The organism is Nostoc sp. S13 (assembly GCF_029379315.1).
GTDB lineage: Bacteria > Cyanobacteriota > Cyanobacteriia > Cyanobacteriales > Nostocaceae > Nostoc.
In genome coordinates, this window is record NZ_JAQYWQ010000025.1 from 1 (window position 1) to 57,671 (window position 57,671).

The 57,671-nt window shown below is 43.0% G+C and carries 57 protein-coding genes and 1 pseudogene; 33 read left to right on the top strand and 25 right to left on the bottom strand.

Translation table 11 applies throughout. The features are described 5' to 3' along the window. Positions 1–172 precede the first annotated feature (172 nt). From PUQ00_RS10715 to PUQ00_RS10760, 10 genes are all read right to left on the bottom strand, one after another. Entirely contained in the window at positions 173–439 is a 267-nt protein-coding gene (locus PUQ00_RS10715) for a hypothetical protein (RefSeq protein ID WP_300415946.1), read from the bottom strand. A gap of 62 nt (positions 440–501) precedes the next feature. After that, on the bottom strand, positions 502–2,202 hold the full coding sequence (kdpA, locus tag PUQ00_RS10720; RefSeq protein ID WP_300416024.1) for a potassium-transporting ATPase subunit KdpA: 1,701 nt from the start codon (positions 2,200–2,202) through the stop codon (positions 502–504). Positions 2,203–2,261: 59 nt separating this feature from the next. Further along, positions 2,262–2,660 carry a hypothetical protein gene (locus PUQ00_RS10725; RefSeq protein ID WP_300415948.1) on the bottom strand — a complete coding sequence of 133 codons (399 nt, stop codon included), beginning with the start codon at positions 2,658–2,660 and terminating at the stop codon, positions 2,262–2,264. A gap of 104 nt (positions 2,661–2,764) precedes the next feature. Further along, on the bottom strand, positions 2,765–3,130 hold the full coding sequence (locus tag PUQ00_RS10730) for a TrkA C-terminal domain-containing protein (RefSeq protein ID WP_300415949.1): 366 nt from the start codon (positions 3,128–3,130) through the stop codon (positions 2,765–2,767). Positions 3,131–3,635: 505 nt separating this feature from the next. Beyond that, positions 3,636–4,274 (bottom strand): K(+)-transporting ATPase subunit C, encoded by a 639-nt coding sequence (gene kdpC / locus PUQ00_RS10735; RefSeq protein ID WP_300415951.1) that lies wholly within the window; start codon positions 4,272–4,274, stop codon positions 3,636–3,638. A 91-nt stretch (positions 4,275–4,365) separates the two neighbouring features. Next, entirely contained in the window at positions 4,366–4,635 is a 270-nt protein-coding gene (locus PUQ00_RS10740) for a potassium-transporting ATPase subunit F (RefSeq protein WP_300415953.1), read from the bottom strand. A gap of 6 nt (positions 4,636–4,641) precedes the next feature. Beyond that, entirely contained in the window at positions 4,642–6,783 is a 2,142-nt protein-coding gene (gene kdpB / locus PUQ00_RS10745; RefSeq protein ID WP_300415955.1) for a potassium-transporting ATPase subunit KdpB, read from the bottom strand. Beyond that, positions 6,767–7,099: a hypothetical protein gene (locus PUQ00_RS10750; protein ID WP_300415957.1), complete on the bottom strand. Its 333-nt coding sequence runs from the start codon at positions 7,097–7,099 to the stop codon at positions 6,767–6,769. The genes kdpB and PUQ00_RS10750 overlap by 17 nt, the downstream gene beginning before the upstream one ends. Before the next feature lie 18 nt (positions 7,100–7,117). Next, positions 7,118–8,863: a potassium-transporting ATPase subunit KdpA gene (gene kdpA, locus PUQ00_RS10755; RefSeq protein WP_300415959.1), complete on the bottom strand. Its 1,746-nt coding sequence runs from the start codon at positions 8,861–8,863 to the stop codon at positions 7,118–7,120. 849 nt (positions 8,864–9,712) lie between these two features. After that, entirely contained in the window at positions 9,713–10,948 is a 1,236-nt protein-coding gene (locus PUQ00_RS10760; protein WP_300415960.1) for an FIST N-terminal domain-containing protein, read from the bottom strand. A 377-nt stretch (positions 10,949–11,325) separates the two neighbouring features. On the opposite strand from PUQ00_RS10760, the gene PUQ00_RS10765 reads away from it, so the two are divergent. The 14 genes from PUQ00_RS10765 to PUQ00_RS10830 all read left to right on the top strand — a co-directional run bounded on the left by PUQ00_RS10765 (position 11,326) and on the right by PUQ00_RS10830 (position 19,191). Further along, the gene (locus PUQ00_RS10765; protein WP_300415961.1) at positions 11,326–11,571 is read left to right on the top strand and encodes a Calvin cycle protein CP12; all 246 of its coding nucleotides are present in this window, start codon (positions 11,326–11,328) and stop codon (positions 11,569–11,571) included. Positions 11,572–12,442: 871 nt separating this feature from the next. Further along, positions 12,443–13,039, top strand: coding sequence for a DUF3177 family protein (locus PUQ00_RS10770; RefSeq protein ID WP_300415962.1), 597 nt, complete (start codon positions 12,443–12,445; stop codon positions 13,037–13,039). 33 nt (positions 13,040–13,072) lie between these two features. Further along, on the top strand, positions 13,073–13,369 hold the full coding sequence (locus tag PUQ00_RS10775; protein ID WP_300415963.1) for a hypothetical protein: 297 nt from the start codon (positions 13,073–13,075) through the stop codon (positions 13,367–13,369). A gap of 31 nt (positions 13,370–13,400) precedes the next feature. Beyond that, positions 13,401–13,589: a hypothetical protein gene (locus tag PUQ00_RS10780; RefSeq protein WP_300415964.1), complete on the top strand. Its 189-nt coding sequence runs from the start codon at positions 13,401–13,403 to the stop codon at positions 13,587–13,589. Then, the gene (locus PUQ00_RS10785) at positions 13,576–13,827 is read left to right on the top strand and encodes a hypothetical protein (RefSeq protein WP_300415965.1); all 252 of its coding nucleotides are present in this window, start codon (positions 13,576–13,578) and stop codon (positions 13,825–13,827) included. The genes PUQ00_RS10780 and PUQ00_RS10785 overlap by 14 nt, the downstream gene beginning before the upstream one ends. Before the next feature lie 35 nt (positions 13,828–13,862). Beyond that, a complete protein-coding gene (locus PUQ00_RS10790) occupies positions 13,863–14,087 on the top strand; it encodes a DUF433 domain-containing protein (RefSeq protein ID WP_300415966.1) in 225 nt (74 codons plus the stop codon). After that, the gene (locus tag PUQ00_RS10795) at positions 14,084–14,416 is read left to right on the top strand and encodes a DUF5615 family PIN-like protein (RefSeq protein WP_300415967.1); all 333 of its coding nucleotides are present in this window, start codon (positions 14,084–14,086) and stop codon (positions 14,414–14,416) included. The genes PUQ00_RS10790 and PUQ00_RS10795 overlap by 4 nt, the downstream gene beginning before the upstream one ends. A 141-nt stretch (positions 14,417–14,557) precedes the next feature. Then, the gene (locus PUQ00_RS10800; RefSeq protein ID WP_300415968.1) at positions 14,558–14,857 is read left to right on the top strand and encodes a DUF705 domain-containing protein; all 300 of its coding nucleotides are present in this window, start codon (positions 14,558–14,560) and stop codon (positions 14,855–14,857) included. Positions 14,858–14,959: 102 nt separating this feature from the next. Beyond that, positions 14,960–15,232 (top strand): hypothetical protein, encoded by a 273-nt coding sequence (locus PUQ00_RS10805; RefSeq protein WP_300415969.1) that lies wholly within the window; start codon positions 14,960–14,962, stop codon positions 15,230–15,232. A gap of 48 nt (positions 15,233–15,280) precedes the next feature. Next, complete coding sequence (locus tag PUQ00_RS10810) at positions 15,281–15,559, top strand: BrnT family toxin (RefSeq protein ID WP_300416026.1); 279 nt, start codon at positions 15,281–15,283, stop codon at positions 15,557–15,559. Next, complete coding sequence (locus PUQ00_RS10815; RefSeq protein ID WP_300415970.1) at positions 15,540–15,782, top strand: hypothetical protein; 243 nt, start codon at positions 15,540–15,542, stop codon at positions 15,780–15,782. The genes PUQ00_RS10810 and PUQ00_RS10815 overlap by 20 nt, the downstream gene beginning before the upstream one ends. A gap of 27 nt (positions 15,783–15,809) precedes the next feature. Next, positions 15,810–16,922 (top strand): cobalt-precorrin-5B (C(1))-methyltransferase CbiD, encoded by a 1,113-nt coding sequence (gene cbiD, locus PUQ00_RS10820; RefSeq protein WP_300415971.1) that lies wholly within the window; start codon positions 15,810–15,812, stop codon positions 16,920–16,922. Positions 16,923–17,150: 228 nt separating this feature from the next. Further along, complete coding sequence (gene guaA / locus PUQ00_RS10825; protein ID WP_300415972.1) at positions 17,151–18,773, top strand: glutamine-hydrolyzing GMP synthase; 1,623 nt, start codon at positions 17,151–17,153, stop codon at positions 18,771–18,773. Positions 18,774–19,017: 244 nt separating this feature from the next. Further along, positions 19,018–19,191 carry a hypothetical protein gene (locus tag PUQ00_RS10830; protein WP_300415973.1) on the top strand — a complete coding sequence of 58 codons (174 nt, stop codon included), beginning with the start codon at positions 19,018–19,020 and terminating at the stop codon, positions 19,189–19,191. Here PUQ00_RS10830 and PUQ00_RS10835 read toward each other — a convergent pair. Then, a pseudogene (locus PUQ00_RS10835) lies at positions 19,157–19,264 on the bottom strand (IS701 family transposase); the annotation flags it as partial. The gene PUQ00_RS10830 and the pseudogene PUQ00_RS10835 sit on opposite strands and share 35 nt — an antisense overlap. A 283-nt stretch (positions 19,265–19,547) precedes the next feature. On the opposite strand from PUQ00_RS10835, the gene PUQ00_RS10840 reads away from it, so the two are divergent. Beyond that, positions 19,548–19,952 carry a response regulator gene (locus PUQ00_RS10840; RefSeq protein ID WP_300415974.1) on the top strand — a complete coding sequence of 135 codons (405 nt, stop codon included), beginning with the start codon at positions 19,548–19,550 and terminating at the stop codon, positions 19,950–19,952. Positions 19,953–20,335: 383 nt separating this feature from the next. After that, positions 20,336–21,184, top strand: coding sequence for a class I SAM-dependent methyltransferase (locus PUQ00_RS10845; RefSeq protein WP_300415975.1), 849 nt, complete (start codon positions 20,336–20,338; stop codon positions 21,182–21,184). Positions 21,185–21,519: 335 nt separating this feature from the next. Here the strand turns inward: PUQ00_RS10845 and PUQ00_RS10850 are convergent, their stop codons facing one another. Next, positions 21,520–22,425 carry a cation diffusion facilitator family transporter gene (locus tag PUQ00_RS10850; protein ID WP_300415976.1) on the bottom strand — a complete coding sequence of 302 codons (906 nt, stop codon included), beginning with the start codon at positions 22,423–22,425 and terminating at the stop codon, positions 21,520–21,522. A gap of 841 nt (positions 22,426–23,266) precedes the next feature. Here PUQ00_RS10850 and PUQ00_RS10855 point away from each other — a divergent pair. Then, positions 23,267–23,620: a hypothetical protein gene (locus tag PUQ00_RS10855; protein ID WP_300415977.1), complete on the top strand. Its 354-nt coding sequence runs from the start codon at positions 23,267–23,269 to the stop codon at positions 23,618–23,620. 514 nt (positions 23,621–24,134) lie between these two features. Here PUQ00_RS10855 and PUQ00_RS10860 read toward each other — a convergent pair. The 4 genes from PUQ00_RS10860 to PUQ00_RS10875 all read right to left on the bottom strand — a co-directional run bounded on the left by PUQ00_RS10860 (position 24,135) and on the right by PUQ00_RS10875 (position 26,092). Then, entirely contained in the window at positions 24,135–24,371 is a 237-nt protein-coding gene (locus PUQ00_RS10860; protein ID WP_069073690.1) for a DUF4327 family protein, read from the bottom strand. Between the two features lie 301 nt (positions 24,372–24,672). Next, positions 24,673–24,861, bottom strand: a complete 189-nt coding sequence (locus tag PUQ00_RS10865) for a hypothetical protein (protein ID WP_300415978.1) — start codon at positions 24,859–24,861, stop codon at positions 24,673–24,675. 481 nt (positions 24,862–25,342) lie between these two features. Continuing rightward, positions 25,343–25,762, bottom strand: a complete 420-nt coding sequence (rbfA, locus tag PUQ00_RS10870) for a 30S ribosome-binding factor RbfA (protein ID WP_300415979.1) — start codon at positions 25,760–25,762, stop codon at positions 25,343–25,345. A 123-nt stretch (positions 25,763–25,885) separates the two neighbouring features. Further along, entirely contained in the window at positions 25,886–26,092 is a 207-nt protein-coding gene (locus PUQ00_RS10875) for a DUF751 family protein (protein ID WP_190731327.1), read from the bottom strand. A gap of 165 nt (positions 26,093–26,257) precedes the next feature. Here PUQ00_RS10875 and PUQ00_RS10880 point away from each other — a divergent pair, with 165 nt between their 5' ends. Continuing rightward, positions 26,258–27,115 (top strand): DNA adenine methylase, encoded by an 858-nt coding sequence (locus PUQ00_RS10880; RefSeq protein ID WP_300415980.1) that lies wholly within the window; start codon positions 26,258–26,260, stop codon positions 27,113–27,115. Here PUQ00_RS10880 and PUQ00_RS10885 read toward each other — a convergent pair. The 3 genes from PUQ00_RS10885 to PUQ00_RS10895 form a co-directional block, all read right to left on the bottom strand. Beyond that, positions 27,087–27,563 (bottom strand): PD-(D/E)XK nuclease superfamily protein, encoded by a 477-nt coding sequence (locus tag PUQ00_RS10885; RefSeq protein WP_300415981.1) that lies wholly within the window; start codon positions 27,561–27,563, stop codon positions 27,087–27,089. The two genes, PUQ00_RS10880 and PUQ00_RS10885, sit on opposite strands and share 29 nt — an antisense overlap. A 303-nt stretch (positions 27,564–27,866) precedes the next feature. After that, positions 27,867–29,087 carry a HetZ-related protein gene (locus tag PUQ00_RS10890; RefSeq protein ID WP_300415982.1) on the bottom strand — a complete coding sequence of 407 codons (1,221 nt, stop codon included), beginning with the start codon at positions 29,085–29,087 and terminating at the stop codon, positions 27,867–27,869. A 407-nt stretch (positions 29,088–29,494) separates the two neighbouring features. Continuing rightward, positions 29,495–30,154 (bottom strand): L-threonylcarbamoyladenylate synthase, encoded by a 660-nt coding sequence (locus tag PUQ00_RS10895; protein WP_300415983.1) that lies wholly within the window; start codon positions 30,152–30,154, stop codon positions 29,495–29,497. Positions 30,155–30,212: 58 nt separating this feature from the next. Here PUQ00_RS10895 and larC point away from each other — a divergent pair, with 58 nt between their 5' ends. After that, positions 30,213–31,529, top strand: coding sequence for a nickel pincer cofactor biosynthesis protein LarC (larC, locus tag PUQ00_RS10900; RefSeq protein ID WP_300415984.1), 1,317 nt, complete (start codon positions 30,213–30,215; stop codon positions 31,527–31,529). 261 nt (positions 31,530–31,790) lie between these two features. Here the strand turns inward: larC and PUQ00_RS10905 are convergent, their stop codons facing one another. The 3 genes from PUQ00_RS10905 to PUQ00_RS10915 form a co-directional block, all read right to left on the bottom strand. Continuing rightward, the gene (locus tag PUQ00_RS10905) at positions 31,791–33,398 is read right to left on the bottom strand and encodes an NAD(P)H-hydrate dehydratase (protein WP_300415985.1); all 1,608 of its coding nucleotides are present in this window, start codon (positions 33,396–33,398) and stop codon (positions 31,791–31,793) included. A gap of 283 nt (positions 33,399–33,681) precedes the next feature. Further along, entirely contained in the window at positions 33,682–36,597 is a 2,916-nt protein-coding gene (locus PUQ00_RS10910; protein WP_300415986.1) for a glycerol-3-phosphate acyltransferase, read from the bottom strand. A 175-nt stretch (positions 36,598–36,772) separates the two neighbouring features. Next, complete coding sequence (locus PUQ00_RS10915) at positions 36,773–36,949, bottom strand: hypothetical protein (protein WP_181374256.1); 177 nt, start codon at positions 36,947–36,949, stop codon at positions 36,773–36,775. A 241-nt stretch (positions 36,950–37,190) separates the two neighbouring features. Between PUQ00_RS10915 and gatA the strand changes: the two genes are divergently transcribed. Next, positions 37,191–38,651: an Asp-tRNA(Asn)/Glu-tRNA(Gln) amidotransferase subunit GatA gene (gene gatA, locus PUQ00_RS10920; protein WP_300415988.1), complete on the top strand. Its 1,461-nt coding sequence runs from the start codon at positions 37,191–37,193 to the stop codon at positions 38,649–38,651. A gap of 246 nt (positions 38,652–38,897) precedes the next feature. Here gatA and PUQ00_RS10925 read toward each other — a convergent pair whose 3' ends face one another. Next, positions 38,898–39,353, bottom strand: a complete 456-nt coding sequence (locus PUQ00_RS10925) for a helix-turn-helix domain-containing protein (protein WP_300415990.1) — start codon at positions 39,351–39,353, stop codon at positions 38,898–38,900. 370 nt (positions 39,354–39,723) lie between these two features. Beyond that, entirely contained in the window at positions 39,724–40,458 is a 735-nt protein-coding gene (locus PUQ00_RS10930; protein WP_300415992.1) for an SDR family oxidoreductase, read from the bottom strand. Positions 40,459–40,642: 184 nt separating this feature from the next. On the opposite strand from PUQ00_RS10930, the gene PUQ00_RS10935 reads away from it, so the two are divergent. The 8 genes from PUQ00_RS10935 (at position 40,643) to PUQ00_RS10970 (ending at position 48,506) form a co-directional block, all read left to right on the top strand. Further along, a complete protein-coding gene (locus PUQ00_RS10935) occupies positions 40,643–41,581 on the top strand; it encodes an AraC family transcriptional regulator (RefSeq protein WP_300416028.1) in 939 nt (312 codons plus the stop codon). Positions 41,582–41,755: 174 nt separating this feature from the next. Then, a complete protein-coding gene (locus PUQ00_RS10940) occupies positions 41,756–42,382 on the top strand; it encodes a PadR family transcriptional regulator (protein WP_300415994.1) in 627 nt (208 codons plus the stop codon). Between the two features lie 193 nt (positions 42,383–42,575). Next, positions 42,576–43,496, top strand: a complete 921-nt coding sequence (gene argF, locus PUQ00_RS10945; RefSeq protein WP_300415996.1) for an ornithine carbamoyltransferase — start codon at positions 42,576–42,578, stop codon at positions 43,494–43,496. A gap of 218 nt (positions 43,497–43,714) precedes the next feature. Continuing rightward, a complete protein-coding gene (gene lexA / locus PUQ00_RS10950) occupies positions 43,715–44,320 on the top strand; it encodes a transcriptional repressor LexA (RefSeq protein WP_300415998.1) in 606 nt (201 codons plus the stop codon). A gap of 10 nt (positions 44,321–44,330) precedes the next feature. After that, on the top strand, positions 44,331–44,465 hold the full coding sequence (locus tag PUQ00_RS10955; protein WP_300416000.1) for a hypothetical protein: 135 nt from the start codon (positions 44,331–44,333) through the stop codon (positions 44,463–44,465). Further along, positions 44,456–45,934, top strand: coding sequence for a DNA phosphorothioation system restriction enzyme (locus PUQ00_RS10960; RefSeq protein WP_300416002.1), 1,479 nt, complete (start codon positions 44,456–44,458; stop codon positions 45,932–45,934). Before PUQ00_RS10955 ends, PUQ00_RS10960 begins: the two co-directional genes overlap by 10 nt. 329 nt (positions 45,935–46,263) lie before the next feature. Continuing rightward, entirely contained in the window at positions 46,264–46,437 is a 174-nt protein-coding gene (locus PUQ00_RS10965) for a hypothetical protein (protein WP_300416004.1), read from the top strand. After that, the gene (locus tag PUQ00_RS10970; RefSeq protein ID WP_300416006.1) at positions 46,434–48,506 is read left to right on the top strand and encodes an AAA family ATPase; all 2,073 of its coding nucleotides are present in this window, start codon (positions 46,434–46,436) and stop codon (positions 48,504–48,506) included. The genes PUQ00_RS10965 and PUQ00_RS10970 overlap by 4 nt, the downstream gene beginning before the upstream one ends. 273 nt (positions 48,507–48,779) lie before the next feature. Here the strand turns inward: PUQ00_RS10970 and PUQ00_RS10975 are convergent, their stop codons facing one another. Continuing rightward, on the bottom strand, positions 48,780–50,810 hold the full coding sequence (locus PUQ00_RS10975; protein WP_300416008.1) for a S9 family peptidase: 2,031 nt from the start codon (positions 50,808–50,810) through the stop codon (positions 48,780–48,782). Positions 50,811–51,175: 365 nt separating this feature from the next. Here PUQ00_RS10975 and PUQ00_RS10980 point away from each other — a divergent pair, with 365 nt between their 5' ends. The 5 genes from PUQ00_RS10980 (at position 51,176) to PUQ00_RS11000 (ending at position 57,473) form a co-directional block, all read left to right on the top strand. Beyond that, positions 51,176–51,331 carry a hypothetical protein gene (locus PUQ00_RS10980; RefSeq protein WP_300416010.1) on the top strand — a complete coding sequence of 52 codons (156 nt, stop codon included), beginning with the start codon at positions 51,176–51,178 and terminating at the stop codon, positions 51,329–51,331. 314 nt (positions 51,332–51,645) lie between these two features. Beyond that, positions 51,646–53,523: an NAD(P)H-quinone oxidoreductase subunit F gene (locus PUQ00_RS10985; RefSeq protein WP_300416012.1), complete on the top strand. Its 1,878-nt coding sequence runs from the start codon at positions 51,646–51,648 to the stop codon at positions 53,521–53,523. A gap of 150 nt (positions 53,524–53,673) precedes the next feature. Then, entirely contained in the window at positions 53,674–54,387 is a 714-nt protein-coding gene (locus PUQ00_RS10990; RefSeq protein WP_300416014.1) for a carbonic anhydrase, read from the top strand. A gap of 148 nt (positions 54,388–54,535) precedes the next feature. Next, positions 54,536–56,032 carry an NADH-quinone oxidoreductase subunit M gene (locus tag PUQ00_RS10995; RefSeq protein ID WP_300416016.1) on the top strand — a complete coding sequence of 499 codons (1,497 nt, stop codon included), beginning with the start codon at positions 54,536–54,538 and terminating at the stop codon, positions 56,030–56,032. A gap of 127 nt (positions 56,033–56,159) precedes the next feature. After that, positions 56,160–57,473: a CO2 hydration protein gene (locus PUQ00_RS11000; protein ID WP_300416030.1), complete on the top strand. Its 1,314-nt coding sequence runs from the start codon at positions 56,160–56,162 to the stop codon at positions 57,471–57,473. Positions 57,474–57,671: the final 198 nt, after the last annotated feature.

A 57,671-nucleotide genomic window follows, 5' to 3' on the forward strand; every position in this document is an offset into this window, starting at 1 on the left:
GTTCGCTTTTAGCGTCTCGTAGAGAGCGTCTTGATTCTGACGAATGTATTCTGACTTCTGAATTCTTCTTCAACAAATGAAGTTTCAACACTTCAAATTCTGTTTAAATGTTCTCACACTACCAATTATTGCATCGCTATTGTTGCACTTACATGAGGATTATTCAACGAAATTAAACCGATAGATCGCTACCAATTCCCAGCTTATTTTTACTACGTTCCAACTGTTTCCAGAGTGCTTCAATTTGACTAAAAGTTTCTTCAGGAGATAGTTTGCCACCAGTTTCTAAGTTAGTGATGTAGCTAATTCTTTGAGCAAATTCTTGGAGGTTGGCATTAAATACTAAATTCTTTGGCTGAACTTGACCGTAGTAGCGATCGCGAGGGTAGAGAAAGCTATTTCTATCTTCATAATTGGACTTTGCTATTGATTTACTCATGATGAAAAAGCTGATTTTTTTAGTTAAATACAAACTCAAGTCTAGAAGTGAGGAATTAAAGCTTATCTTCCTATAGCAATTTGGAAGGCTTCAGCAATAGGCCCCAGAACCAAAACAGGAAAAAATGTCAATGCTCCCAGAATTAAAATGATGGCGGCAGTGATGTTGGTAAATAGTTGGGTATCTGTATTTAGGGTTGCGTTTGAGTTGGGTATGGGTTGCTTGCACGACAGGCTATCTGCTAGCAGCAACAAAGCAATGATCGGAATAAACCGTCCCATCCAGAGGGTAGATGCTGTTGTCAGGTTCCACCACAAAGCAGTCGGGGCGGGTTGGGTGTCTGCCAAGCCTTCAAAACCGGAACCGTTACCCGCCGCCGCCGATGCATACTCATAAATCACCTGCGTAAAACCGTGAAAGCCAGGATTACTCATGCCTGCAAGTTGGTTAGGAAAGGCTAGGGTAATAGCACTGGGCAGCAAAATCAATAGCGGGTGGATCAAAATAATTACACTTGCGAGGAGAATTTCCCGTTTCTCGATTTTTCGTCCCAAAAACTCTGGCGTTCGTCCCACGATTAAGCCAGTCAGGAAAACTGTCAAAAACATATACACCACCAAAGAAGCGGCTCCAGTGCCCATCGCTCCCCAAATCACTTGCAAAAACAGGTTGACCAAAGCACAAAATCCACCGGATGGCATCAGCGAGTCGAACATACCGTTAGCAGAACCAGTCATAGTTGCTGTTGTGGTGATCGCGAATAATGCAGTTTCCGCCCAGCCCAACCGGACTTCTTTACCCTCCAAATTGGGCTGCTGACTACCTAACAGGGCATTGACGGCGGGATTGCCCTGATACTCCCCAACGGCAGTCACGCCAATTAAGACTACAAAAATGGTGAATACCATCCAGAAGAGTAGGCGAGTCTGTTTTAAGTTACCGATGAAGATACCATAAGTATGAAGTAATGCCGTGGGAATCAGCAACATTGACATCACTTGCAGCAAATTTGTACCGCCATTGGGATTTTCAAAAGGATGAGCAGAGTTGCCACCAAAGAAAGCTCCCCCGTTCTCACCCAGCAATTTGATGCTTTCAAAGTGGGCAATGGGCCCACGAGCGATCGCCTGAGTTGCTCCCTCTAAGGTGGTAATATTAACAGGCCCGGCTAGGGTTTCGGGTACACCACCCAACATCAACAACATCGTACTGACAATAGCCACGGGTAGTAGTACTCGCGTCATCGAGCGAGTCAAATCTACATAAAAGTTGCCCAAAGGTCTACCTGTTAAGCCGCGAATGAAGGCAATTCCCACCGCTAATCCGCTAGCAGGCGCAACAAACATTAAGAAGCCCAAGGCTGTTATCTGGCTCAGGTAGGACATTGTGGTTTCTGGCAGATAGTGTTGCAAATCGGCAGCAACTAAGAAAGAAATGGTGGTGTGTAATGCTGTGTCCCAAGTGGGTGTGCCTAAATCGGTGGGGTTCAACGGTAGTAAGCTCTGAAACATCAGCAGTAGAAACGCTAAAACTGCCATTGCTGTATTGCTGAGTAGGACGGCGATCGCATATTTTCTTCCACTCATACTCTGTTGCGGTTCAATACCAATCAGGAGATAAATTAAGCGCTCCAATGGGTTCATCACTGGATCGAGCCAGGTTTTGTGCATGAAAAAGACTTCAGCTAGGTAGTGTCCTATGATTGGCACTAAGATTACAACCAAGAAGAGGGTGAGGAAGATTTGCACAAAGCCTTCGAGCATAATTGGGATTGGCATAAAGCGATCGCCGAGAAACTCACCTAATTATAGGTAGAAGAACTCTATTTAGGCATGTAGTCACAGCAATTGAGTGCTTGTTGAGTTAGAGCAATGGCAGGGTGTACTGCACACTTTAGATAATGGTTGTTGTTAAAAAATTGGCAGTTTTTACAGGGATGTTGCTCTAAAGGTTTGATGCTGACTATTTCGTCTTTATCTTGTGCCGCATTTTCTGGGGGATCTTCTACGGCTTTGCAGACAAATGAAACAATAAAAATGACACTTGTCCAAACAATCATGAAGGAAATATGAGCCAAAAATACTGCTACAAACGGAATGTCTCCCTGATGTGGTTTTGGATCATTATGTGTTGCCTTAACTAGGTTAGCTTCAATCAGGGTGGATTGATGAACACTTTTTTGGGCGGATACATCAAGTCGGAAAAGCTCCGAAATATGCATATTAAAAACCTTTAATTAGTCGAACTCTGATTCAGTCAAGGTCATCTCCAATTAAATTTCTTGAGAAGATAGCATAATCAGAGAATAAGTAAATGTTCATCTGTCTAATAATATGTGGAATTGAAACTAGTTATTACCTCTGAATCATCTGAATCAACAGATTGACTGGCTGTTGGTCGAGCTTCGAGTAAGCAATAGTTGAGGGAGTAGTAAACAGAGTGAATTTTCTTAAGAGTGACTTTGAGAGCGGGAACCATCATCGGATGGGTTGCGATCGCTAAGATGTAGTCTCCAGAAAAAATTGGCGGATTATCTGTTGCTGGAATGACTTGACTTTCTCGTAATATTCCTAAAAAAACACATTGATCGGGTAACTGGATTTCAGTTAAATGAATACCACAGTAAACGCTATTAGCTTGGATTAAAACACCAAACAGGCTTGGTTCTAAAGCTTTTTTATTTTTTAACACAAAACCTTTTGTAACTCTAATAGTATTGTGCAATATTTTACAGATAAAATATCTTTTTTCAGGTATATTTTCCGGGTATATAAAATGTATTAAAGAAATAAAATATATGTTTATTTATTAGCTTTTAAGGCATATATTTAGAGATATAGATTTGATATATAGTAATCCGCTTTGATTATTGAACTGACTTGCGTAGGCTGGGAGTAGGGAATAGGGAGTGGGGAGTAGGGAATAAGCCTTTTCGATTAGTACTTAATTTGTTCAAAAATCAAATAGGAGTCCTATATAGCGGTTCCCATTCAGATGCGCTACAACATTACATCACAAAGTGTAGGGGCACGGCAGTGCCGTGCCCCTACGGGTGTACCTCACGTAAACAGGGAAATCGAAATCCTTAGTCATTATTACCAATGACTAAGGACAAATGACTAATGACTAAATCGGCGGGTAGCTATCCCGAACACCCCTGAAAGAGGTGGGTTTTCCGCCGATTTTCTTTGAATTGTTAAGCCTTAATCTGATCCAGAGCTAAATTCAGCTTCAACACATTAACTCCAGGCTCGCCAAAGATACCGAGAAAGCGACCATCGGTATTTTGAGCAATCAAAGTTTCCAGTTGGCTGGGCTGAAATCCTCGCGCCTTTGCCACTCGTGCAATTTGCGCGATCGCAGCTTCAGGGGTAATGTGGGGGTCAAGGCTAGAACCAGAGGTGTAGACTAGATCGCCAGTCGGCTGCACACCGGCTGTTTTCAGACGATTCAAGTCACCGACAATTTTTTTGCTGGGGTCGGGGTCATCTTTACCTTTGATGCGTTCCAGTAATGCGGGATTACTGGGAGCCAAATTACTAGCGCCAGAAACCCCAGTTTTCAAAACTCCTCCATCGTCCTTTTTGGGATCGGCTGTGCTGTAGCTGGTAGTACTGGGACGACTGTTAAAATAGCGATCGCTAGTAAAAGGTTGACCAATTAAGGCAGAACCGACAACTTGACCGGCGCTATTTTTCAGTAGACTACCGTTTGCTTGAAACGGAAACACAATCTGCCCTATGGCAATCATCGCCAAAGGATAAATAATTGCGCCGATTACCCAAAGTACCAAGGTAGAACGAACAGCTCTGCCAGCTTCGCGTGCAAAACTCATTAGACATCTCCATAAATTAAATATGCGTTATCTAGAACCCTTGTAGAAACGCGAAATTTCGCATCTCTACATTCTTTTTCGGAGATGTCTATTAGAATTTCTCCGGTACAAACATTACAAAAAATAAATAGATGGAAAGCCCTAGTGTCACCATTCCTAACAGTCCTAATCCCCAAGATTGACTGCGGGAAAGTTGTTCACCAGTAGCTCCATAAACCACAGGTGCAACCACTAGGTTAAAACACATCGCCAAGAACAAATACAGTGGCAGCTTTTGCCTACGCCATTGACACCAGATTTCAATTATTTCTTCTAATACTTGGGATGCAGAGATAGTGCGTCGGATCGGAACGGCTTTCATAGTGAATTAAGACAAAGGTAAGATAATATCTATCAGTTTGATGGCAATGAAGGGAGCAATGATCCCACCAAGGCCATAAATCAAGATGTTGCGACGTAGGAGTTGATCTGCGGTTAAAGGCAAGAACTTTACCCCTTTAAGTGCTAGCGGAATTAATGCCGGAATAATCAAGGCATTATAAATCAGCGCCGAGACGATCGCAGATTCGGCACTCTTTAATCTCATAATATTAAGTGCGCCGATGCCAGCAGCTGCAAAGATAGTGGGAATGATCGCAAAATACTTGGCAATATCGTTAGCGATCGAGAATGTTGTCAATGCGCCACGGGTAATCAGCAACTGTTTACCTATGGTTACTAGGTCAATTAGCTTAGTGGGGTCAGAGTCTAAGTCCACCATATTAGCAGCTTCTTTGGCAGCTTGCGTCCCAGAATTCATCGCCACACCCACGTTTGCCTGAGCCAGGGCAGGGGCATCGTTGGTACCATCTCCGGTCATTGCCACTAATTTACCCTGAGATTGTTCGGAGCGAATCACTTCAATTTTGTCTTCTGGAGTCGCTTCAGCAATGAAATCATCAACCCCAGCCTCTTCGGCAATTACCGAAGCGGTAATTCGGTTGTCACCTGTGAGCATGACGGTGCGAACACCCATACGGCGGAGTTGGTCAAATCGTTCCCGCAGACCAGGTTTGACAATATCTTTGAGGTAGATGACACCATAAATCTTGTCATCTTGGCAGACAGCTAAGGGCGTACCGCCTAAACGGGAAACTCGCTCATAAGCTGCGTCTACATCATCAGGAACCTGACCGCCACGGGAACGGACAAATCCCTTAATGGCCTCTACCGCTCCTTTGCGAATTTGTTTGCCATCAGGTAGATTCGTGCCACTCATCCGGGTTTTTGCGGAAAACTCTACACCTTCGGCTTTGTCAATGTTAAACTTTACCGCAGCCTGAGATTTTTCTGCTAAAACTACAATTGACTTGCCTTCTGGTGTCTCGTCAAACAAGCTAGCAGCTAGGGAGACTTGCGCCACATCTTCTATTGAATGATTATCCATGGGAATAAACTCATCAGCCATCCGGTTCCCCAAGGTGATAGTACCTGTCTTATCCAGCACTAGGGTGTTGATATCGCCACAGGCTTCTACTGCTCGACCAGAGGTAGCGATGACATTAAACTGGGCAACCCTGTCCATCCCAGCGATGCCGATCGCACTGAGCAAACCACCAATAGTTGTGGGAATCAGCGCTACCAGTAGCGAGATCAGAATCGCAACGCTAGCACCCGCACGCAAACTGTTTCCCGCCTCAGCCCCAAAGGCCGTACTGATAAAGCTGGCAATGTATCCCACGAAGGGAGGCATAGTTGACACCACAATCAAGAATACCTGTGTTAACACTGCCAACAATACCGTCAAAGCAATTTCGTTGGGAGTCTTGCTGCGTTGTGCCCCTTCTACCAGGGCAATCATGCGATCGATAAAGCCTTGACCAGGATCAGCACTAATGCGAATTGTCAACTCGTCGGAGAGTAGGCGCGTACCTCCTGTTACCGAACTAGCAATATCTGTACCTGGTTGCTTAAGTACAGGGGCAGATTCCCCAGTAATCGCAGACTCATCCACTGAGCCAATGCCTTTAATTACATCCCCATCGGCGGGAATCATGTTATTTGCAATCACTTTGACCAAATCGCCCCGCCGCAGTTCTGTGGAATTGACTTGTACTACAGAACCATCGGGGAGGATTTTATTAGCGATCGTATCCGATCGCGTCGATCGCAGTGAATCAGCCTGTGCTTTACCGCGTCCTTCAGCTACAGCTTCGGCAAAGTTGGCAAAAACTAGTGTGAAAAAGAGAATGAAGGTAATCAACCCGTTTAACAGGCGTTGTTGGTTTGCATCTGCCTGGATTGTACCGAAAAAGTTTGGGTCAAGGGTAACAATGAAGGTGACAATCGTCCCCACCCAAACAACAAACATTACTGGGTTTTTAACGGTAATCCGGGGATCGAGCTTGAGAAATGACTCGCGAATTGCTCTCTGGTAAAGTCCCCGCAAATCCGCTTTGGGCGTGTGCTTGCGCGAATCACGAGTGCCAGATGGAATCCGGGGCGAACGAGAATCAGTAGTAGTTGGCATACATTAGATATTGGGCATAAGTCTTTGAGGTGGATGAACGGAGTTCCGAAGTCGATGAATGGAGTTCCGAAGTCGATGAATGGAGTTCCGAAGTCGATGAACGGAGTTCCGAAGTCGATGAATGGAGTTCCGAGGTGGATGAACGGAGTTCCGAGGTGGATGAACGGAGTTCTGAGGTGGATGAACGCAGTTCCGAAGTCGATGAATCGAGTTCCGAAGTCGATGAACGGAGTTCCGAAGTCGATGAACGGAGTTCCGAAGTCGATGAATCAGTCTCTAATTTTCCTTGTCCCCCTTGTCCCCCTTGTCCCTTCATCTCCCCACTCCCCAATCTCTACCCAATACCTTTGGCGATAAAAAAGGCTTCACCGATGGGGCCTAATGCTAATACTGGGAAGAATGTAAGTGCGCCTAGAATTAAAATCACGCCTGCGGTGACACCTGTAAACAGTCCCGTATCGGTTCGCAATGTACCAGTTGTGTAGGGAACAGCTTGCTTGCGAGACATGCTATCTGCTAACAACAGCAAACCGATGATCGGAATATAGCGTCCTGCCAGTAAACTGAAGCAGGTACTCAGATTCCACCAGAGGGCGGTTGCAGTAGTTTTAGCACCTGTAGCGATCGCAAAAGGAGAAGGTTGTGAATCCCCTAAACCTTCAAACCCAGAACCGTTGTTAGCAGCAGCTGAGGCATATTCGTAGATCACCTGAGAAAAGCCGTGAAAGCCGGGATTGCTAATCCCTGCCAGTTGGTCAGGAAAAGCTAAGGCGATTCCCCCCGGAATCAAAATGGCGATGGGGTGAACCAGCAAAATCAGGAAGCTAGCAAGCACGACCTCACGTTTTTCAATCTTGCGTCCCAAAAATTCTGGGGTGCGTCCCACCATCAGACCGGTGACGAATACCGCCAGGATGCTATAGGCAAACAAGTAAGCTGTTCCTGTACCCTGTCCACCCCACATGATTTGCAGGAACATATTAGAGAGGAAAATAAAACCACCGGCGGGCATGAAGGAGTCGTGGAAACCGTTGACGGCACCGCACATGGTTCCGGTTGTACTTACTGCAAATAATACAGATTCTGCCCAACCAAACCGGACTTCTTTACCCTCTAGATTTGGTTGCTGACTACCCAAAAGCGTATTTACTGCCGGATTGCCGTTATATTCTCCAATGGCGGTGACAATCAGAAATCCGACAAAAATTACACCGACCATGCTGTAGAGTAACCAAGCTTGTTTGGTGTTATTTGCAAACAAGCCATAGGTATAGATCAGGGACGTGGGAATCGAAAGCATTGCCACGATTTGAATTAAGTTAGTAAATCCGTTAGGATTTTCAAATGGGTGTGCCGAGTTGATCGCAAAAAAGCCGCCGCCGTTTTCTCCTAATTGCTTGATAATTTCAAAGTGGGCAACTGGGCCACGAGCGATCGCCTGACTGATATTCGGATCTTCCAAGGTAGGGAATATAACTGCACCCGCCAGTGTTTCTGGAACGCCAGCTGCCATGAAGGCGATCGCGCCCACAATACAAATAGGCAGCAAAATTCGGGTAATCGAGCGAATTAGGTCTACATAAAAGTTGCCTAACGATCTACCCGTCAATCCCCGAATAAAAGCAATTCCTACAGCCAAACCAGTCCCCGCAGAGGTGAACATGTGGTAGCCCAGCCCCAATATTTGACTACCGTAGCTTAAGTAAGTTTCACCAGAATAGTGCTGCTGGTTGGTATTGGTAATGAAGGAAATCGTGGTGTGTACTATGGTGTCCCAGGTTGGGGCGTCTATCTTGGTTGGGTTAAGCGGTAGCCATCCCTGATTTGCGATGATAAAGAAAATCAGCAACCCCATGACTGCGTTGCTATACAGGATTGCTCGCGCATACTGCCAACCCGTCATATTTTCTTGGGTTTGAACGCCTACCAAGGAATAAAGCACTCGCTCAACCGGATTCAAAATTGGGTCGAGAAAAGTACTTTGCTCTAGGTAAACACGCGCCATATAGCGCCCAAAAAGAGGAGTAACCGCTACTACAATTAGTAGCGTTAATACAATTTGAATCCATCCTTCTAGCATTGGATTAGTCGAACTCCGACATGAATAAACTTCAGATGAATATCAGATATTTTTTGGTGATGAATCAGAAAAAACTATATTGCCATTATTTTATTAACTAACCTATAGCTATATGCTTTCTCAATCAATCATGGAGCTTTTTGTTAAAGAACACAAGGTATAAATTAATATTTAAACTAGCCTATACAAGGAATATATTTGTGTATATATAGAAATCTTCAGAGTGTTTATCTTGATATATCTGCAAATATAGAAGTACAGCTAAATAGGACGGAAGCATCTCAGTGAAAGCAAATATACTAGATGACAAACAGGATTTTTGCTCCCTCTCTGAACTCACAAAGAGGGTTGGGGCTGACGAAGGGAAGGACTTAAACCCACACTATTTAAAATAAAGTGCCTTTTGTCAATCAGTTAAAATACTCAAAATATTCTTAATAAGAACCATAATTCTAGCGGGTGTGAGTGGAGGAGGTTAAGAACGTTAACCTCCTCCACTCCTTTTTAACTATGATTATCGCCCTGACTTTTCACGGTATCTGGAAAACCTCTCTTCTTTATCTCTCTCCTAAAAGGAGGAGCCACTGCGTTGGGGAGCCAGCGCGGGAACAGGGGGTTTCCCCCATGAGCGACTGGCGTCGGCTCTGCCGACTTGAAGTACGTGGCGTCAGAGACTTTGAATTTTCCCCCTTCCCTCGTAGGGAAGGGGTTAGGGGGTTAGGTTTTTCGTAGCTTTTGCACATAACGTGAAAAGTCAGCATTATCGCCAAAGACTTTGACAACTGAAATAGGGTATGAAAAAGCAGGTGATCGCACAGAACAACTTTCTCCAAAAGTGAGTTTCATAATTCATAACTGATTTTGGCGGCAAATTCCAAATGCTGAAGTGTAGGCGTGTAAGAAGGTTCTGCCACCAACAGGGCCGATTTCACCGCCACAGAAAAAGCCACCTACAGGAATATCGTTGAGGTAGCGCTGAAATAGTTCAGAATCGAAATTAGGTTTACCATACAGTCTTTCACCTCGCCCCAGACAGGCAAACATCAAGGCAGCTACGGCAGAGGGTTCAGATTCTCGTTGGTCTTGATAACTTTGGAGGAGTAATTCTAGGTCTTGGGCGGAGGCTTGGGCATCGCGTAAGTGGAATTGCAGCCTTTGACCAGGACGGACGCGATCGCCAATTGCAATCGCCCCAGCTGTTGGATCGACCCCAAGAATACCACGAATTAAAAAGTCTCCTTGCTGCAAAGCCAGCTTAAATTCATCCATTGCCACACCAACAAACAGAGAATGCTGTGCTAAAGTCCGTTCTTGTTCGCTGAGACTGGCAATCAAATCTCGCAACACCATCAGAGGTACTTTCTCATCTAATTCCACAATAATATTGCGATCGGCTTTTGTGACTTGCAATGGTTTGCCAATCGGTCGGCATCCTTGGGCGACAATCGTTTCCAAAACAATATTGCCAGTCAAAGCTATACCAACAGTGCCCTCACGATACAGGCTTTGGCATTCCTCACCCAAGGCATCTTTACAAAATAGGGCAACACGACCACCCATACCCCCACCACTAGCCTGTCCCCCCACGATCACCGATCCTGGATAAGCAAAATCCAGCCCCTGCAACAAATCGTTGATTCCAGAAGCGAAAGAACTAGATAGCAAGATAAACTGGGGTGTCGGTGATGATGGCACACCAAGCAAATCTAGCCAAGCATCCGGCGAACTGTCTAAGTCAGGTAATTCTTCAGCAACAATATGAAAGACTTGAACCTTTACTCCTGGAAGATGTGCCAAAGTCAAGCTAATAGCTGGTTCCGCTTCCAGTTCTTGGGTTTCTCCGCTAATTGTCGTGCCAATCACACCTCCACCACTACAGCCAATTAGCACTGGCACAGAAAGTTTTTCAGCTAACAAGGGTAACAGTCGGGAATACTCACTCGTAAAAGCAGACGAAATGAATACCAGTCCTAGATCCGCAGGTGCTGTTAACGATGACACAGCTCGTTCCACCACATCTGTAACAGCGGCTTCTAAAGAATGACGGGTTGATAGGGCGTTTGCCCACTGCATTTGGTCTGCCATGAGTTTTGAGCTTCTTTCTCTTTTTAGGCTAATAGGTTTTGATTTTTTCTTTTGGGAAGAATTGCATCTTACAAGAATTGACACCAGCCTTTCGTCTCCTCCATCTCAAGAAGCTGGGGTTATCATTCCCTAATATATATAGGCATCTAAATATATTGTATGATTATTTATCTATGCTACTAATTCCACAAAATCTTAAAAAATAAAGGTAAATGCATTGTAGATGCGCTAGTTTGCTGTATTGGTTATAAATCAATAGACTAAAAGGCTAACTTATGATCAGCTAAATGGTTAGAATGGTTAGTAATCTAGCCAAAAACTGCCATTTCTGAACTTTTTCTATACTAGTATTAACAACACACAACGAGACTAAAGCGATGACTAACATCCAAGAAACAGCAAAGAGCGACATCCAAGAAAAAATCCAAGAAGAAGTCGAACAAGCCCGTACTGTCTGTGATGTAAGCGGTAGCAGCTCACCAGAGTGTGCTGCGGCTTGGGATGCAGTAGAAGAATTGCAAGCCGAAGCTTCCCACAAGCGCCAAAGTAAGCCAAAAAACTCTCTAGAACAGTATTGTGATGACAACCCAGATGCAATTGAATGCCGGGTTTACGACGACTAGGAATTGAGGTAAGTGAATTTTCTGTTGTTTGGTCAGTAAACAACCAGGATTGACCAAAGAAGACGCCGAAAGTGGGGGACGCAGCAAGTCGCTAATGTCCTCCGCTTGCAAGCGTTTTGTTTAAAGCGCCCGACTTTAGTCGTGGAGACAAGAAATAAATTCGTTATTTTAATCAAGAGGGTTTTCCCAAAGTAGAGACGCTGTACTTTCAGGAATAAGTTTTTATGTGTCATGGTGTCTCCGTGTCTTCTCATTCTCAGATGTCGCACTTTTACACCACTCCTGCCTAAAATATTACTCAGCCTGTTTTATCATTTTCTGCAACGGGTGGGGAAAATTGGTGAAATATCTGGAGTTAGGAATGTCTAGGGGTTAAACTTTGAGGGTTTGTTGATCTTAAAAAGAAACCTTCACACCCAAAAAAACCAGGCTGATAAAACTTTACCTTATATAGCGGTTCCCATTCAGATGCGGTACAACATTACATCACGAGGTGTAGGGGCTGTTCTGTGCCCATGCGTGTCAACTTAAGGTGAAAACCAGCCTATAACCAGCTTTTAGCAGATTATCTCATTATCTCGTTAAGAGTCTCCAATTGGGAATGCCCCTCATTGAGACTCCGCCTTTGTAACTTGCGATAGAGCCACCAGGAACAGAAGAATTCATGCTGAATTCAGAAGCAAAGCAAGGAAAGCTCCACCAAAGCGTCAGAATTCAGCATGAATTGGAGTCCGACTGACTCCTGAATAAAAGGGTTTAATACCCCTGCCTTATTAAGCGGTCTACAATCAGGTAGTGGTATAAAACCCCATTTGATTTATTCTGACTACTCACTTGTGAATTCTTTTTTATCTATTGTTTGAGAAAAACTATGGACTATAATATTTGGTTTCGCCCTTTCGTTTGGATTGATTACCGACTGGCAGTATTATTCCTGGTAATTATTCCGCTAATCCTTCTGATTTGGGCATTTGTGCAAAAAGCAGAAAGCATACAACGCTTATTGACTATATACTGGCGAATATCAAGCCTGGTGGCAATCACGATTTACTTAATGATTGCCCAGTATCCAGTTAGCTTTATCTCTGGGTTGATGGCTCGGATTTTAATCCCGATTTCGCTGTGGTTCTGGGTGGATATCAACGATGAAATTGAGTATCAAACCAGTGGCTCTTTGAAATTTATTTTTACCTCTTGGCGCTGGGCTACGACTGTTTATTGTATTTTGGGTACACTAGCTTTTATCCCTTTTTTGGGTTGTGCTTTTTCTGGTAATGTGCTTAAGACTCCCTCTTGTCAAGTCTGGTTCGAGGCTCCGTTGCTATTCAAAGAATATTTCCATGCTAATAGCAAGGCTGAGTTCTTAGGTTTTCTTGGCATAACTAGCTTAGTCATTTATGTACTTTACTTAAGCTATTTTGTTCTGATTAAGCTGGGCAAGCAGGGACGTTCAGCCACACCACAGTAACCGTCGCTGCACCGTACCCCTACTCTAAAAAAAATGAATTCCATTGGCAAGCGACTGGAACAATACACCGCTAAACGCACCAAAGAAGTCCTAATTGTAACGGTGGAAATTGCTGATGAGCAAGATACAATCGCTGTTTTCAAAGGCTTTTCTAGTTCTTTGATGCGTCCAACGGCATTTGATGCAGATGTACCGGTTCTACCAGATGGGGCAAACATCCTCTACATTGACCGAGTAGCCAGTCCTTACAATCCTGAAGCACCCCGTTATATTCAACAAGGAATTTCTTGGTCAGCTATGGAAGCTCTATTATTAGAAGTAGGTGTTTGACTAATTCCTAATTTTGGTGTAATTAACTAAAATGCCTACTGCTGCTCAAGTAGCAAGTTTGTATCGTATTAGCTATCAACTGACGTATATCATGCTTCAGCCCATATACCTCATTTGCGTTGATAATCGGACTCGTAATGTATACATCCTTGCTGGGTTTGACGAAGAGATTGAATTCCAAATTTTACCCAACGGAGAGTTGTCTGATGAGCCGAATTAATTACGATTCAATGTCTGATGTTGAATTGAAACAGTACTTTCTCAAGCATCGCGGGGATCAAGCTGCTTTTCAAGCATACTTAGACAGGATTAATCAGCGTCCGCGTAGGATTGTTGCCAGTCCCGACGATCCCGATTTTGATGAGAAGGTTCAAGCAGCGATTCGCCAAAAGCTAGAGGCAGCTAGAAGCATTAATCAGCAAGCTAACACTGCGTTGGAGCCGACCGACCAAGAGTGATATGTCAGAGCCAAAGAAAGGTTATATACTTTTTTATGAATTACCACGACATTATTACGATTGAACCTGGAAAACGCAGTGGTAAACCCTGTATCCGGCGAATGCGAATCACTGTTTATGATATTTTGGAGTATCTTGCTGGTGGAATGACTGAAGCAGAAATCTTAGAGGATTTTTCTGAATTAACTTCCGAAGACATCAAAGCCTGTTTAGCTTTTGCTGCCGATCGTGAGAAGAAGTTATTTGTAGTATCCCTGTGAAACTGCTTCTAAACGAAAATTTGTCTGATCGGATTATTTCACAGATTGTAGATTTGTATCCTGATTCAGTACTCGTTAAAACTTTAGGATTAATCAACACCGATGATGTGGTTATCTGGGAGTACGCTAAAGTAAACGATTTTGTAATTGCTTCCAAAGATTCTGATTTTCATCAGCGCAGTCTTCTCTATGGTCATCCACCAAAATTTATCTATCTCCGTATTGGCAACAGCCCAACTTCTAAAATTGTCCAAATCTTGCGTGATAAATTTGGTATAATCAGCCAGTTTGGAGATAGCGAATTGGAAAGTATTTTGGTGTTAGGGTAGGTTGAAAATACGGCAGAACAATGCGATCGCACCGGGAGCATTATTATTCTGGATATCATGCCGAGTTGGGCAGTTACAGTTATTCTTCGGTTGGGCGATTAAACTTAAGTAGAATCAAGCGTTAGCACGGAAAACTCAACTGTGGTCATTTTTATTGATGTCGATGACACTCTTGTTCGCTCGGTTGGAACGAAACGAATTCCAATACCCAGTGTCATTAAAGTAGTTCGACAGTTAAAGACGCAAGGAGCAGTACTGTACTGCTGGAGCAGTGGAGGCAGTGATTATGTTCGTGCTTCAGCAAAGGAGTTTGGACTAGAGGATTGCTTCGCTGGTTATCTCCCAAAGCCAGAAGCAATGATTGATGATCAACTATTTCCGGCTTGGCGAAGCTTACGCCATGTGTATCCATTGCAGGCTAACAGTTTGCTCAGTGAGTAAAACTGTGGACAACTATGATAGAGCGAAGTGATCGCCCAGTTTGATAAGATGGTTGGCAGCCTAAAATAGAAAAATTAGAGGCGTGAACACGAGGCTATTTCTATGACAGTTAGCCAACCCCGCTACGGCAAAGAAGAATTCGCTCGACGTGGCGATGAGATTTATGAATCTCAGGTGCGCTCACAGGTTGAAGCAGATAATCATGGTAAGATTGTGGCGATCGACATCGAAACTGAAGCTTTTGAAGTCGATGCTAATGAAATTGCTGCCTGCGATCGCCTCGAAGCCCGTTACCCAGACGCTCAAATCTGGATTGTCCGCATTGGTTCTCGCCATGTTCGTCAATTCGGTGGACGCACGAAAAGACCCGTATGATCACCGGAATCGTCAACGCGGATTTTGAACCTCAGATATGATTTAGACATGGAGTTTGAGTGGGATGAGTCAAAAGCAACAGCTAATCTAACAAAGCATGGTGTCAGCTTTGAAGAAGCCAAGACCGTCTTTGATAATGTAGTGGCAGTTATTTTTGATGATGAAGCTCACTCAGTGGGTGAAAAGCGGGAGATTATTATTGGACACTCCCGAAACAATCGCTTGCTATTAATTTCTTTCACCGAACGTTCTAATGTCATTCACATTATCAGTGCCCGTTTAGCCACTCGAAGGGAGCGTGAAGATTATGAACAAAACGCCTTTTGAGGAGTCATACAATTCAGATGACGAGCTTCTAGCTGAGTACCACTTTGATTATAAAAAGGCGAAGCCCAACCGTTTCGCTGCGAAAAGTAGAAAGCAACTGCTAAAAGTTGTGGTTCTAGATGAAGATGTAGCTCAAGTTTTTACAACACCAGAATCGGTCAATAAAGTGCTAAGGGCACTAATTGAGTCAATGCCACAAGTCACAGACGGCGACACAGCCTAACATTATTTTGACTTTTAAATTTACAAAATGTCCCGTTCTGGATACACACTTCCCGTCTTTGCGTGCGCTGCTGCTGTTGCTGCTTTACATTGGTTACACGATCGCAAACCCCTAAAATTTGCGTCTGTAGATTTAATTGAACCCAGCCAAATAGTAGAAATCTCAATTGAACAGGTAGCAGGATTATCTGAGAATACAGCTTTAGCAATCACCCGCAGCGATCCTGGTGATAATCTCGATTTGACTAAAGATACACCGATTTGGGCATTGGTGGAATGGAGGGAAGAGGGGGAGACTGTAATTATTAAAGGAGGGGAAGGGATTGGTAGGCAAATGAATGCTGACGACAAACCTGCTATTTATGCATACGCTCAAAGGCTGTTGCAAGAGAATTTGCAACGGATGCTAGCACCGGGAGAAAAAATCACGGTGACGATTATTCTACCCCAAGGGCGATCGCTTGCTGTTCGCACTTCAAATTCTGCTTTTGGTGTGGTTGAAGGACTTTCCCTTTTAGGCACAACCGGCATTTCTCAACCCTTAAGTACACCAGATCAGCTTGCAGTTTTTCGGGCCCAATTACAAAATAAAGCCAGTCGTTTTGAGAGTTTAGTATTCTGTATCGGCGAGAATGGCCTAGATTTGGCGCGTAAACTAGGGATTAATCCTGAGCAATTGGTAAAAACTGCTAACTGGCTCGGCCCAATGTTAGTAGAAGCTGATGTGCTGGGTGTGAAAGAAATCTTATTATTTGGCTATCACGGTAAGTTGATGAAACTGGCTGGAGGGATTTTTCACACCCATCACTACTTGGCTGATGGACGCCGGGAAATTTTGGCAGCGCACTGTGCGATCGCAGGTTTAAAATCACCAGATATCCAAGCTGTGTTTAATAGTGCCACCGCCGAAGCCGCACTAAAATACCTAAAATCCCTAGATGCTGCAACTGGTAGTAATTGGGTAAATCAAGTTTACAGTGCGATCGCCGAAACTATCGATGTTCGTTCTCAAGAATACATCCAAAGCCATAGCGAAAGCGGCACAGGAGTGACAGTCTGTGGTTCTATTCTCTTTGATCGCGATCGCAAAATTATCGTGAAGAGTAAAACTGCTGGTCTGTTAACCGGAAAATTATGTTAATTTATTATGAATAATCGTAAACAATCCAAATAAATAATCTCTTAAGTAACCACTTTCGGGTAAATTTATCGTTCTAATACCATCTCCGACTCCGGGACTAGACAGATGCACATAAAATTGCGTTTGTAAAGGCTCTCTATACCATTATCAGCCTGCCCCGGCTGAATAATAGCATCACCATAGACCACAAAGCATCTATTTATCCTTAACAGATATAACTCTCCCGTCATGAATACAGCGGTGACTCTACCAACAGAACTAGCGCCCCAAATATTGGAAAATTTTGGGCGGCTTGATCGTCAATTGATTGTAATTTTGGACTTTGGCTCTCAATATTCTGAGCTGATTGCCCGTCGCATCCGCGAGACTCAAGTATACTCAGAAGTTTTGTCCTATCGTACTACTTCTGAACATCTGCGCCAACTCAATCCTAAGGGAATCATCCTCTCTGGTGGGCCGAGTTCGGTTTATGGTGATCACGCTCCCCATTGTGACGCAGAAATCTGGAATTTGGGAATACCCATCTTGGGTGTTTGCTATGGGATGCAGCTGATGGTGAACCAACTCGGTGGCGAAGTGGCAAAGGCTGACCGAGGTGAATACGGCAAAGCATCATTATATATTGATGATCCCACAGATTTGCTCACTAATGTCGAAGATGGCACTACGATGTGGATGAGTCATGGAGACTCAGTTACCCAAATGCCATCAGGGTTTGAATTGCTGGCACATACAGAAAATACCCCCTGTGCTGCCATTGCTGACCACGAAAGGAAACTTTATGGCGTTCAGTTCCATCCAGAGGTGGTACATTCTATTGGCGGTATAGCATTAATCCGTAATTTTGTCTACCATATCTGCGATTGTGAACCCACTTGGACAACAGCGGCTTTTGTCGAAGATGCAATTCGGGAAATTCGCGCCAGAGTTGGTGAAAAGCGGGTGCTATTGGCGCTGTCTGGTGGAGTGGATTCTTCTACCCTGGCCTTCTTGCTGTATAAAGCGATTGGTGAACAACTGACTTGCGTGTTTATCGATCAAGGGTTTATGCGAAAGTATGAGCCAGAGCGCTTGGTAAAACTATTTCAAGAGCAGTTTCACATTCCTGTAGAGTATGTTAATGCCCGCGATCGCTTTTTAGCTAGAGTTGCCGATATCACAGATCCTGAAGAAAAACGCCGCCGCATTGGACACGAGTTTATCAGTGTATTTGAGGAAACATCCAAGCGCCTTGGTCACTTTGACTATCTGGCTCAAGGGACTCTTTATCCAGATGTGATCGAATCTGCTGATACCAACGTTGATCCCCAAACTGGTGAGCGGGTAGCGGTAAAAATTAAGAGTCATCACAATGTTGGCGGTTTGCCGAAAGACCTAAGATTTAAATTGGTGGAACCACTGCGGAAATTGTTTAAAGATGAAGTCCGCAAAGTTGGGCGTTCCATTGGTTTACCAGAAGAAATTGTCCAACGGCAACCTTTTCCTGGGCCTGGTTTGGCAATTCGTATTCTGGGGGAAGTCACATCTGAGCGGTTAAACATTTTGCGCGATGCAGATTTGATTGTACGGCAAGAAATTAATCAACGCGGTCTGTATCATGATTTCTGGCAAGCATTTGCTGTCTTGCTGCCAATTCGTACTGTTGGCGTTATGGGGGATCAACGTACTTACGCTTACCCCATTGTTTTGCGGATTGTTACCAGTGAAGATGGCATGACTGCTGATTGGGCAAGAGTGCCTTACGATGTCCTGGAAGTGATTTCCACTCGGATTGTGAATGAGGTGAAAGGGGTAAATCGGGTGGTTTATGACATCACCTCTAAGCCGCCTGGAACCATTGAATGGGAGTAATCAAGTTTTGAAAGTGAGTTTACTTAACTAAAAGCTCATCACTCTTTGTTATGCTTCAGATTCCTTGTAGTAGTTTAGATTCACATCCAGCAGTTTGCTTTTTTAATTAGGTATACCTTTTCAACTCAAGAGCCAGGTATAAAGAAAGCCTATTTTACTCCTGTTAGCGGAGCGGGGTGTAGCCCATTCTGACGCCTCGGCGGAGCAATCCCAAGCTCCGCTCCTGCTGTATTTTAAAATGGCAATGCCGACCTGGCTCGTTTTAAGCCTCGGCATTGCCTGTTTTTTGACTTTTGGTTTATTAAGAGCAAGAATGCCACAAATTGTAGCAGGAGCATTCTTTGGTGCTAATCTTCGCAATGAGAATGATGTTTATCTTCCTATTAACATAGATTCTTTTGCAATTCATACCAATTAAAAATTAAGTTTTCAGAACGCATTAACTCTAAGCAAATAAATGCGATTAGTGAGCAAAATAATTAACCTTGAATTAGATGGTGGCTGGAGAAATTGAGTTATTGTCTAGGAAAATAGGCGCGATCGCAGTAAAATTACCAATGGTGTGGTTAGAGAGAAAAAATAAGCAGATCATTAGACTTATCCACAAATAAACCTCAAAATAGCTGAAACCCTTACATAGCTGGCTTTTTAGCTTATATAAAACAGGAACCTCTAAAACCCTCTCCAGAGCTAGGTTTCAGCCAAATAAAGTTCTCATTTCCGGATAAGTCTATTAGAAAGAACTTTCATTTGATCAACGTTAATGGAGATGTTATGGAACCTGCTCTTCCCCTTGCTGGCTTAAACATTCTCGTAGTTGATGATGATGACGATAGCCGTTTTTACATTACTACCGTGCTGGAAGCTGATGGAGCCACGGTTATGGCAGTTGTATCGGCGGCGGTAGCATTGAAAGTATTACCTGAGTTGCAACCAGATGTCTTGATTTGTGATATTGCTATGCCTGGTGAAGATGGCTACAGCCTCATCCGCAAGATTCGGGCGTTGAAGCCTGATATTTGGGGAAAACTCCCGGCTATCGCCTTAACTGCCTATGGCGATAGCGAGTATCGTAGCCGTGCCCTGGAAGCAGGCTTTCAGACTCATGTGGCAAAACCAGTTGATCCCGGAGAACTAGTTGCGATCGTCGCTAATTTGATTGCTTCTTATAAGAGTTAATACTAGTCTACATACAATAGACATCTCCAGAAATTAGGTATCAGCCCAAGCTGCACAAGGTTTGTAGACTGGTTTTGGGATATGTCTAATAATTTCTTATTGATCAAGACTCAAAAGAGAGTTATTATCTCGATAGTTCTGCTACCCTCAATACTTTTCGGTTAAGGGAAAGGGAAATGGGAAAGAAAAACCTTTAACCCTTAACCTTTACCGCAAAACCGATTCCGAGTTAAAAATGCTTAACCGAGAAGTATTCTGCATTATCTGCTTGTCTTGGGTTGTTTCGGCAAAAGTTAGATTAACTACTCTTTTTGGCGAAGGTTTGGAACGTAAATATGTCATTTCAGCTTTTTACTTATCACCCTTCTAAGGATTGAATTTACATGAATAAGCAAGCTTTTACACATCCCTCTGTAAACTACAAATTTGATGAAGATAATTTTGCTGTAGAAGATGAGTCCCTTTCCCTTAAATACTTTGAGGAACAAATCATCGATTCGCAAAAGTACTGGCGGCGCTTCGGCGGTCGTCCCGACTTCTCCGGCAAAGTCGTCCTTGAGATTGGCTGTGGACATGGTGCCCTATCTATTGATGCAGCCATTTCGGGAGCGCAGCAGGTGATTGGCCTTGACCTGATTAGCGATCGCATAACATTTGCACGCCGTATCGTAGCAGAACGCTTCCCAGATATCGCTAACAAAATAGAGTTTCATCAGTTAGACATTGACAACATGACGACCCTTGACGGCAAGGTTGATGTCATAATTTCCAAAGACACTTTTGAACACATAATGGGTATAGATAGAATTCTTGTTTCAATCAAAAGGCTTCTACGAGAAGGGGGTTTGCTGATAACTGGTTTTAGTCCACTCTACTACAGCCCTTATGGCGATCATGGATTTCACGCAATCGGACAGCCCATCAAGCTACCGTGGGCGCATCTGATTCTTGGTGATGCACGTGTTGTCGCAGCTTACAATAAGTATCATGAGGCAGTCGAGTCCCATTCCGGAGTCGAGTGCCATTCGGTCTATGAGCTTGGACTCAATAAACTCACGCGCCGCGAGTTCCTGCAAGCCTTTGATCAGGCCGGATTTGCAATTGTTAGCGAGACCGTAAATGCTGTTCAAGGAGCTTCCAAATTGATGCCATTGCTTCGGCTTCTGAATAAAGTTCCTGGACTTGAAGATTACACAACTGTCAATATGTACGTTATAGCCCGTAAAATATAGTAGCTCCTCCAAGGGTATTAAAAGAGAATTCAGAATTCACAGTGCAACCAGTAGTGGATTTAGCGGGATTTAGCGGAAAGTCGGAGCGGCTGCTTCCGGCGATCTGTTAGCCACGCAAAAGCATCACTTTCCAATAGATATCCGTTACTGTGAAAATTAACCCCGATACCACGGCTCGACTGAGCGCTCAGTCGAGCCATCGCCCAAAATTTAATTAGAAAATTCTGGCGACGGCATCTTTATTCTTTCTTGTTAAAAAAATTGGTAATTCGTAATATCCTACGGGTATAAGGTTTCCGAGCATCAGAACAGGGCCTAATTTAGAATTGATGAGATTATTTTGCTCCAGTTTCAAAGCTAATTTGCTCAGACTTATATGCTGGTGGCTCGACGTGAATTAAAATCCTGACTGGACGGAACCTTTCTTCTAATCGGCTTTCTACTTCTTCGGTGATATTGTGGGCGGTTTCTACGTCTGGTGCATCTACTATTAAATGCATTTCAATGAACACTTGGCGACCAAGAACACCGCGAGAAGCAATATCATGACAGTTAATTACCCCTGGAACAGAAGTAGCGATCGCATGAATTACTTCTGGTGCGATCGCTATTTGATCCACAAGCCAAGGCAAATTCTCTTTTAAAACTGACCAACCACTCCAAAATACCAACAAAGCCACAGGAAAAGCTAACACCAAATCCATCCATTGATAACCTAGCCAAACTCCTACCAAGCCGCTAATTACAGAGATTGTCACCCAAATATCGCTCATTGTATGTGTAGCGTCAGCAATGAGAATTGAGCTACCTACCCGCCTACCCACAGCACGTTCGTAAAACGCCACAAAAATATTCACGCCCAGCACAATTAGTAATAACCACAACTCAGGTGGCGATATTTTTATAGGTTCATCACCACCTTTGAGAATTCGCTCGATTGCTCCTTGCAGAATTTCAAAACAGGCTATTCCTAAAAATGAGGCAATTCCTAAAGCTCCTACTGCTTCAAATTTGTGGTGTCCGTAGGGATGCTCGCGATCGGGTTGTGGAGAAGAAAATTTACTCGCAATTAATCCTAAAACGTTGTTGGCGCTATCTGTGACACTATGCAAGGCATCAGCTAGCAAACTCAAAGAACCTGTCCAGTAGCCCACAAGTGCTTTCAATCCTAGTACAAACAGGTTGAGCAGTAGAGTAATAGTTAAAACCTTTCGCACTTCGGCGCGGTTATCGTAAGTCATGGATAATTTATCACATCAAGTTCTACGACTTCTAATGTAGAACTCAAAATACAAATAAACACAAATAAAGTGTATCAAAGTCTTACGCAGTAAGAGTTAAGTCTCTCTATAGTCTCTATGTTTTATCCTAATTTATTGAGATTCTTTTTAACTAATAGTAGCTACAAGCTAGATAGGCATTAGTAATGGCTTTACAGATAACAGCGTATTTTTAGCATTAATTCCAGGAATATTTTAATTAATTTTGTTATTCATACGTCCATTTAGTCCAGAACAGATTGTATTAAAAATACTATAAATGCCATCAGTGGTCTGTTTCAAATTGGGATCATTTGTTTTGTGGGGTTCGTATTGAGCAATTTCTCGCTGAATTTCAATGGTTTTAATCCTTGGCTTGAGCGCCCAGGCGCTGACTACGAACCTCACAAAGTTGCCTTGCCAGAGTACTAAGAGGCTATTTATAAAGTAAATATTAAGTAGGGTGTGTTACGGCTATGCAAGAATTTGGGAGTTCGAGAGAGTGAGAAGTAGCCGTAACGCACCATGTTTCTCGGTGCGTTATAGCAACGCTTAACGCACCCTACAATTTAAGGTTTACTTTATAAATCATCTCTAAGTAGGTGGGCAAAGAAATTTATTACTATGTAATTGCGAAGGTAGCAAAGGGAAGTGAAGCAATCGCAAGGGTTTTGGACAATTTACATTTTCTCATATAGTTAGATTTATTTGTGTTTACCTACTTAGTGGTCTTTAAAGAAGACGCGGCAAACTCTCAGAGTGGGATTCAGACCCCTCCTTCCGGTAATATTAGTACTTATGAAGAAGTTTTAATAAAAAACATATGTCTTCAATTCCTTTAAGGTTGAATCTAATTGAAGGTTCTGTGTCTTTCAGTTTTTCACCCCAAGCAGCACGAGAATTAAAGACAGCGACGGATCAACTCATGGAGCGCTTGAAGGCTGTCGCCGCTAAACCTACTCCTGGCGGCGGTAAAGTCATTCCCCAACCTCCCCTAGAGTATCGTTATACAGGTGAAGTATTTTTAGAAATTTTCTGTAATCCTAATATCTGGCCGACGCCCTTCGCAGCCAAAGTTTTGCTGACTGTCCGCAACGTCAACATCCGCTTGACTACTGAAGCTGAACTTACCCGCATCATTGAAGACATTAATCAGTATTTGGAGCAAGTAGGATAATAGTTCACATGATTTTTCTATGCTTTTCGAGATTTTTTCCGAAAAAATACGATCCAAATTTGCGATTTTGCGAAAGTTGAGCCAGTTGCTTGCGGAGGTTTCCTGGTTTGTAGCAACTGGTGTCGATTAGCCCAACTTTGCAAACTTTTCAAGACGGATTTTGGCTTTGAACACCAAGCAGACTATAGCTTGTGATCTAATGAATTGCAAGTCAAAAGCAAAGTTCCTACACTTACCTATCGGGTAAATGTAGGAACCTCATAGAATCTACATACTAGATTCAAGCTGTAGCACCAGATATACAGAATAAATGCTTCTGATGCCTTCTTTCACTTGAAAAGTTGTATAAATTCAAACTCCAATACTTCTGTATAATGAAAAACGCAAGATTCTGTATGGGGCAATGCTCATCAAAAACCAGAGATTATTCCCCTGATTGGGCGGCAAATCGTTGATTGTGACATCCACACATCAAAAATAAACTCCCAATCCCAAATCCGAAATCAAACATTGATTAGTCGTTGTCCCACTGTTCACGACCAATTAGGTCGCCAATGCGATCGCGTAATAAAAAGTCACATTTCTCTAATTCACATTCAACGCAAACCCACTCTCTCGCTGGAATGTATTGGCAGAGGGTATATATTGGCTGTTGTCTGCTAATCATTCCCTTTTGCACCAGTCGGCGTGCTTCGTCTTGAATCACATCTAGAGAGTAGTAATTGATAGAAGGCACCGTATTCACACTCATGGTTTTTACTCACAAATTAACACTTACGATAGTATTCCCGTTAATAATTAGGAACAAACATGACAGAAATTAGACTTGTGGCTAGCATTTTGTAGTTTGCTATACGGAACTATTTTTATTTTGACGCTACATCTCCTGAAATTATCTCAAGAAATGTTAAGAAAGTCAACAAATACTGACATATCGGCAGAATCCGCTTTACAAAAAAAATTCCAAGTAGTTAACTTAACATGCTTATGCAACTGTATGACTTTGATGCCATAAGTTTGAAAGTCTTGCCATTACTGTGTTTAGGCAAGATTTAGCGGTTGGGAAGAGTTGAGGGCGCGTCACCGATAGCGTCGCGTAAAGCCTTCTCTTCTCCCAAAGGGAGACGCACTCGCGTTCGAGAGGCTTGTCTACGACACGCTTCGCGAACGCCAACAGCATAGCTTCCCTTAGAGCGACGGAGGAGCGTCACAGCCCGCCGCAGGTATCGCTTACATATCAAATAATCACCTTAAAATCGGATCTAGAACTGCTGGTATTTATCTAAGGATAAACAACACAAGAATATTTGTCAGACACTGGGGTATAAACTATTGCAAAACATAACGACTAAAATATACGATGAAAGCTTTTACACTAGTATCTGTTAAGATTTTCTTAAGCAAATCCGTAATTACTTAGGTTAATTTCAGCACTCATATTAAACAGTTTTCCTTAGATAAACATCAGTAAGAGGGAGGAGTAAAGGACTTGCAAATAAAAAAATATGCGATCGCTATGGGAGCAGGGGAAGCAGAGGGAAAGGGAGAATACTAGAGTAGAGACGAAAGTCAAGACAAACAGAAAGCGTATATATGCAACTACTGAATCCCTGAATTAGATTATGGTTACATTAAAACAGACGTGATCTCGTCACGTCTGTAAACTGTTTGGCGGATTTGCTGAGATTAATTGTTCTGAAGTTACATTGTTGTTTTAGTTACTTATTCGGAGAATTCCTGATCATTTTGCTCAGTGCTGTCTTCTACTGATACCAGATTTTCTGGCGGACGCTGATGGTTAAGTTGGTCTAGTAGTGCTAATACCTTATTACCGCGTTCTATAGAGCGATCTTCGAGAAAAATGACCTCTGGTGTTCGACGTAGCCGTATCCGCGCCCCAAGTTCGCTGCGGACGTAACCCGTGGCCGACTTTAAACCTGCCATTGTTTCTACCTTAGCTTCATCTGTACCATAGATACTGACGTAGATTTTGGCGTGTTGGAGATCGCCAGAAACATCAACATCAGTAACACTGACCATTCCTGTACCCACACGGTCATCCTTAATGCCGTTGAGCAGCATTTGGCTAACTTCCCGTTTAATCAGTTCAGAAACGCGGGAAACCCGACGATTTGTAGCCATAAAAATTTCGCCTCATCACAGAGGTTGTACGACAAAAATAGATGCAAGTTGGGTAGACAGTACTTAGCGGGAGCAACGCCAAGAGCAACCGTCTGTGGGGCATAGCCCCGATATAGCGCTAGTCTAGATTGTACTCAAGCCCAACATTGCCCGTAGGGTGAGAGTCAGGAAGACTAGGCTGCTCACAAATAAACCCAAGATAGCGATCAAGGTGACTGGGCGCTTCAACAGTGGCACTAATGGCGCAAAGGTGTTCAGAAACAGTCCTAAGACGATACTAATTAAGTACCGGGGGTAGCGAAAGACGTTATCCCAAAATCCGTCAAACATCTGAATGTAAACTGCCTTGTTATATACTTACGTTTGTTTTGATCTGCTTTATCTACTCAATTGTAATCTATGCAGCTGGAAAATTAGCCAGTTAATATAAAATATGGCTCGTCGGTTATATTGGCTTTATTTAGTCACGATTATTTTCAGTTAAATCGGAAGTAAATGGTAATTCAAATCCCCAAGGAAAATAGCCCGCGTCCATTTTTGAAGTGGGCAGGGGGTAAAAGTAGGTTGATACAGCAATATATTCCTTATTTTCCTAAGAGTTATAAAAATTACTATGAACCATTCTTAGGTGGTGGTGCTGTTTTTTTCTATCTCCAACCAAATGCAGCAATTTTAACTGATATTAATGCCGAATTAATTAACACTTATTGTTGTGTTAGAGATGATGTTGAGGAATTAATTTCTATATTAAAAGAGCATAAAATCCGACATAATAAAGAATATTATTATAGTGTTAGAAATGACTTTGGGGGTACTGATTTAGAAAAAGCTGCTCGTCTAATTTATCTTAATAAAACTTGTTTTAATGGTCTTTATCGAGTCAACTCACAGGGTAAATTTAATGTACCTTTAGGCAGATATGAAAATCCTAATATTTGTCATGAAAACTTACTGCGAGTAGCCTCGGTAGCACTTTCTCACGTAGAAATTCAACAAGCAGATTTTACAGAAGTCCTAAATCATGCGACTAGCAGTGATGACTTTGTATTTTTTGATCCGCCCTACCATCCTATCAGTGGCACTAGCTATTTTACTGCTTATAGTCAAAATTGTTTTAGTAAAAAACACCAAGAACTTTTAAGAGATACTTGTGCAGAGTTAGCAAGTCGTGGTGTCAAAGTTATGGTCTGTAATTCTGATAGTGAATTTATTAAAAAAATTTATACTGATATCAATTTTGAAACTTACAAAATCAAAGCAGCGCGTTCAATTAACTCAAATATAAAAAATAGAGGCATGATTAACGAACTATTAATTACATCTTTTAAAGATTTTTATTTGCCCAAGCAATGAACCTGTCTAAGCTATAAACTGCTAATAAATTATGGTTATCATTAACTCTTGATTTTAGCCATTTACTTGCGCCTTCTCGCATACCTTCACCGCCTAAAATCACGATAGTTGGTGTAGGGTAATAGTGCTGAATGTTCATATTCAAGTAAGGGAACTTTTCATCAACCGAACCGGGACTTTCTTGCCATTTGCACTCGAAAATTAAACCAGATGGCATTATAGGTGAGCCAACAACATAAAAATCAACCTTCAGATCGGTATGATAAATTCCAGTTCCAATATAAATTTCTTTTCCATAACGTTTTGGTAATAAAGTAGCATTTAGAATAAATTCTTTTGGGACATAGTTCCCTACTTGGAAATAATTATGCCCATTCAAGATTGCTTCTACATTTCCTTCTAAAATATTCCCAGACTTATTTGCCCGTCCGCCTTGAGTCAGAGCCATCCTCAATCCCTCTGCCAAAAGTCCTGCTTATTATAGGATTTCACAGAAGCAGTAACAAATGGTTAGTTACTTAATATGAATTTTTGATTTTGACTAAACAAGGTTGGATTAATAGGTAAAAAATCCGAAGATTTTAGTATTTTTGTACTAAATAAATACAAATGTATTAATAATTTGGATAAAAAACGAGTTACTAATTTAGGCAAGTATGAAAGGAATGGAATTTTCCTTTTCTCTTTACCCCTTAACCTTTCTAATAGCTGGAATTGAGCTTGGATAAATTTTAGTGATTTCGCCTTGACTTCAACCTGTCTGAGCTTCAGTATGACCGTTGCGGATAGCCCATGCTATTTCTAAAAGTTGAGTCCAGCGCTTTTGTAACTGTTTGGGGGTGCATTTGATCGCTTTGGCGATCGCAGCGTCATTTTCCCGTGCAGTTTTTAACTGTAATAGTTGCTGTTGCTGTTCTGTGAGTTGATTCACAAAGATTTCCCACTGCGGGGAAGATAAACCCAACTTTTGCTCTAAACCCGCACCTAACCATTGATGTACCAATTGCCAGTGGTGTTGTTTGGCAAACTTTTCAACGTGGTATTTAAACCGTTGTTGGAGATAGTCGCGCTGACGGCTGGTTAAACCGAGAATTTGGTCAATTTCTGGGGCTGAGAGGTCTTGAAGTTTCAAGCTGAGGTAGTTCATACAGTCAGATTGGCCTTGAGACTCCAGATATTTCATCAATTCAGTGATGACGCGATCGCGTTCTGATTCTTCTGATGGATCGAAATTAGTTTGGGCAATCATCTGCGATCGCAGCTGTTGCACTGCCGAGTTACGCTGGTAAGATTCTGCTTCTTCACCCTTAGCAGACTCCACCGCCATTTCAATATCCACGGTAGTTTCTTGGGGCTGACGACGAGCAAAACCTTGGGCCCGCAAGATAATCAATTGCTGATTTGCACCACCAGGTAAATTGATCCGGCGTTTGGCGTACTGCTCTGTAAAAGACATATATTCAGCTAATTGCAGCTGAGTACGCGGCGTGTGATTATCTGGTAGTTCGTTTTCTCTGCGGAAAGCTTTGATCGCTTCAATATAAAATGCTTGTAAAAAATCTTCAATTAGGCTGTAACGAGCATCAAAGCCTAACTCAGAGCCAGATGTAGTTACATGACGGTAAACCATAGCACCCAAATTGCTATGTAATTCCACCCGCCCTTGTTTAGAACCTAGTTGGTAGTAACGTAAGCACTTTTGCATCCGATGCCTTCCCAACGTCATCTGCCAGGATTTGATTTCCCCAGATGTTTGAATACGGGAGCTTTTATCGCAAATGCGTTCTACTTCTATGGCTATGCGCTTTGCTAAAGCTTCTACGCACTTGGGTGCTGCTTTAACTTGCCCTTGCATTTCCTCACATAGCAATTCAATCAAGGTTTCGCTACTGCTGTCTGAAAATTCTTCGGTCGAAAGATGGTTCTCAAAAATGGGTCTAGAGTTCGGTAGATTGACGACGTTAGCTTTCATGACTTTTCCAGGTAGTAGTATTGCACCGTAATTACAACGCAGACACAGCAATCAAGACCATGCAAGGCTTGTGAATCTTTGGGCATTCATCCATCAAAACTTGCCGTATGTAATGCTCACATCTAAAGCTCATATATAAAACTGTAGGAAATACGAAAGAGTTATAGTTATGGCAATGTGTCGGTTTTTTTCACAAGCCACCACATTGACGCTGACACACGAGTACTCGCCATTTTCTTAAAGTTGTCAAATACCTTGCTGTGCCAACTGTTGCCACCATCTTGTTATATCCACTGCATCACCGAACAGCCCGTCGTAGACATCGCATCAAATATGACAATTTCAAAACTGGAGTCGTTTTTATCACAATTTCCGAAACAAAGAGGTGCGCCTGTGAAGTGGAATTTTTATACCCATGCTGCTGCTGCTTCCCAACCTAAACCCCTCCGTATCATTACTGCTTCGTCTCCGGTCATATCCAAGATGGTAGACACTTCATATGTAGGTTCCTCGCCAGTGTCTATAATTATGTCTACCAACTTGTCCAAACGGTCAAATAGCTCTACCCGCGACTGAACAGTTTCTTTCTCTATCCGAATCATGCCATTATCTGCTTCATCTGGTGGCAGATGTGCTGAAGTTGAAATAATCGGATTGCCCAACGCTGCCAGTAACTCCAAACACACAGTATGGTTTGGGACTCTGATTCCAGTAGTTTTCCGCTTGGGGCTTTGCACCAATCGCGGTACTAACTTAGTCGCTGGGAGCAAAAACGTGTACGGCCCTGGAATCAGGCGTTTCATAATTCGATAGGCTGTGTCACTTACGAAGGCATAAGTTGCCACATTTGAAAGCGAGGGACATAAAAATGTCAGTGGTTTATCATTTGCTAGCTGTTTAATTTGCCGCACTCGTTCTACCGCCGACTTGGCATTCAAATCACAACCGATCGCATAGACTGTATCAGTAGGGTAAAGCATGACTGCGCCACTAGAAAGCGCCGACTTTATTTCCTCTATTCGGCGAATTTGAGGATTATCCGGATGAACTGGGAAAATTTTTGCCATAGAGGAACAGGGGATTGGGAATAAGGGAGAATAACTAATGACTAATGATTAATTTATTATGAATAAAATTGCTTATCTTCAATGTCCGACAGGGATTTCTGGTGATATGTGCCTGGGTGCTTTGGTAAGTTTGGGTGTTCCTGTGGAGTATTTAATTGAAAAACTCAATGGGTTGGGAATTGAACAGGAATATCAGTTAAGGACAGAACTTGTCCAACGCAATGGTCAGCACGCGACTAAAGTCCATGTGGATTTAGTAGACGATCATCACCACCACGATCGCGAACACAGTCACCATCACACACGCCACTTGCCAGAAATAGAGGAAATGATTATCAAAGCAGGGTTGCCAGCATGGGCAGAAGCTTGGAGTTTGGCGGTATTCCAACAGCTAGCAGTAGCAGAAGGGGCGGTACATGGCATCGCCCCTGAAAAAGTTCATTTTCATGAGGTGGGTGCTGTAGATGCGATCGTAGATATTGTGGGTACTTGCCTGGGATTAGATTGGTTGGGGATTGAGAGCAATGAAGAAGGATGGCCCTTACTTTATTGCTCGGCGTTCCCGACTGGTGGCGGCACTGTTCGGGCTGCACATGGTCAGATGGCAGTACCAGTACCAGCGGTATTAAAGCTGTGGGAAATGCGGGGTTGTCCAGTTTATAGCAATGGCATTGACAGAGAACTAGTGACACCAACAGGAGCCGCGATCGCCACTACTTTGGCAAGAGATTTTGGTTCACCACCTGCGATCACTATCAAGCAGGTAGGACTGGGAGCAGGAACCATAAATTTACCCATTCCCAATATTCTACGCCTCTGGCTGGGTGAAAGCGTAAGTTTACAGTCCAATTTTAGTAATTCTGAAGACACTATCGTAAATTTAGAAAATTTGAGCGATTCTGAAAATACTACCGCAAATTTAGAAACGATATCAGTACTAGAAACCCAAATTGATGATTTAAATCCGCAAGCGATCGGCTATGTGTTTGAGGCGTTGTTTGCGGCTGGTGCGGTGGATGTTTTTACCCAGGCGATCGGCATGAAAAAGTCCCGTCCAGGGATTTTGCTGACTGTGATTTGTCATCCAGAAAATTTACTCAGTTGTGAAGCGGTTTTATTTAGTGAAACCACTACTTTGGGCATTCGGCGAACAACTCAGCAACGCGCCATTTTACAACGGGAAATTCAACAAGTGGAAATTGAATATGGCAAAGTGCGTGTCAAACTAGCATGGAAGGGACAATCACCACAAAAAGTTATTGCTAATGTGCAGCCAGAATATGAAGATTGTGCAGAGTTAGCTCGAAAACATAATATTCCCTGGCGCGAAATTCAACGGTTGGCGCTACAGCGTTGGTATTTAGTCAATGGCTGATACAAATTCCTCAGGCATTGCGGCAAGAGACAGAAGGCAGTTTTCTGTAAGCTCGAACTGCCTTCCTCGATAAAATTCATACCTTAATAGTCATTGTCAGCCACACAAATCCCTTTACATTTGATACCGTTAGTAACGGTGCGCTGACAATGAGAACATAGAACTTTCTCGTTTTCTGTTTCTTGATTTATCTTTAAACTAGTACTTGCCTGTAATTTTTCTTTTTGGATCTGGATATTTAGAGTCATAGTTAAAAGCCGTTTAATTACTTAGAACTTTAATTAAATATTGTGTCAATGTAAACGCATCTAGACCCAATTCGGTACGCTCTTGGGCTGCTAAAATACCGGCTTGTGAATGCCACCAAGCGGCAGTTGCCACAATATCTTCTATGGGAATCTGTTTAGTTGCTGCTTGCGCTAACAATCCACCTAGTAGCCCAGTTAACACGTCGCCGCTACCGCCACGCGCTAAGGCAGGTGTACTTTCAGGAACAATCCAAACGGCACCTTCAGGGTTTGCGATCGGAGTTCTCGCGCCTTTCAACAACACTACCACCCCACCTTGCGCCGCCGCTTGCCGTACTGCTTTTACTCTGTCATGTTTGGCATCGGCGACATCAGGAAACAATCGCTCAAATTCCCCAGCGTGGGGTGTGAGTACGGTTACTCCTTGACGTTTTTTTAATGTGGCGATCGCTCCCATTTGTGCCAAGATATTCAAACCATCGGCATCGAGAAGCAAAGGGCGATTGCTGTTGATCACTTCTTGGACAATGGGAGTGGCATCTTGGGTTAAACCCGGGCCACAAGCGATCGCATTAAAGGAACTCAGATCGGTTTTTTCTGGTAATTGCAATTGGGCGATGGCTCCGGTTTCTGTCTCTCGACAACCGACAATTAGCGCTTCTGGCAAATGCGACACCAAAAGGGGTTTTAGAGATTCGGGTACTGCGATCGAAAGCATCCCCACACCACTTGCCCTCGCACCCAAACCAGTTAAAATTGCTCCACCTGCATAGCGCCGCGAACCGCAAATCAACAGTAAATGTCCTTGCTTATATTTGTGGGTAACAGCTGGACGGGGTAGAGGTAGAGTCGCAAGTGCCGTTGCTGGTGTAATACGTTTAATTCTGGGTGTATCTTTTAGAACAGCTTCTACATCAGCTAAAGGAATATCAAAATCGATTAACTCAGCTTTGCCGAGATATTCCAGCGCCTGATCTTGTAAGAAAGCTAGTTTCCATATACCCAAGCAAAAAGTGTGAGTGGCGCGAATTGCAGTTCCTAATACTTCGCCTGTGTCGGTGTGTAAACCTGAAGGTAAATCGATGCTATAAATCGGTACAGACAATTCATTTAGCTGATTAATTGCAGAAGCGATGGGATCAGTGAGATTTCTTTCTAAACCATACCCAAACAAGCCATCAATCAACAAATCAGAATTTGGCAGTTGCTCAATTGTTTGATAAATTGGAATGCCCAAATTCTGAGCATATTGCAAGTGCTGCGAAGTTAATTCCTTAAGCTTAGAAAAAGGAGAATAAATCCAAATCTCATACCCACGAAAGTGTAATTCACGGGCTACTACTAAAGCATCCCCGCCATTATGGCCGGGGCCAACAAGAATTCCAACACGAGATCCCCCCGCCTGTGGCGACCCCCTTAAAAAGGGAGTGTTTGAAGGAATATAGCCCCACTTTTTAAGGGGGGTTGGGGGGATCTCTTGAATGCGACGGGCAATTAATCCCGCAACCTTTTCCATCAAAGCTACTACAGGCATTCCTGCCGCAAAGATCCGTTCTTCAATATCGTGCATCTGCCCAGCAGTCACTACCACTTGCGAAATTTTTTCTTGCCTGTTCTGCATCAGTCCTAAGTGCTGAGTTATTGAGTTTGGGATAACTGAAACTTTAGCAGATTTTAAATAACCTCAAGCAGCCTAACGACCAAACTGCGATCGTTAAGGAATAAGAATTAAATAACATATGATTTATGTCCCTGGCTTACCTCACCCTCAATCGCTCTCCTTATAAAGGAGAGGGAAGCTAGATACAGGATGAAGTTTTGCATTTTATTTAATTCACCTTCCTAAATGATTTAGAACAGCTGTTTGATGCTAGAAGATTTGGTGTTTATCGATGAAGCTGGAGTTAAGATGGTCTTAAATCGTTAGATAATTCCACAATACCCCTAGACCCATCAATCCTAACTCGTTGACCATCTTGCAGGAGCCATGTAGCGCCTCGAACATCCATCACAGCCGGAATCCCATATTCACGAGCCACGATCGCACCGTGAGAAAGCCGTCCACCAACTTCGGCAATTAATCCTCCAGCCCTTAATAATAAAGGTGCCCAGCCGGAATCTGTGTAAGGTACTACCAAAATCGTATCTCGGTCAATCTCTGGCAAGTCTTGTAAATTTCGCAACACCTTCACTTTACCTTCGGCTTGTCCGTGACTGGCTCCAATGCCTTGTAAGATTTGGTCAGAGTAGATCACAGAGGGAGCTAAGGGGTGAGGGGGTGTATTGCCGTAAACTAAAAAGGGTACTTGGATGATCTCGCTATCTTGCCGGAATTGCGATCGCCTCAATTCTATTAACTTATCCAACTGCTGAATTAATCTGGAATCTCCACCCACAGCTAGACGGCGCACTTCATCAAAGTTTAGAAAAAAGATATCTCCTGTTTTCTTGAGTAAACCGGACTTTAGCCAAATCTTTTCTAAAGCGAGAAAACTCCAACGCAATTCAGCCAAAAGCCGGGAATAAACTTCGGTAACTCGTCCTTTGATATCTACACGCCGTTGCACAAAAGAGCGTTTGGGCTTATCGGCAAAGATGCTATTAATCGCGTCTTTAGCGCCTGATTGTGGTTCGTTACCCTGCATTAACTGCACAAACATCTGCTTAATCATCTGGGGATTCTCTCGCCAAGTGGTAACGGAGATATCAGTTCCCACTTCACTTAAATAGCCGTAATCCTGAAGCAATTCGTTAAATTCTTGTAGGATCTTCTCTCCCTCTGGGGTTTGCTTTAATTGCTCAAATACCTGCTGTGGCTCAAACTTAAGCAATACCTCCTTGGCATCTGTAGCTATTGCACTCAGCGATCGCAATGCCGCGATCTCTGGGGTAACGCTGTGATCAATTTGGTCATCCTTCACCCGAAAAATTCCCTGGCGGAGGGCAACGCTCAAGGGAGCTAAAATACTGTAATACGTACCATGACGCAGCAACTCCAAAATAAAGTCAATTCTTGCCAACAGCTTGGATGGTTCCAAGTAATCTATATCTGACTGCGCCAACTGCGACAACCCAGGAATGAACCGTTTGTGATAATCCCGCTTGAAGTCTTTTTCTAAACTTAATTCCCGCTTCAGCAACTTCCCTAGTCCTGGCAAATTTTCCCAAGTTGACTCCCAAGACGGCTTACTTAATTTAGCTCCTCTGGTTAAAAATTCCAAACTTGACGATGGCAGTCCCATGCGGAGAAAAATATCTCCTAACAGGGATGCATTAAAATAAGCTCTGGAATAGTGCAGAGTTGCTGTTTCGGCGAAATCTAACCCCAAAGTGCGTTCGCCCAAAACTAAAGTAAAAAGTTCTCCCCAAACTCCACAAGTTAAGGGACGATTAATCGACCATGTTAAGGGGTGAATTACTCCGGGAATCACTTCCGCGGCGATTTTGCGTGTCCACATGGGCAGCAGAGTAGTAATCGGTCGTGCTTGCAACACCCAGAGTGTTTGACCGTCATAACTCCACTCTATATCTTGAGGAGTGCCATGATAACGTTTTTCGAGTCGGTAGGCTAAGTATGCAACTTGCTTGATTAATGCTTGTGGTACTCGTCCTTCACCCTCTAATTGTACAGAGGAAGAATTTTCTGTTTCCAGGACAAAAGCGCGATATTGTTCTGGTGTAACTTTTCCCGAAACAACTTGCGTCGGGCTGCCTAGAAGGGCTTCAATGATGATTGCGTCACCTTGCTGAGTAACGGGATCGCGGCTGAAAGCAACACCAGAATAGATACTCTGGACTTGTTGTTGAATTAACACAGCCATTGCTGTATCATTTAAGCCGCGATCGCGCCGATATTGCACGGCAGATGGATGATTGTAGGAAGCTTGAACTTGGGCGATCGCTGACTGCAATGCCTGTGGACTGATCACATTTAAAACTGTTTCATACTGCCCAGCCGCAGAAGAGTGTTCTGAGTCTTCTCCAATGGCAGAAGAACGAACCACCAAGGGAGATAATTCTGATGGCTGGAGAAATTCTGTCAATAGTTCGGGATCGTCGATTGGGGGAAGTACCCACCCCTTTGGGACTGGATAGCCCCAGCGCTTAATTTGAGATAATGTCGCCGCCTTTTCTCCGACAATGGCAGCATCCAACTCTTCATCTAGAGAAACCATCGTGCGTTGGCGTAGCCCGTCGTAGACATCGCTGCGTAAAAATTCCAACATCGCTTGCGATTCTGTTTGTGCCTGTTGGGCTGGCAGATTCAGATCATCAGGAATTTTTGTATAAATCCAGCCCATTAAACCAGCTAAGGCAACAGCAGCAAACATTCTGGGGATATCGCTAATGTGCAGAAGCGCCACAAATAGAGGAAAGAGAAGCAAAACCCCAAATTTAACGACCTGTCTTGATTGCAGAATTGTAAAGCTAATACCTGCAAAGAAAAATACAAACATTGCCACTAGTGGATCATGTACCACAAATCCCCAAACAACATTTGTCGTACCTGCCCCTCTGCCTATCGAGTATCTACCTATTACTAGAGCGATGAGGGCAATCAATTCCCAAAACGATCCATCTGGGAAGAAAACGCGGGTGAGTAAGACTGCGGCAACTCCTTTAAAAGCTTCTGACAAGACTGCCAGAATTCCCACAAACCTACCGCCGTGATAAAAGGCAGCTGATACACTGATGTTTCTTGTACCAACTTGTGATAATCGTTTGTGCGTAAGCGCGTAAGTAATCCATGCAATCAGGGGTAATCCGCCCAAGAGGGGGCAGACAATTAAAATAACTAAGATACCCCAAGGTTCAAACATTCTGGATTTTGGATTTTAGATTTAAATTTTCCATCTAAAACCTCAAATCTAAAATCTAAAGTTTTTCTGAAATTTTTGATGGTTAATAGGGCGTTTTTATTTACTAGTTGTTAAATGGACACTTGGCTACGACGGAAACCGTTTTTGCCAGTGTCCTTTTAGGCTACTAATGGTTTTAGTTTAGCGCATAGGCAGCTTGCAGCGCCCAGATGATCAGAGCAGCGATCGATCCCAGAAGCAACACGGTAGAGATAGTGACTACTTTTGGAGAATCTGCACCCTCAAATTTCATAATTCCTCGATTTAAGTCGGACATAGCTTTGTAATCCTCTTTTGTTGGAGCATGAAACATTTGTCCGTCTTGATTGTAGTCCTTCTATTTACGGATGATGTTAAATTCCTAATATTATTTTGTTTAAGCTTGGCAATTTTTCCATCACCATAATTACTTATTTCTTTAGAGGTATTAATCTTATTTTTACAATGATGGGAAGCAGGGGAGCAGGGGAGAAATAACTAATGCCCAATACCCCATACCCAATCTTGGTCAATATGTACTAAAATCAAGGACTTGAGTCACAAAGAGAGCAATCATGGCATCCATCCGCGAGTTGCACCAACAACTAGTTAAAAAAGAACGTTCTGCCGTTGAAATTACCCAAGAAGCTTTAGAACGCATTCAAGCGTTAGAGCCAAAATTGCACAGCTTTTTATGTGTGACAGCAGAACGGGCATTAGAGCAGGCGGGTGCTGTGGATGCCAAAATTGCTGCGGGAGAAGAAATTGGGCTGCTAGCAGGGATTCCTGTGGGAATCAAGGACAATTTATGTACCAAGGGAATTCCTACCACCTGCGCCTCCCGAATTTTGGAAAATTTTGTGCCGCCTTATGAATCAACGGCGACGCAAAAACTGGCAGATGTTGGGACGGTAATGGTAGGTAAAACCAACTTGGATGAGTTTGCAATGGGTAGTTCCACCGAAAACTCTGCATACCAAGTCACGGCTAATCCTTGGGATTTATCACGAGTTCCGGGTGGTTCTTCGGGAGGTTCGGCGGCGGCGGTGTCGGCCCAAGAATGTGTGGTTGCTCTTGGTTCTGATACTGGCGGTTCGATTCGCCAACCAGCATCTTTTTGCGGTGTGGTGGGAATGAAACCGACTTATGGTTTGGTTTCTCGTTATGGTTTGGTGGCTTACGCTTCGTCTTTGGATCAAATTGGGCCATTTGCAAACACAGTAGAAGATGCTGCAATATTATTAAGTGCGATCGCCGGTTACGATCCCAAAGACTCTACCAGCCTGAAAGTTGCTATTCCCAACTATGCCGCCAGCTTAAAACCAGACTTAAAACCCAGAGGTCAACTAAAAATTGGGATCATTAAAGAAACTTTTGGTGAAGGTTTGGACTCTGTAGTGGAACAAGCTGTTACTAAAGCAGTAGATCAACTACAAAGTTTGGGAGCGGAGATTCAGATAGTATCCTGTCCCCGCTTTCGCTATGGTTTACCTACCTACTACATCATCGCCCCCTCAGAAGCGTCAGCAAACCTGGCTCGTTACGATGGCGTTAAATATGGATACCGCGCTCCTGATGCGGATAATCTGCTATCGATGTACACTCGTACCCGTGCCACAGGTTTTGGTACAGAAGTCAAACGCCGGATTATGATCGGCACTTACGCACTTTCGGCTGGCTATTATGATGCCTACTACCTGAAAGCTCAAAAAGTCCGCACCCTGATTAAACAAGACTTTGAAAGGGCTTTTGGCGTGGTTGATATCTTAGTTTGTCCCACATCTCCCACTACAGCATTCAAAGCAGGGGAAAAAACTACTGACCCCTTGAGTATGTATTTAACTGACTTGATGACTATTCCTGTGAATCTTGCTGGTTTACCTAGTTTAAGTTTGCCATGTGGTTTTGATGATCAGGGGCTACCGATAGGATTACAACTAATTGGCAATGTGCTGCGAGAAGACCAACTGTTTCAGGTAGCTTACGCTTATGAGCAATCCACTACTTGGCATCTGCGTAAACCGGAAATATCTTGAAAATGGGCATTGGGCAATTCAATTTTAGATTTGGGATTTTAGATTTTGGATTAAATTTTAATTCTTTAATACATCTTAAAAAGTTTGCTCAAACTCTTCCACCCCCCTTCGGGTGAACCACTTTGCTTATGCCGGTAAACCCGTCCACCGCAAGTGGTTCACCCCACGCAACTTTTGTCTCCGACACGCTACGCAAACGCAAAATCTAAAATATAAAATTTTTACTCCCCACTTTCTCATTACTGTTCACCGATTAGTGACCATTGACTGTTGACCATTGACTTTTGGAGTCAGGGTTTCAGATGTAATTTGTGGTGGATTAAGTGTATATAAAAGACCAGCAGATGCAGCTACTAATAATAGAATGTAGGTAACAACAAGAGGTATGTATATATTTGCTTTATTATCTGAATTATTATGATTATTATTGGAGTCTTGGCGGACAACATTGCTTATAAGAGCATGTGATAAAGCATTTCCATCCAGTCCTAAAGCATCTCCATAGCGACGGATGAATCCTTGAACAAAAATAGGCTCAGGCAATTCTTCAAACCGTTCTTCTTCTAAAGCTTGCAAAACACCTGCTCGAATCAGTGTTTGAGCAGCTATTTTTTCTATGGGTATAGATTTTTCTTGTCTAACTTGTCGCAAGTGTGTGGTTATTTCCTTTAGCTGTTCTGCTTGAGCTTGGTTTAAGAACATCACTGTCTTCTCCTGCATGGGCTTACTATTCATATAGTTAGTGAGAAGACTTAAATGTGCATACGTATTTTTACTGAATAATTGTTTTTAGTAAAAAGTTTTTTGAGAATGGTTAAAGCCTAGATTTAAAAATCTAGAGCTGCCAATACTCAGTATTTATTCTATTTAGATGTATACTTTATAATAAAACTAGGGTATAGAAATTAATAAGCTGCAATTTATAATACAAGTATTTTCCCAACTGCTACTCTGGGCTGGGATAATTGCAGCGATCGCTATTACCAAAAGAGAGAGTGGGGAAGAAGCAGGGAGTAGGGGGGAAAGAGCTAATTTTTAATTCTTCCCAATGCCCAATGCCCAATGCCCAACGTTAGAATGGGCTTGCCGTCGGGCGGATAATCACTTCATTGACATCGACATCATCCGGCTGGGACACAGCATACAAAACGGCTCTAGCGATCGCTTCCGCAGTGAGCGCAGTTTTGCGGAGTTCTTTCAAGAAGCCTTTTGCTGACTCCTCCGTGATATCAGAGCCAAGTTCAGTCTTAACCACGCCAGGGGATATGATTGTAACGCGAATATTTTTCGATTCTTGACGCAATCCTTCGGATATGGCCCAAACAGCGTATTTTGTCGCGGAATAGACTGCGCTCGTAGGGCCCACCATATGCGCGGCGATAGATGCGGTATTGATAAACTGTCCACCACCTTGCGCTTCCATGATCGGCAAACCCGCAGCAATACCATTCAACACGCCGTGGATGTTCACATTAATCATGTTGTCCCACTCTTCGACTTTCAGGGCAGTCATCAGCGATAGGGGCATCACGCCTGCATTGTTAAAGATGACATCGACGCGACCAAACTTATCTTTGGCGAAGTGAATGAACGCTTTCATATCCTCACGATTCGCGACATCCACCGCTTTGAATTCTGCTGTATTACCCTGGTTACGGATTTCCTCGATAATCTTTTCTAGCTTTTGGGTGCGCCGTGCCCCTAGAACAACGTTTGCACCGTTTTTGGCGAGTAACTTAGCGGTGGCTTCACCGATGCCGCTACTGGCTCCAGTGATCGCAATGACTTTATTTTCTACGTTTAACATGGTTATTTTTTCCTCTGTTGAGGTTGATTTGAATTTTGGATGTGTTCATCGTATGAGTAAGTGCAAAGGTTTGAAATACACAGACCTCGCGGTTTATTGCCTAATTCTCCAAATCAAGATTTTATCCATAGATATTGATGTTCTACAATGCGTAAGTCCTAGATGATTAAATTAATCGAAAAACATTGTGGCGATCAAAATCATCAACCAAGTCATAAACCAAAGTGCGATCGCTCATCAATGTCAAGAATTGGCGGCACTAGTCACTCGTCACACCGATGGCAAAGGGAACGGTTTTCATAAAACAGCTATTGAGCAGCTGGAATTTCAGCGAGAATCATCTGTTTCCACTACACTACAGGGTGTCTGCGAACCTATCCTCGCCATCCTTGTGCAGGGCAAAAAGGAAGCGTTGCTGGGTGAGGAAACTTATCTTTATGGCGCGGCTCAATATCTGGTCGTCTCGGTTGATTTGCCACTGAGCGCGTTTATTGTTGAGGCAACCTTAGACCAACCGTATTTAGGATTCAAGCTGAATCTAGATCCACGTCAACTCTGCGACATTATTACTGCTCAAACCAGTGTGATTGAGGGTAAGAAGAAGAACTCTGTCAGAGGCTTATTTGTCAGCACCGTCGATACACCATTGCTCGATTGTGCTATGAGACTGACACGGCTTTTGGATACGCCGCAGGATATCCCTATCCTAGCGCCGATGATTATCAGCGAAATCTATTATCGCCTTTTAATGGGTGAACAGGGCGAAGCTGTCCGCCAGATTGCGACATCTGGCAGCAACATGCAGCGCATCGCCGAGGTGATAAAACTCATCAAGGGTGATTTTACAAAGCCGATGCGGGTTGAGGAGCTAGCTGGGCAGGCAAATATGTCTCCTTCATCTTTCCATCACCATTTCAAGTCAGTGACATCAATGAGTCCGCTTCAATATCAAAAGCAATTAAGACTATTAGAAGCACGTCGCCTGATGCTTGCCGAAAACTCCGATGCCGCCAATGCTGCCTATCAGGTGGGTTATGAAAGCCCCTCACAGTTCAGCCGCGAATATTCCCGCATGTTTGGTGCGCCGCCAGTAAGGGATATTGAACGTTTACGCACAGCCTGAGCATAGACTGTCTAAGCCTTCATCAGCTTTGATTAGCTTTGGGTTGCCGCAGGCATCGCTTGTAGTGTTGGCATAATTCCTTACTTCAAAAATCTTCATCAAAATTCTATTCCGATATATCGCGATATATTCCGATATATCGTATAGTAGAGAAAGTTGATTTGAGATTCATTTATGTTTAGACACTTTCGGTCACGTTTAGGGACACCTGCATGGGCAGGAGTTAATGAAGACGATTCATTGTTTGTCAGGTCTTGGTTTGGGCATGGCAAGCATCATGGTAGAGATCATGGCAAACACTTCGGCAATGAAATGTTTGGTCGTGGTTGGGGAGATGAACATCGGACTCGCAGAGGTGACATCAAGTTCATCCTGCTGGAATTGTTATCCGAGCATCCTAGTCATGGTTACGACCTGATTAAAGAGATGGAAACTCGTTATGGTGGTTTCCGTCGCCTCAGTCCTGGCTCAGTGTATCCAACACTGCAATTACTGGAGGAAGGTGGTTATCTTAAGAGCGCACAGGAAGGTGGCAAGCGGATTTACACGATTACGGATGAGGGTAGACAATTATTGGCAGAACGTGCCCAACAGGAAACTTCAGACTCTCCTTGGGATACCTTTAAAAGTTTCGTGACAGGTAAGCCCCAAGAGTTTATTGAGTTACGAAATGCCGCAACAGAATTAGCTGCTGTAGTGGTGCAGGTTGCTCGCAGTGGCAATATGGAGCGAATAAATCAGGTGCGTGAGCTTTTAGAGCAAGTTAAACGGGAAATTTACGCGATTTTGGCTGAAAAGTAAGTGGCGTACAGATGTAGAGGCGTACAGCTAGCTGTGCGCCCTATATCATAGGTATTTCGTAATAATGGTATTGCGATCGCACTTCACACCTAGGCTGGACGCAAAAATATCTGATCCAGTTCTCAAACTATATCTTTTTGACACTGCCGGTAAAGCAACAGAAATATATAATTGTTGTTTACACATCACAAGCATGGCAGTGTTGATCGGACGAGATTTATTAAGTCTGGCGGACATCAGTCCAACAGAACTTCAAGAACTCCTGCAATTGGCAACTCAACTTAAATCACAACAGTTGAAGTTGCAGTGTAATAAAGTTTTGGGGTTATTGTTCTCCAAAGCTTCAACTCGGACGCGGGTAAGTTTTACTGTGGCGATGTATCAACTGGGTGGACAAGTAATCGATCTCAACCCCAATGTCACTCAAGTTAGTCGCGGGGAACCTTTGCAGGATACGGCGCGGGTGTTAGATCGATATCTGGATATTTTGGCAATTCGCACTTTTGCACACCAGGAGTTGAAAACTTTTGCTCACTATGCCAAGATTCCGGTAATTAATGCGCTGACTGATGCAGAACATCCCTGTCAGGTATTAGCGGATTTATTGACGATTCAAGAAGGCTTTGGTAGTCTTGCTGGGTTAACTTTAACCTACGTGGGCGATGGGAACAATGTGGCTAATTCTCTGATGTTAGGCTGTGCTTTGGTGGGGATGAATGTTAGAATTGCCACTCCTAGCGGATATGAGCCAGATTCTCAGATTGTAGAACAAGCAAGAGCGATCGCTAATCATAAAACTGAAGTTATCCTCACTCATGATCCAGAATTAGCCGCTAAGGGAGCTGCTGTACTTTATACTGATGTTTGGGCGAGTATGGGGCAAGAAGCAGAAGCAGATAACCGGATGCCAATTTTCCAGCCTTACCAAATTTCAGAGCAGCTATTAAGCCTTGCTGATCCAGAGGCAATTGTTTTACACTGTTTACCAGCCCATCGTGGTGAAGAAATTACCGAAGCAGTTATTGAAGGTTCTCAATCACGAGTTTGGGAACAGGCAGAAAATCGTTTGCACGCCCAAAAAGCTTTGCTTGCAAGTATTTTAGGGGCAGAATGAAAGGAGAGACGCGATTAATCGCGTCTGTACAAGAGTCAGAATGGCGAGTGTGCGGCTGGCTCTTGACTACTTAAAATTTGTAAAAATCAAGAATAAATGGGTAAAAGAAAGAAAATATTCTTGCTTTTGCCTTTTATATTTTTACTTTTCTCTTGTTATGGGGAGTTTTTTGTAGTACTAATGTTCTAGAGACATTTATAATTACTTCCCGCAAATTTATGGAACGTCTAACGGAAGCTCAACAAGAACTTTATGAATGGTTGATAGAATACATCCGATCGCATCAGCATTCTCCTTCAATTCGGCAAATGATGCAAGCGATGAATTTGAAGTCACCAGCACCAATACAAAGTCGTTTGGAACATTTACGCACTAAAGGATATATAGAATGGACTGAAGGCCAAGCGCGAACGATTCGGATTTTGCGTGCTGTTAAGCAAGGTGTACCAATTTTGGGAACGATCGCTGCTGGTGGTTTAATAGAACCGTTTACTGATGCTGTAGATCATCTAGACTTTTCTAATTTGTCATTACCTCCCCAAACTTATGCTTTGCGGGTAGCTGGCGATAGCATGATTGAAGATTTAATTGCTGATGGCGATGTGGTATTCCTGCGTCCAGTAGCAGAACCAAATCATTTAAAAAATGGTACCATCGTCGCCGCCAGAGTTGATGGATTTGGTACGACATTAAAACGTTTTTATCGCCAAGGCGATCGCGTTACCCTCAAACCAGCAAATCCCAAGTACAATCCCATTGAAGTCATGGCCCAACAAGTGCAGGTGCAAGGTTCACTTATTGGTGTTTGGCGCGGTTACAACTGAGTAATGGGGAGTGGGGAGTGGGGAGTGGGGAGTGGGGAGTGGGGGAGAAATAACTAATGCTCAATGCCCAATTGCCCAATTGCCCAATTGCCCAATGCCCAATGCCCAATGCCCAATGCCCATTTACTTTAATATATGTACCTGACGCAAAATTCAGTGCAGCAACTGCCCATTTTCCGCTTGAAATTACCAATTGCAAGGGAAAGTAAGGGCAGTTATTACACTTGGCAACCATTACCAGGATGCCCAAGAATGCCTCCATCTCTGCAATTGCGGGAATATCAGCGCCAAGCGATCGCCAGCTGGTTTACCAACAATGGCAGAGGGACGCTAAAAATGGCTACTGGTAGTGGTAAAACGATTACTGCACTAGCGATCACTTGTGAATTATATCAGCAGATTAATTTACAAGTTCTGTTGGTGGTGTGTCCCTACCGCCATCTTGTCACCCAATGGGCGCGAGAATGTGAAAAATTTAATTTGCAACCCATTTTTGCTTTCGAGAATTTACGCACTTGGCAAAGTCAACTTTCTACGCAAATTTATAATCTGCGTTCTGGTTCTCAACGGTTTGTCACGGTGATTACGACGAACTCCACTTTAATTGGAGATGGGTTTGGATCTCAACTCAAATATTTTCCCGCCAAAACTTTAATTATTGGGGATGAGGCGCATAATTTAGGCGCACCCAAGTTAGAAGAAAGTTTACCGCGCAGTGTTGGGTTGAGACTGGCTTTATCTGCTACACCAGAGAGATATTTTGATGATTTTGGCACGCAATCTTTATTTGATTATTTTGGCCCAGTTCTCCAGCCAGAGTTTACTTTGAGGGATGCGATCGCTCAAGGTGCTTTGGTACATTATCTGTATTATCCGGTGTTGGTAGAGTTAACTGAAGCAGAAAGTATTGCCTATTTAAAGTTAACTAAAAGAATTGGGCGATCGCTACTTTATCGAGATCGAGAAAATGGACAAGCGGGATTTGAAGACAATGAAGATTTAAAGCCGTTATTGATGCAAAGAGCAAGATTAATTGGTGCGGCGGAAAATAAATTAAATGCTTTGCGGGATTTAATGGCAACTCGCCGCGAAACTACTCATACTCTTTTCTATTGCAGTGATGGTTCACAAGATGCGGGACAACGTTCATCTCTACGCCAACTTAAAGCTGTTGCTAAAATTCTGGGGGTGGATTTGGGGTATAAGGTAAGCACGTATACGGCTCAAACTTCTTTAGAAGAGAGGGAAATATTGCGTCGTCAATTTGAAAGTGGTGAATTGCAGGGTTTGGTGGCAATTCGTTGTTTAGATGAAGGTGTAGATATTCCGGCAATTCAAACTGCGGTGATTTTATCAAGTTCTGGTAATCCCCGCCAATTTATCCAACGACGGGGACGAGTTTTACGTCCTCATCCAGCTAAGGAACGCGCCACTATATTTGACATGATTGTTTTACCTCCAGATTTAGATAGAGAAACTATAGAAGTTGAGCGCAATCTTTTGAAAAAGGAATTGCGTCGCTTTGTAGAGTTTGCTGATTTGGCTGATAACGCAGGCGTTGCCAGAATGAAATTACTGGATTTACAAAAGCGATATGGGTTATTAGATATTTGATGATGAATCAGAGAATAGTTGTATTTTTTTGTAAAATTTTTCGAGTTTTGAAAAAAGAAGCATTAAGTATGAAATAATAAGAGTATGAGTTTGATCATAATGGGATGTAAGTAAAATTTTTAACGCAGCTTAAATCCTATTATGATCAAGATAATTTATTAATAATAACAGATAACAATGAAATAATAAAGTGTTTTTTCAAAGAAAATTATAAATTTGAAAAAATAGTTTTTGCCAAATTAAAAATAACGCTAACAGTGGCTTTACTGAGGCGATCGCAGCACTAGAGAAAGTTAAAATATAGAACAAAGTATATTTAAAAACCCAAGATGTCACAAGAGGCGAATATCGATGATGTCCAAGAGCCAATAACCAGCGCTCCACAGGAAGTACGGCAAATTATTGAGCGGGTATGGAAGCTGGAAAAAGGCAGGCTAGATAAGAAGATTAACAGCCATATAAATGATCATATTTTGGACATTATTAAGGAAGAGGTGCGATGAAGCTAAGTTCAATCAAGCTCTGCAACTTTCGCTCCTTTTATGGTACGACACCAGAGATGCTCCTCGCTGCCGGAGATGTTCATAACACAACAATTATTCATGGGAATAATGGCTCTGGAAAAACCAGTTTACTAAATGCCTTTACTTGGGTATTATATGATAAATTTAGTGCGGCATTTGCATCTATAGAACAGTTAGTTAATAAACGTGCGATCGCAGAAACTCAAAAAGGTCAAGCTCTAGAATGTTGGGTAGAAATTGGCTGGGAACATGAAGGTAAACGCTATCGAGTTAAACGCGCCTGTCGGGGTTATAAAAACGAAAGTGATTTTGACGCTGGCAAAACTCAATTAACCATGTGGGTTGGTGGGGACGATGGTAAATGGAATATACCAACTCAGCAACCAGAGGATATAATTAATCAAATTTTACCCGCTACTTTACATCAATATTTTTTCTTTGACGGCGAACGAATTGAAGAAATAGTCCGTTCTGATAAAAAAGCTGAAATTGCCGAAGCTACAAAAATTTTCTTGGGTGTGGAGGTAATTAACCGTTCTATCAGACATTTGGGAGATGCTAAAAAAACTCTAGAGAATGATTTAAAAGCTATTGGTGATTCCCAAACTAAAGAACTGTTACGACAGCAAGAAAAGATAGAGCGAGAACGTGAACGCATTACCAAACGGCAAACAGAAATTAAAGAAGAGTTAGAACATCAACAAACTTTTAAAAAAGAGACAAGTAATCGTTTACGAGAACTTAGTGCTGCTCAGGAATTGCAAGAAAGATGGCACAATTTAGAATTGCAGAAAGCGGCGAATCAAGAGGAATATAAAAAAACTAAGGAAGCGCTGAAAAAATTTATTTCCGCGCGTGGTTATACCGTTTTACTGTCAGAAACTACAGCCCAGTTTCGCGGAATTATCAATGATTTGAAGCAGCGAGGCGAGTTAACATCAGGAATTTCGCGGGAATTTGTGAATGATTTACTCAATTCTCAGCGCTGTATTTGTGGCGCAGAATTACACGAAGGTAATCATTCTCATACTCATGTGAGTACTTGGTTAAATAGAGCAGGTTCCTCGGCTGTAGAAGAAACTGCAATTCGGATGAGCGCTCAAGTAGATGAAATTGATAAGCAAGCGATCGGATTTTGGGAAGAAGTTGATAGAGAACAAACTAGGATTAATCAATTAAGGCAAAGCATATCCCAAATTGAAGGCGATTTAGACAATATTCAAGAACGGTTGCGAAAAGATGCTAACGAAGAAATTAGTAGTTTGCAAAAACGGTTAGATGAAATTGAAAGTAAAATTGATCAATTAAATCGAGAACAGGGTGCAAATCAGCAGCAAATTGCTCAACTCACAACTGAAATTGAAGGTTTGAACAAACAAATTGCTAAACAAAAGCTGAATGAAGACAAGCAAACTTTAGCACAACGACGAATTAACGCTACCCAAGATGCAATCGAACGGTTAACAGAAGTTAGAAATCGTCAAGAACAACAATTTCGCTTACAACTAGAAAAGCGAGTACAAGAGATATTTACTGAAATTTCTGTGACTCCATACATTCCTAAAATTAGCGAAAAATATGAATTGACATTAGTAGAAAATACCACAGGTATAGAAGCACCAGTTGCAGCTTCCACCGGGGAGAATCAAATTCTCAGTTTATCCTTTATTGCCAGCATCATTGACAAAGTACGGGAATGGAGTGAGAAGCGAAAAATGATGATGATTCCCGATAGTAGCACTTTCCCAATTGTCATGGATTCACCCTTCGGTAGTTTGGATGAAAGTTCGCGGCGACACATTGCGAAGACAATTCCTCAATTAGCGAATCAGTTGATAGTTTTAGTTACCAAGACTCAGTGGCGGGGTGAAGTAGAGGCAGAAATGACAGACAGAATCGGTAGAGAATATGTGCTTACATATTATTCATCTAAGCCAGATTGTGAACAAGACTATATTGAGTTGGGTGGGGAAAGATATCCTTTGGTGAAACAAAGTCCCAACGAGTATGAATATACTGAAATTATCGCGGTTGAACGTACTGTTTAAAGGATAAAGTATATAATTGCAAGTCCAGACGGAAAGTATATGACCGAAAACGAAAAGGGTACAAGCCCCTCTCTTACAAAGTTCTGATGCCTGCGGCGGGCTGCGCCAACGGATAGCGCCACGGAGAGCGAGTCCGCGAGCGTCGGAAACCTCCGCTCAGACTTTGCGCTAAATTGATTTATGGGGATTATTAATTTTTAATTTTTAATTTTTAATTCCCCGTTCGCGTAGCGTCTCCAAGAGTTGGGGTTGACTCGCCATTCTTCTTCAAGACTATTTTCCAATAGTTGCGGTCGAGGGGATTAAGTATTTATCATACCAAGCTAAATAACGCTCTAGGACATCACGTTGATAACTCGGTTTGCTGATTCCGTGGGACTGTCCGGGATAAACTACTAACTGAGTATCAATTCCGAGACTTTTCAGGGCTTGATACATCTGTTCAGAGTTGTGCAGTGGTACAGAACCATCCTTGTCACCTCCCAGAAATATTGTCGGTGTCACAATTCGGTCAGCGTGAAGAAATGGGAAAGAAATTCGCAGCCATGTATTAAGGCTCTTCCACGGTACGCCTAACTCCTGTTCTTCGTCATAGATATACTCATCTGTACCGTAGGTCGCAAGAATATTTGATTCACTAGCCCCACTGACTGCGGCTTTGAAGCGAGTATCTTGAGCAATAGTATAGTTGGTCAACATTCCCCCATAACTCCACCCGCCAATTCCTAAGCGCGATGGCGAAGCAATTCCGGTAGCGATCGCATAATCAGCACCGGCTATAATATCTTGAGCGTCTTTGTTTCCCCAGTCTGCATAAATCGCTTTGGAGAAGGCTTCACCTCTTCCTGAACTCCCGCGTGGATTAACACCGACAACGACATAGCCTTTGGCCGCAAACAGTTGCCAATTAAACATAAACTGATTTGTGAACTGCCCCACAGGTCCGCCGTGCAGCATCAGCAGTGTCGGATATTTCTTCCCTGACTGAAAGTTAGGTGGCTTGACGAGAAAACCGTGAATTTCTGTTCCATCTTTACTATTAAAAGTGATTTCATTTGTAGTTGCTAAATTTAGGTGAACTAGCAACTGATCATTTTGGTGCGACAATGGACGCAAATCTTTACCTTTGAAGGCGAAGACTTCATTTGGTTGTTGTGGCGTTGAAGAAAGTAAAGCGATTTTGTCATCGCCTCCTAAATCAAAGTTACTAATATTTCGCCTTCCTGCTAACAAGCGCTGAATTTTGCCACCAGCTACGGGTATCTTTGCAAGGTGAACGTTGCCATCGTCTTCGATTAAAAACAGTATTGATTTCCCATCTTTTGTAAAACGCGGTTTGACAACATTGCGATCGAGGCTTCCAGTCAGTAGACGCGGAGTGCCGCCAAGGGCAGGAATCACCGCTAGATGGTAAACTGCGTATTCAATCAGTTTGGGTGAACCTCCTTGAAGATAGGCAATTGACTTTCCATCTGGACTCCAAGCTGGACGGCTACCCCAATCAGGATCGCAGTCAGGGCCAGAAAAAGTGGTTAGCTGGCGGGCTTTTGCTCCAGGTTGGGCAGCGATGACATAAAGATCCCAATTATTGTTGTGATCGCTATTTTCACCGCGTTTGCTCACAAAAGCAATATTTTTGTTATCACTTGACCAAGCAGGTAAAGACTCATTAAATGAACCTGGGGTGAGAATCTCTGTTTTGCGAGTTGCTAAGTCCAATACATAAAGATGTTCTCGACTTTTGTCGATAAAACCGACACCATCTTCTTGGAAGTGAAACAGATCGATCACAATCGGTGGTGGGGTTTTGCCATTAAAGGGAGTTTCTGGAGCTGGTTGAGAGGCAATTACGGCTAGTCGTTTACTGTCACCAGACCAGACAAAATCGCTAACATCACCAGCAAAGTCGGATATTTTTTCGGCTTCACCACCTGCTAGATTGAGCAACCAAATTTGCTGTTTTCCAGATTCACGGCTGGAGATGAAAGCTAGATACTTCCCATCTGGGCTGAACCGAGGGTTATATTCACTATCTTTACCGTTAGTTAAATGTAACGTTCGGGAAGCATCCCAAGAAGTCATGTAAATATGTTTATCTTGTGTATCATTTTTCAAATCGGTATTAGTTACTGTGTAAGCAATCCAGTCTCCAGTGGGAGAAAGTTGGGGATCGCTAATTTGGCGAAAGGCAAACTGATCCTCAAGCGTCAGCAGACGTTTTTCTTGAGCTTGAGCCGGAATATTTATACCGAGTGTGATCGTTAAAACAGAACTTATGAAAGCGATTTTTATTAGCTTTTTCATAACTAGATATCATAACTTGGGGTTAGCACATTTTTTTGAGGTAGAGAAATTGGTAAATAACCCTTTTCTGTCACTTCATCTCTGGGCGGTTTCTGTCTACAACAAAATAGCCCTGGCTGTACGCCCCTACTTATAGTGGATTTCAAGGAAGGTGAAGTACAACGATTCGTCTCAAAGCCAGGTATAAAGCCTGCTTTACTTCTGTTAGCGCAGCATAGCCCATTCTGACTCCTAAATTATGCTGTATATAAATTGATTAGGACTTACGCAAAAACCCTCTCAAACTCTCATTCCTCCGTGTCGCGCCAGTTGCTACAACGGGGAGCCACTGTGTTGGACGGGTTCGCCGGCTTGAAGCAAGTGGCGTGGGAACCCCCCTTCGGGTGACGCTACGCACAGTCGCTACCGCTACGCTAATACCAGTCGCCTACGGCGGGAAACCCGCCTACAGCGCTGGATTCACCGCAACGCACTGGCTTCTCTGCGTTCTCTATGGTTCGTTTTGCATTACCTGTGCGTAAGTCCTATTAATAAAACTAATGATGACCATCGATTAATACCGCGCTCAATTCATAGATAAAAAATAATAGATATTATTCATTAATCAAATAGTTGATTATATAAGAATTAATTAGGGTAATTATCTCAAATTTCTTTAGTTAATTAATTCCATTTTCCTTCAGATAACGGTAAGCTGTTTCTAACAAAATTAAACAAAGATAAATTTGCATTATCTGCGGTAGCTACGCCCGTCGTAGACATCGCTGGGTCAACTGGGATCAACGCCAGTTGATTCAAAATTCTCAACTTTTGATGAAAATATAGAGGTAAGTTGATGGCTCAGTTTCTACTTGAGACTGTTTGGCTAGTTCCTTGCTATGCCTTAATAGGTGGTTTGTTAGCCGTGCCTTGGTCGCCAGGGATTATTCGTAAAACGGGGCCAAGACCGGCGGGTTATGTAAACTTGGTGATGACATTTTTGGCGTTTGTACATAGTGCGATCGCTTTACAAGCAACTTGGAATCAGCCACCCCAAAATGTGTTTATTCCTTGGTTATCTACGGCTGGTTTAGATTTAACCATTGCTTTAGAAATTTCTTCAGTGAGTGTCGGCGCTTTGGTTGTGATTACTGGCTTGAATTTGCTGGCGCAAATTTATGCGATCGGTTACATGGAAATGGATTGGGGTTGGGGACGCTTCTATTCGTTATTAGGATTATTTGAAGCGGGATTATGTGCCCTTGTTCTGTGTAATAACTTGTTCTTTAGCTATGTAATTTTGGAAGTCCTGACGCTGGGAACCTACCTCTTAGTGGGCTTATGGTTTAGCCAGCCTTTAGTAGTTTCAGGTGCGAGAGACGCTTTCTTAACCAAGCGGGTGGGAGACTTATTCTTGCTGATCGGCGTGTTGGCATTATGGCCCCTCGCCGGAACTTGGAATTATACAGAACTAAGTCAGTGGGCGGCTACTGCAAATGTCAACCCGACAACAATGGCACTCGTAGGTTTAGCCTTAATTGCCGGGCCAATGGGTAAATGTGCCCAGTTCCCTCTGCATTTGTGGTTGGATGAAGCGATGGAAGGCCCTGTTCCCAGCACGATTTTGCGGAACTCGGTAGTAGTTGCTAGTGGTGCGTGGGTGCTGATTAAATTGCAACCTGTGTTAAGTTTGTCGCCCATAGTTTCCTCAGCGATGGTGGGTATTGGGGTAGTAACAGCGTTGGGTGCTTCTTTAATTGCGATCGCTCAAATTGATCTTAAACGCTGCCAATCCTATTCTGTTAGTGCATACATGGGTTTAGTATTTATCGCCGTGGGAGTGCAACAGTACGAAACGGCGCTGTTGTTAGTACTCACCCATGCCATATCCGCAGCCTTGTTGGTGATGAGTACTGGGGGAATTATCTGGAATAGCATCACCCAAGATGTCACCCAATTAGGCGGATTGTGGACACGTCGCCCAATTTCAGCAATAGCCTTTATCGTCGGGACTTTAGGATTAATTGGTTTTCCACCCTTGGGTAGCTTTTGGGCGTTGATGGAACTAGCCGATGGGTTGTGGGAAACGCAACCTTGGTTAGTGGGAGTAGTGATAGCGGTAAATACTTTAACAGCCGTGAGTTTAACCAGAGAATTCGGTTTAATTTTTGGTGGTAAAGCGACACAAATGAGTCAGCGATCGCCTGAAGCACACTGGCCAATGATTTTACCAATGATGATTTTACTCGGTGTCAGTCTACATCTTCCTTTAGTGTTGCAAAGCTTATCAATTTTACCCGATTGGGCAACTTTAAATAAAGATGTCGCACTGCTTTTAATTTGGTCGAGTATTTTTGGTTGCAGTATTACTGGCGTGATTTATTTAGGCAATATTCCTAAACCGATTCGCCTCCCTTGGCAAGGTTTACAAGATTTATTGGCATACGACTTTTACACCCCAAAACTCTATCGAATGACCATTATTTTCAGCGTTGCCAAAATTTCCCAGCTTGCCGATATGATTGACCGCTTTGTAGTCGATGGCATCGTTAATTTAGTTGGTTTGTTTTCTTTATTAGGTGGTGAAAGTCTCAAGTACAGCACCTCTGGACAAACCCAGTTTTATGCCTTCACTGTTCTTCTAGGAGTAGGCGTTTTAGGAATGTGGGTAACTTGGCCATTTTGGGGAGTGCAGTTTTTAAATGTGATTTTTCAAATCTCGACAGTTAGGTAACAGTAAACTATCCCACTAAAAGTTAACAGTTTAACGAAGTTTGTTCAGTTTAATTCCCCTGTCTCTTGTGGCAGCAGCTTTTGATGCCTAATTAAAATCCCCGTCGCAAAACGTAATTGTAAATTGGTTTAATATTGTGAGGAGAATTCCATGAGCGTACAACATTCCCAAATCAATCTTTCCAGAAGAAGTTTATTCAAGTTTGGTGCAGGTGCAATCGGTACAGGTGTATTGACAGCTGGACTTAGCTCAAACTTACTTGCAGCCGAAAAAGCCCCAGCAGAAGATGAGATTACCCCCGATAAAGCATTGCAAGAATTACTAGATGGGAATGAAAGATTTGCCCAAAGAAAACGTCGTAATCCACACCAAACCTATTCACGTTTAGCCGAAGTTGCCAAAGGTCAAAAGCCCTTTGCTTCTATTCTCAGTTGTGCAGATTCGCGCGTGCCTTCAGAGATTGTCTTTGACCAAGGACTTGGAGATTTATTTGTCTGCCGTGTAGCTGGTAATATTGCCACACGAGAAGAAATTGGTAGCCTAGAATTTGGCAGCTTAGTATTAGGCTCCAAAGTCATCTTGGTAGTGGGGCATGAAAGATGTGGTGCGGTAGATGCTGCGATTAAAGGCGCTCAAGTACCAGGGCAAATTGGAAGTTTACTTGAGGCAATTCAACCAAGTGTAGAAAGCTCAAAAGGAAAATCAGGAGACAAATTAGAAAATGTTTGTAAAGCAAATGTTTTGGCACAAATTAAAAAATTGAATTCATCGCCAGTTTTATCTGAGTTAATCAAGGCAGAAAAGCTGAAAATAGCAGGTGCTTATTACGATTTAGATACTGGTAGAATCAGTATAGTTGGCTAACTTTTTTGTACTAAAATCTCGTTCCCAGTCGGAAACTGGGAATGCAAATTCAGGGGCTGCTGCCTCATGAATTCGCGGCAGAGCCGCTTTTGATTTGCGTTTCCAGTCGGAGACTGGGAACGAGGAAAAGACAAAGGATAAAATTACCATGTTAAGTGTCTTGATTTGGCTGCCAATTTTCGCCGCTATTTTCATCGCGGTACTACCTCTAAATATCCCTAAAGATCGCATTCGCTTATCAGCATTAATTTTTTCTGGGATAGTTCTCTTTTGGAACATTTTTATCCTGCTAAAATTTGATATCAGCAATCCAGGAATGCAATTTCAAGAGTATTTGCCCTGGAATGAAACCCTTGGCTTGAACTATCAATTAGGTGTTGATGGGCTTTCTATATTGATGTTGGTGTTAAATAGCCTGCTCACCTGGATTGCTATTTACAGCAGCAGTAAAGAAACTGAACGCCCCCGGCTGTTCTACTCGATGATTTTATTAGTTAGTGGAGGAGTCGCAGGTGCTTTTCTCGCGGAGAATTTGCTGCTATTCTTCCTGTTCTACGAACTAGAATTAATCCCCTTCTACTTACTAATTTCAATTTGGGGAGGAGAAAAACGGGGTTATGCCGGGATTAAATTTCTGATTTATACTGCTGTTTCCGGAGCCTTAATTCTGGCGACATTCTTGGGTATGGTGTGGCTGAGTGGTTCTACCAATTTTGCTTTTGATGCAGTCTCTACAGAAAACTTGTCAATAGCCAAACAAATCCTTTTACTAGCAGGAATAGTATTAGGTTTTGGGATTAAAATTCCCTTAGTTCCCTTCCATACTTGGCTACCCGATGCTTATGTTGAGGCTTCAGCACCAATTGCTATTCTTCTTGGTGGCGTGTTGGCAAAGCTGGGAACCTATGGATTGCTGCGATTTGGGTTGGGTATGTTTCCCCATGCTTGGAGTATTATTGCACCGACTTTGGCAATTTGGGGAGCAGTCAGCGCTATCTATGGGGCAGTAATTGCGATCGCTCAAAAAGATATCAAGCGCATGGTAGCATACAGTTCCATCGGTCACATGGGCTATGTATTGCTAGCTGCTGCCGCCAGTACTCCTTTAGCACTTGTGGGTGCAGTCGCTCAAATGTTTAGCCACGGTATCATCCTGGCGATTCTTTTCCATTTGGTGGGAGTCGTGGAAGCCAAAGTCGGCACCCGCGAGTTAGATAAACTCAATGGTTTAATGAGTCCCATACGCGGTTTACCCCTAATTAGCGCCTTACTGGTTTTAAGTGGTATGGCTAGTGCTGGTATTCCCGGTTTAACAGGATTCATCGCGGAATTTATCGTCTTTCAAGCCAGCTTTTCTATCTTTCCCATCTCGACAATTTTGTGTGTAGTCGCTAGTGGATTAACCGCAGTTTATTTTGTGATTCTCCTCAACCGCACTTGTTTTGGCAGACTTGATAACTTAGCCTACTATCCAAAAGTCCTTTGGTCTGAGAAAATACCAGCTTTAATTTTGGCAGCTTTCATCATCTTTTTGGGAGTACAACCCACTTGGTTAGTGCGTTGGAGTGAATCCACAACTACAACAATGGTGGCTGCAATTCCCTCTTTGGAAAAAACCGTAGTCTCTGAAGTAGCGGTGAAATAGGAAATAAATTAAAACACTTGTAGAGACGGCGATTTATCGCGTCTCAAAACCTATCCCCCAGACGGCGATTTATCGCGTCTCAAAACCTATCCTCCAGACGCGATAAATCGCGTCTCTACAATTTACGATTACCATGTCAGCAATTAAAACACCAATTAAATTACCTCCTTCTAATCACGAATTTGCCGAAGTAATTCACCGCTTAGAAGCAGGCGGTGCAATGTTACCCGATACCCCAGAAAATTTGATGCAAATCATCGGTTTATACAAAGCTTATGCTGTGCCGATGGATTTTTACTGGCGCGACTTACTTTATATTGCTGAACGCGAATTTTTAAACCCGTTGCCTTTCTTTAAATACTTCTTGCCCAAAGAGTATTTAGAACGGCATAATCATTATGCTGGCGATGATGCCGATTTACGAATTTGGCGCGGCGAAGCTACTGCACATCCAGAACTTTTGGCATTTATGGAGAAGGGTGAAACCTTCAAAATGCCGAAGTTGTTGCATCACTTGTTCCACGATCGCATTAACATGGAATTTGCGGAAGCTTGTATGCGGGCGATGTTGTGGCACAGAGGGATGGGTGGGCAATTTGACCCTTACCTAGATTCAGAAGAATACAAAGCCAACGCTGACAAAGCAATTAAAGCTTACTTCCAAGGCAACCCCGTAATGCTGGGACTTTACAAGCTGTTCCCCGATATGTTTTTGGAACAGTGCCGCCAGATGTCATACTACGCTAACCTGGGTTTATTCTGGGAAGTTATGGCCCCAGTATTCTTTGAAATGTCCGACCGCTATGACGAAGGGACAATTAGCAGCGTCCCAGAGGCGATGAGCTTCTTAGTTAATGGTATATTTGCGATCGCAGGTCGTCCTATTTACCATCACGTTTATATTCGTGGCGAATGCTATGAAATTGTCCCCAAATCTAAGGGTTTCATGTGGCTATATGAAGCCGCATTACCCTATGTAGAAGCAGTTTTCTACCGCACTGCACCCTTCCGAGGGACAAAATCTTATAATGCTCAAGCGCGTCAAGTACCGGAAGACCAAAAAGATTTTCACTATGGCATTCTTTACGCTGATGTATTTCCAGTGGGTACTGCTGGCATTCCCCCGACATTATTAATGCAAGATATGCTGCATTTTCTGCCCCCATATCTTGTTGATTACTACAGCCAACATTGCCGGGGTGAAGAAGATATGTTGATTCAGTTGGGAGTTAGTTTTCAACGGTCAATGTACTGTGTTACTTCTGCGGTAATTCAAGCTTTGCGAACTGCACTTTTATATCCATTGGATGACCAAAATATTCAGCATTTACAAGCAAATCGAGATTTCTTTGAAATGCAGCTAAATCGCTTTACTCGTCCTGAATATAATATTCGTGATGCGGCTCGTTTGGGCAGTATTCAAAAGCAAGATTATAGATAATAAATCCCCCAGCCTCCTTTTTAAGTCCAGGGTTGTTTCATCGGAAAAAAGAAAAATACATAACCCGGATTTATTAGACCTCTTGCAAAAGTCCCTAACACCCCACCCCCAGCCCGTCCCCTTAGCAAGGGGACGGGCTGGGGGTGGGGTTCTTATTTTTGATTTATGCAAGAAGTCTATTGTTTTGTGGCATGGCTT

Bases quoted from the DNA above. Each gene is read 5' to 3' on its own strand.
- kdpA (WP_300415959.1), bottom strand. From the start codon at position 8,863: ATGCTAGAAGGATGGATTCAAATTGTATTAACGCTACTAATTGTAGTA.
- PUQ00_RS10875 (WP_190731327.1), bottom strand. From the start codon at position 26,092: ATGTTTGACGGATTTTGGGATAACGTCTTTCGCTACCCCCGGTACTTA.
- PUQ00_RS10715 (WP_300415946.1), bottom strand. From the start codon at position 439: ATGAGTAAATCAATAGCAAAGTCCAATTATGAAGATAGAAATAGCTTT.
- argF (WP_300415996.1), top strand. From the start codon at position 42,576: ATGGCAGTGTTGATCGGACGAGATTTATTAAGTCTGGCGGACATCAGT.
- kdpC (WP_300415951.1), bottom strand. From the start codon at position 4,274: ATGAGTTTTGCACGCGAAGCTGGCAGAGCTGTTCGTTCTACCTTGGTA.
- PUQ00_RS10990 (WP_300416014.1), top strand. From the start codon at position 53,674: ATGAGCGTACAACATTCCCAAATCAATCTTTCCAGAAGAAGTTTATTC.
- larC (WP_300415984.1), top strand. From the start codon at position 30,213: ATGAATAAAATTGCTTATCTTCAATGTCCGACAGGGATTTCTGGTGAT.
- PUQ00_RS10985 (WP_300416012.1), top strand. From the start codon at position 51,646: ATGGCTCAGTTTCTACTTGAGACTGTTTGGCTAGTTCCTTGCTATGCC.
- PUQ00_RS10885 (WP_300415981.1), bottom strand. From the start codon at position 27,563: ATGGCTCTGACTCAAGGCGGACGGGCAAATAAGTCTGGGAATATTTTA.
- PUQ00_RS10740 (WP_300415953.1), bottom strand. From the start codon at position 4,635: ATGAAAGCCGTTCCGATCCGACGCACTATCTCTGCATCCCAAGTATTA.
- PUQ00_RS10960 (WP_300416002.1), top strand. From the start codon at position 44,456: ATGTACCTGACGCAAAATTCAGTGCAGCAACTGCCCATTTTCCGCTTG.
- PUQ00_RS10965 (WP_300416004.1), top strand. From the start codon at position 46,264: ATGTCACAAGAGGCGAATATCGATGATGTCCAAGAGCCAATAACCAGC.
- PUQ00_RS10855 (WP_300415977.1), top strand. From the start codon at position 23,267: ATGTCTTCAATTCCTTTAAGGTTGAATCTAATTGAAGGTTCTGTGTCT.
- PUQ00_RS10750 (WP_300415957.1), bottom strand. From the start codon at position 7,099: ATGAAGGGACAAGGGGGACAAGGGGGACAAGGAAAATTAGAGACTGAT.
- PUQ00_RS10930 (WP_300415992.1), bottom strand. From the start codon at position 40,458: ATGTTAAACGTAGAAAATAAAGTCATTGCGATCACTGGAGCCAGTAGC.
- PUQ00_RS10895 (WP_300415983.1), bottom strand. From the start codon at position 30,154: ATGGCAAAAATTTTCCCAGTTCATCCGGATAATCCTCAAATTCGCCGA.
- PUQ00_RS10860 (WP_069073690.1), bottom strand. From the start codon at position 24,371: ATGAGTGTGAATACGGTGCCTTCTATCAATTACTACTCTCTAGATGTG.
- PUQ00_RS10775 (WP_300415963.1), top strand. From the start codon at position 13,073: ATGAATTCCATTGGCAAGCGACTGGAACAATACACCGCTAAACGCACC.
- kdpA (WP_300416024.1), bottom strand. From the start codon at position 2,202: ATGCTCGAAGGCTTTGTGCAAATCTTCCTCACCCTCTTCTTGGTTGTA.
- kdpB (WP_300415955.1), bottom strand. From the start codon at position 6,783: ATGCCAACTACTACTGATTCTCGTTCGCCCCGGATTCCATCTGGCACT.
- PUQ00_RS10845 (WP_300415975.1), top strand. From the start codon at position 20,336: ATGAATAAGCAAGCTTTTACACATCCCTCTGTAAACTACAAATTTGAT.
- PUQ00_RS10910 (WP_300415986.1), bottom strand. From the start codon at position 36,597: ATGTTTGAACCTTGGGGTATCTTAGTTATTTTAATTGTCTGCCCCCTC.
- PUQ00_RS10780 (WP_300415964.1), top strand. From the start codon at position 13,401: ATGCCTACTGCTGCTCAAGTAGCAAGTTTGTATCGTATTAGCTATCAA.
- PUQ00_RS10830 (WP_300415973.1), top strand. From the start codon at position 19,018: ATGCCGACCTGGCTCGTTTTAAGCCTCGGCATTGCCTGTTTTTTGACT.
- PUQ00_RS10725 (WP_300415948.1), bottom strand. From the start codon at position 2,660: ATGCATATTTCGGAGCTTTTCCGACTTGATGTATCCGCCCAAAAAAGT.
- gatA (WP_300415988.1), top strand. From the start codon at position 37,191: ATGGCATCCATCCGCGAGTTGCACCAACAACTAGTTAAAAAAGAACGT.
- lexA (WP_300415998.1), top strand. From the start codon at position 43,715: ATGGAACGTCTAACGGAAGCTCAACAAGAACTTTATGAATGGTTGATA.
- PUQ00_RS10805 (WP_300415969.1), top strand. From the start codon at position 14,960: ATGACAGTTAGCCAACCCCGCTACGGCAAAGAAGAATTCGCTCGACGT.
- PUQ00_RS10905 (WP_300415985.1), bottom strand. From the start codon at position 33,398: ATGCAGAACAGGCAAGAAAAAATTTCGCAAGTGGTAGTGACTGCTGGG.
- PUQ00_RS10995 (WP_300416016.1), top strand. From the start codon at position 54,536: ATGTTAAGTGTCTTGATTTGGCTGCCAATTTTCGCCGCTATTTTCATC.
- PUQ00_RS10940 (WP_300415994.1), top strand. From the start codon at position 41,756: ATGTTTAGACACTTTCGGTCACGTTTAGGGACACCTGCATGGGCAGGA.
- PUQ00_RS10840 (WP_300415974.1), top strand. From the start codon at position 19,548: ATGGAACCTGCTCTTCCCCTTGCTGGCTTAAACATTCTCGTAGTTGAT.
- PUQ00_RS10790 (WP_300415966.1), top strand. From the start codon at position 13,863: ATGAATTACCACGACATTATTACGATTGAACCTGGAAAACGCAGTGGT.
- rbfA (WP_300415979.1), bottom strand. From the start codon at position 25,762: ATGGCTACAAATCGTCGGGTTTCCCGCGTTTCTGAACTGATTAAACGG.
- PUQ00_RS10915 (WP_181374256.1), bottom strand. From the start codon at position 36,949: ATGTTTCATGCTCCAACAAAAGAGGATTACAAAGCTATGTCCGACTTA.
- PUQ00_RS10925 (WP_300415990.1), bottom strand. From the start codon at position 39,353: ATGTTCTTAAACCAAGCTCAAGCAGAACAGCTAAAGGAAATAACCACA.
- PUQ00_RS10765 (WP_300415961.1), top strand. From the start codon at position 11,326: ATGACTAACATCCAAGAAACAGCAAAGAGCGACATCCAAGAAAAAATC.
- PUQ00_RS10760 (WP_300415960.1), bottom strand. From the start codon at position 10,948: ATGGCAGACCAAATGCAGTGGGCAAACGCCCTATCAACCCGTCATTCT.
- PUQ00_RS10850 (WP_300415976.1), bottom strand. From the start codon at position 22,425: ATGACTTACGATAACCGCGCCGAAGTGCGAAAGGTTTTAACTATTACT.
- PUQ00_RS10975 (WP_300416008.1), bottom strand. From the start codon at position 50,810: ATGAAAAAGCTAATAAAAATCGCTTTCATAAGTTCTGTTTTAACGATC.
- PUQ00_RS10785 (WP_300415965.1), top strand. From the start codon at position 13,576: ATGAGCCGAATTAATTACGATTCAATGTCTGATGTTGAATTGAAACAG.
- guaA (WP_300415972.1), top strand. From the start codon at position 17,151: ATGAATACAGCGGTGACTCTACCAACAGAACTAGCGCCCCAAATATTG.
- PUQ00_RS10890 (WP_300415982.1), bottom strand. From the start codon at position 29,087: ATGAAAGCTAACGTCGTCAATCTACCGAACTCTAGACCCATTTTTGAG.
- cbiD (WP_300415971.1), top strand. From the start codon at position 15,810: ATGTCCCGTTCTGGATACACACTTCCCGTCTTTGCGTGCGCTGCTGCT.
- PUQ00_RS10880 (WP_300415980.1), top strand. From the start codon at position 26,258: ATGGTAATTCAAATCCCCAAGGAAAATAGCCCGCGTCCATTTTTGAAG.
- PUQ00_RS10810 (WP_300416026.1), top strand. From the start codon at position 15,281: ATGGAGTTTGAGTGGGATGAGTCAAAAGCAACAGCTAATCTAACAAAG.
- PUQ00_RS10815 (WP_300415970.1), top strand. From the start codon at position 15,540: ATGAACAAAACGCCTTTTGAGGAGTCATACAATTCAGATGACGAGCTT.
- PUQ00_RS10770 (WP_300415962.1), top strand. From the start codon at position 12,443: ATGGACTATAATATTTGGTTTCGCCCTTTCGTTTGGATTGATTACCGA.
- PUQ00_RS10970 (WP_300416006.1), top strand. From the start codon at position 46,434: ATGAAGCTAAGTTCAATCAAGCTCTGCAACTTTCGCTCCTTTTATGGT.